Raw genomic sequence first — 55,444 nt, 5'->3', positions numbered from 1 at the left:
GCTGCACGTGGGCGGCCACCCGCCCAAGTTCGACGCCGAGGTGCTGGACCAGGTCCGCGCCCTGGACGGCGAGTTCCGCTTCGAGACCTATTTCTCGCAGAGCTGCCAGAACTGCCCGGACGTGGTCCAGGCGCTCAACACCATGGCCGCCCTGAACCCGAAGATCTCCCACGTGGCCATCGACGGCGCCCTGTTCCAGGCCGAGGTCGAGGAGCGCCAGGTCATGGCCGTGCCGACCATCCTCTTGAACGGCCAGCCGTTCGGCCAGGGGCGCATGACCCTGGAACAGATCCTGGCCAAGCTGGACACCGGCGCGGCGGCCCGTGACGCCGAGAAGATCAAGACCAAGGACGCCTTCGAGGTTCTGGTCATCGGCGGCGGTCCGGCCGGCGCGGCCTCGGCGATCTACGCCGCCCGCAAGGGCATCCGCACCGGCGTGGCGGCCGAGCGCTTCGGCGGCCAGGTGCTGGACACCATGGCCATCGAGAACTTCATCTCGGTCTCGCACACCGAGGGCCCGCGCCTGGCCGCCAATCTGGAACAGCACGTCAAGGACTACGACGTCGACATCATGAACCTGCAGAAGGCCGTGGGCCTGGTTCCGGCCAAGACCCCGGGCGGCCTGATCGAGGTCAAGCTCGAGAACGGCGCCAGCCTGAAGTCGCGCAGCGTGATCCTGTCGACCGGCGCCCGCTGGCGGAACATCAACGTGCCCGGCGAGGCCGAATACAAGAACAAGGGCGTGGCCTATTGCCCGCACTGCGACGGCCCGCTGTTCAAGGGCAAGCGCGTGGCGGTGATCGGCGGCGGCAACAGCGGCGTCGAGGCGGCCATCGACCTGGCCGGCATCGTGGCCCACGTGACCCTGATCGAGTTCGACAGCCAGCTGCGCGCCGACGCGGTGCTCCAGCGCAAGCTGGCCAGCCTGCCCAACGTCAAGATCGTCACCTCGGCCATGACCACCGAGGTGCTGGGCGACGGCGCCAAGGTGACCGGCCTGACCTACAAGGACCGCAACCACGACACCGCCCACCAGGTCGACCTGGAAGGCGTCTTCGTGCAGATCGGCCTGGTGCCCAACACCGAATGGCTGAAGGACACGGGCGTGGCGCTCAGCAATCGCGGCGAGATCGAGGTCGATCATCGCGGCGCGACCTCGCTGCCCGGGGTGTTCGCCGCCGGCGACGCCACGACCACGCCCTACAAGCAGATCGTCATCGCCATGGGCGAGGGCTCCAAGGCGGCCCTGTCGGCCTTCGACTATCTGATCCGCCAGGAACCGGCGGTCCCGGCCGAGCAGGAAGCGGCCTGATCCGCTTTCGCCGACCGCCTGGAAGCCGTCGCGCTCGCCCTTCGGGGCCGGCGCGGCGGCTTTCGTGCGTCTGGAGATGCGGCAATGCGCCTTCGCCGATCACGCGATCTGGACCTCGACAGCAATCTTGACCGCGGGCTATCCTGTTAACGAATGGGCAAATGATTCTGCGGGGCCAGGGGTCGAATCAGCGCGATGGGCGTTGAGTCCGCGGATCGTTACGAGGTGGGCAAGATGAGGCTGCTGTCGAAGGGCGATCGCAACACCAAGGGCGGAGTGAAGCCCGTGATGCTCGCCGCGGAAAATGACCGTCCCGAAACCGAGAGCGCCGACCGTCTGGTCGAGGCGACCCAGGCCATCGGCGTCCGCTACGAGACCATCCACGGCGGGCTGGACAGCATCAGCCGCGTGGTCGAGCACCTGCGGGCCATCGAGCCGCTGCTGTCGGAGATCCGCGCCCCGGTCGCCGAGGAGTTCGAGGCCCGCCGCGCCGAGCACGCCGAACTGATCGCCCTGCGCGCGGCCTTCGAACAGTCCTCGCGCCAGCTGGCCCAGGCCCAGGCCGAGGAACGCGATCTGTCGGCCAAGCTGGCCGCTTCCGAGGCCGCCCTGGTCGAGTCCGACGCCCGCCGCCAGGCCCTGGACGTCGCCCTCGAGGACGGCGCCCTGGAAATCGACCGCCTGCGCAACGGCCTGCAGCAGTCCGACCTGAAGGTCGGCGGCCTGGAAGCCTCCCTGCGCGACGCCACCGCCCGCGCCGATCACCTGTCGCAGGACGTCGAGACCCTGCGCGGCCAGACCCAGGACATCGACGCCCGTCGCGGCGAGTCCGAGGCGGCTCTCGCCGCCGCCAAGCAGCAGTCGGCCCTGCAGGTCGAAGAGCTGGGCACCCTGAAGAAGCGCCTGGACCAGGCCGGTTCGGACGTGGCCCGCCTGTCGCGCATCGAGACCGAGCTGGAAGCCCAGATCGCCGCCGAGCGCGCCCGCCTGCTGGCTTCGGAGAACGCCCTGGCCACCGTCCAGGCCGACACCGCCCGCACGATCCGGGGCCTGGAGGCCCAGGTCGAGTCGGGTCGCACCGAGGTTTCGGGCCTGCAGACCCGTCTGGAGACCGCCACCGGCCGCGCCGACAAGCTGGAAGAGATGAACGGCCAGATCTCGGCCCGCCTCAACGACTCCAGCGCCCAGCAGCAGGCCGTCGAGCGCCGCGCCGGCGATCTCAACGTCGCCCTGGAGCGCGCCCTGGAGCGGGTTCGCAATCTGGAGGATGAGGTCGAGGACCTGCGCGCCCGTCACGCCGGGGTCGACACCGCCCGCGCCGCCGCCATCGAGCGCGCCGACCAGCTGGCCAAGGCCGTCGGCGGTCACGAAAAGGCGCTCAAGCGCGCCGAGGAACGCGCCGCCCAGCTGCGCACCCGCTTCGAGGCCCTGCAGGCCTCGGAAGACGAGACCCGCCGCGCCCACGACGACAAGATCGCCGAGATGCAGGCCGAGATCGAACGGATCCGCTCCGAGGCCGCCCTGGCCGAAGGCGCCCTGGAGACCGCCCGCCGCGACCGTGCCCGCCTCCAGATGGCCCTGCTCGGCGCCACCAGCGACGACATCCAGGCCGCCGGCTAGTCGCCGATCGCCTCACCGAATGCATGGACCCCGGGCCTCGCGCCCGGGGTTTTTGCTTTCTGGAGCTAGGGCGCCTTGCCCGTCTCGACATAGACCTTGAACCGGTCGAACTGCTCGCCCAGCACCCGGTCGACGATGGGCGCGATCTTGTCGAGTCCGCCGGCCATATAGCCGCCGACGTCATAGGTCTGGACCAGCGTGGTCTGGCCGTCCTTCTCGCTCAGGGTCCAGCCCAGATGCCCGGTCGCGCCGCTCATCTGCAGCGGCCCCAGGGCGCCGGCCAGCCGCAAGCCCTGGCCCGGCTGGGCGAAGACCACGGTCATGTGCATCACCGACCCGCCATTGGGCAACTTCTCGCAGAAGCACCCGCCGGCCATGGGCGCCAGCGACAGATTGGCCGCCGAGCCGGACCAGGTATGGTCCTTGCTCCACCACTGCGAAGGCTGGGCCAGGGCGGCGTAGACCTTGTCGGCCGGCGCGTTCAACACCGCCGTGCGCTTGACCTGGAAGCCGTTCGGCTGGGCGTCGACCACCTCGGCCCGCGAAACGGCCGGCAAAGCGGCGGCGAGCGCCAGGGTCGTCGCCAGGATCAAGGTCCGCATGGGCGCTCTCCGTCGGAAAAGCAGAGGTTGATCACGGCTTCGTCCAGCGTCAACCTCGACCCGGCCGATGTCGGCGCAAGGGGCGGGGGACGCGATGAAGGTGAAATTCTGGCGCGGCGTGATGGCGGCGGCCTGCCTGCTCGGAGCGGCGGGTCCAGCCCTGGCGCGGGACGGAAAGGTCGACGCCTCCCTGGCCGCCTATGCCGACGACAGCGCCTCGGCGACCCTGGCCGACGGCCGCAAGATCCACATGGTCTGCATGGGGCAGGGCTCGCCCACCGTGATCCTGACCGCGGGTCTGGGCGACTGGGGCGCGGTCTGGGGCAAGGTGCAGCCGGCCATCGCCAAGACCACCCGGGTCTGCGCCTGGGATCGGCCGGGCGCGGGCTTCAGTTCGCCCAGTCCTAAGCCCCAGACCGTGGACAACACCACGGCCGACCTGGATGAGGCCCTGCGGGCCGGAGGGGTCAAGGGGCCCTACGTCATGGTCGGTCATTCGCTGGGCGGCTACGAGAGCCTGCTTTTCACCGACCGGCATCGTTCGGACGTGGCCGGCATGGTGCTGGTCGACCCCAGCATCCCCGACCAGATGGCGGTCTTCGCCAAGGCCGCGCCGGCGTTCAGCAAGTGGGTCGGGGCCTATTTCGCCGAGGGACTGTCCCAGGTCCGAGGCTGCGCACGGGACCTGCGGAGCGGGACCCTGGCGCCTGGAAAGCCCGATCCCGTCGGGTGTCTCAGCCAGTCGCCCACCTATCCGCCGTCGCTGAGCCAGAGTCTGACGCGCTTCCAGACCGACCCGGCCGTGTTCGACACCATGGCCTCGCTGATGGAGAACTTCGATCGTGACGGCCAGATCGTGGCTCGGCCCGGCCGAGCCTATGGCGACCTGCCGCTCGTCGTGCTGACCGCCACCGTGCCCCAGCCGTTCCCGCCAGGCACGTCGGACGAGGTCCGCAAGGACGGGCCGCTGTTCATGGCGGCGTTCTCGCGGGGCCATGACGACATCGCCGCGCTGTCGAGCCGAGGCGTCAATCGCCCCGTGCCCGGCGCCAGCCACTACATCCAGGTCCAGAAGCCCGAGGTGGTCATCGAGGCGATCCAGACGGTGATCGCCCAGGCGCGAGGGAATTAGGCGCGAGGCGGCTAGGCCGCCTCGAATTCCAGCGGCCCGCCCCAGAAGGTCTGGACCAGGGCGTTCTGCGGGCCGGGCGCGCCGGTGGTCAGGAACTTGCGCGAACCGCCGGTTCCAGGGTCCAGCTCCGGATGGCGTTGCAGATAGAGCTCCAAGGCGTCGGCGGTGGACGTCGGCTGCTGGATCATCGGCGTGCCGGCCGGCAGGGCCGCCCGAAAGATGTCGGCGATGATCTCGTAATGGGTGCAGCCCAGCACCGCGCGGTCGGGATAGCGGCCGATGCGGGTCTTCAGGGCCAGGACATAGCCCTCCACCGCCTTGGCCAGATCCACCGCCCCGGCGTCGGCCTCGATCATCGGCACCAGGTCCGGGCAGGGCTGGGAGAAGACCGCGATGTCCTGCTTGCGCTTGTCGATCTCGATCTCGTAGACGCGCGAGTTGGTCGTGCCCTGGGTCGAGAACACGCCCAGCACGTCCAGCTGCTCGACCTTGTCGCCGCGCCGCTCGGCTTCGTGCTCCCAGGGCAGGCCGGTGGCGGCCTCGATGGTCGGCACGATGATGCCCAGCACGTTGACCGGCCGGCCCAGGGCCTTGCGGTAGCCCGGCAGCCAGGTCTGCTGCAGCCGGCGCAGGGCGATGGCCGAGGCGGTGTTGCAGGCCAGGACCACCAGGCTGGCGCCGGCGTCGAACAGCCGCTCGCAGCCGGCCCGGGTCAGGTCGACGACCTCTTCGCCGGGCCGTCCGCCATAGGGGGCGTTGGCCTGGTCGGCGAGATAGATGAAGTCCGCCTGGGGCAGACGCTGCACGAGGGCGCGGTGGACCGTGAGGCCGCCCACGCCGGAGTCGAAGACGCCGATGGACATGCCCCTGGCTTAGCGCGCCGCCGCTTCACCGTCCACGCGGCGCGAGCCGGATTCCGATGGAGAAACGGTGCAGCCAAATTCCGATGGTCTAAGATATATCGAAAATCCCCTTGACCCGATCTAATTTCGATATATCTATAATTCCGATATAACGGAAAGGATCTAAACCACATGTTTGGACGTCATCATCACCACGGTCGCCACATGGGCCATCACGGCGGGCATCACAGCCGCCATCCCTTCGGCTTCCACGGCCACGAAGGCCCGCACCGCCGCGGCGGCCGCATGGGCCGGTTCTTCGATCACGGCGACCTGCGCCTGGTCGTGCTCAAGCTGATCGCCGACAAGCCCAGCCATGGCTACGAGCTGATCAAGGCCGTCGAGACCGCCGCCGGCGGCGCCTATACGCCCAGCCCCGGCGTCATCTACCCGACCCTGACCCTGCTGGAAGAGCTGGCCTATGTCACCGCGGCCGACGCCGGCGGCGGCAAGAAGCTCTATACGATCACCGACGAAGGCCGGGCCTTCCTCGAAACCAACAGCCAGCCGGTCGATGGCCTGTTCGCCCGAATGGCCGAGGCGGCCTCCCAGAGCGCGGCCTTCTCGCCGCAGATCATGCGGGCCCGCGAGAACCTCAAGACCGCCCTGCGCCTGAAGCTGACCGGCGGGGCCCTGACCCCCGAACAGGTCTCAGCCATCGCTAAGGTCATGGACGACGCGGCCGCGGCCATCGAGGGGGTCTAGGCGTCATGCAGAGCCACGCCCGCCTGAACACCGACAAGGCCGCGCGCTACATGACCCAGCTGGCCAGGCACTGGAGCCACAGGTTCGAGGTGTCGTACGACGACATCTCGGCCTTGATCCCTCTGCCGCTGGGGACCTGCAGCATGCTGGTCGATCCCGAGGGCCTGGCGATCACCGTCGAGGCCGTCGACCTGGAGGCCCTGGCCCGGCTGGAGGACGTGGTGGCCCAGCATCTGCTGCGTTTCGCCTTCCGCGAACCGGTCGACCGCCTGGCCTGGACCCGAGCCTGGGAGGCGGGGCGGATCGATCCGCCCGCCCTGCGGATCAACCGCGCGTCCTAGCCGTGCCTCCCAGGGTTGTCACTTTTTTGAGATGATCTGGGGACAGTCGATCAAACTTGCTTGCGCGTGTCCTCGAAGGGGCGTTTCATCCGACTCAAGCTCCGGTAGAGAGCTTTGGAGGAAGCCCATGGGTCACGTGGCTCGCGGTGTCGCCTATCGCGCGAGGGAAGACGGGCGCCCGAACCGTCTCGGCTGGCTGCTCTTGATGGCCGCCTTCAATCTGGTGTTGTGGAGCGGGCTCTTCGCCCTGATCGCCAAGGCCACCTAGCGGCTTGCGCCGAGGCGGCGTCGTCAGCGCAGGCCGCGCAGGACGTCCAGACGCCGCATCGCCTTGCCCGGCAGGGCCGAGACCGGCCCCAGCGGCAGGGATTCGGCGATGTCGCGCACGCGGTAGACGGCCCGGCGCGCCAGGGTCGAGACCGAGGGCGCGCCCAGCAGGCCGAAGGTCACCATCTGCTGGCGGTTCGACAGCTCGCGCTTGAACCGGTAGTCGCCCGCGCCCAGGTCCAGCCGACGATAGGGCGCGCCGTCCAGGCTCTTGAGGATGTCCTGGAACAGCAGCAGGCCGGGCGAATAGCGCTCGAACTTCGGGTCGTGGGCGATCAGCCAGCCGTGGATCGTGCCGCCGCCGCGCAGGTGGAAGTGGGCCGCCACCAGCTCCTCGCCCAGGTGCAGGGTATAGAGGCCGCCGCCGAACGTCGGATCGCGGGTCTCCAGCAGATCGTCCATCAGTTTCATGACCCAGGCGGTCTTGAAGAGGTCGGTCTGGCCGGTGGCCGCCAGCTGGGCGCGCTTCCAGGCGATCAGCTTCCAGAAGTCGGCGTGGTCGTCCGACATGGCGGTGAAGCGGGACGGGCCGATCTCGCGCTCGGCCTTGCGGCGCTTCTTGTCGATATCCTTGAGCACGCCCACGCCGGCCGCCTTGCGCTCGGCTTCGTAAGCGGCATAGCCGTCGGCGACCTCGACGATCCACGAGGTGTTCTGGCCGCGGGCATGGCCGAAGAAGGCCGGATCGTCGGCCTGCATGTGGCAGAAGTCGAAGCGCGAGACGCCCAGAGCCCGCAGCATGGCGCGCGGATCGGCCGGAAAGCCGGGGCGGGCGACCAGGGCCTGGTAGTCGCACATCGGCGCGCCCACCGGCATGGCCGAGGAGCCGCGCGTGCGCACGCCCAGGAAGGCGGCGGGCTGGCCGGCCATGTCGTACTGGACCGCCACCTTGACCGCGCTGGTCGGACCTTGAGCGCGGGCCACCGCCTCGGCCCACAGGGGCGACAGGAACGGACTGTCGAAGCGCGCCTCGCCGGCCTGGGCGGCCGACCAGGCCGCGCGGACCTCCGCGGGCAGCTCCAGTGCGGGGAAGACGTCGATCTTCAAGGCCAACCTCGATCCAGCCCAGGCGGAACGCCGGCCGGAATTCGGGGCCATAGTGCCGTGGATAGATTGAATGAGGGTTTACGGCCCGGAAACGGCGTTTTCCGGGCCGCCTTGTCACGTCAGTCCATCAGCTTCTTGGACAGGTAGACATATTCCAGCGCCTGGCGCCGCGCGGTCTCGGCCAGGTTGGCGGCCGCGGCGTGGCCGCCGTCGAGGTTCTCGTAATAGAGCACCGGATAGCCCAGCTCCATCAGCCGCGCGGCGGCCTTGCGGGCGTGGGACGGATGGACCCGGTCGTCCTTGGTCGAGGTCTCGATGAACACCTCGGGATAGGGCTTGCCGGCCTTGAGGTTCGAATAGGGATCGTACTTGGCGATCACCGCCCGCTCGGACGGGATGGTCGGGTCGCCGTATTCGCCCTTCCAGGAGTCGCCCGCGCCGATCTGGGTGTAGCGGATCATGTCGAACAGCGGCACCTGCACGACCACGGCGTTGTAGAGCTCGGGCCGCTGGGTCAGGGCCACGCCCATCAGCAGGCCCCCGTTCGACCCGCCCATGATCCCCAGCCGGCGGGGCGAGGTGATCTTGCGGGCGATCAGGTCCTGGGAGACGGCGAAGAAGTCGTCATAGGCCTTCTGGCGATTGGCCTTCAGGGCCGCGTCGTGCCAGGCCGGGCCGAACTCGCCGCCGCCCCGGATGTTGGCCACGACGTAAGTGCCGCCGCGCTCCAGCCAGAGCTTGCCCATCACCCCCGAATAGGCCGGGGTCATCGACACCTGGAAGCCGCCATAGGCGTAGAGCAGGGTCGGGGCCGAGCCGTCGTACTTCACGTCCTTGGGCCGCACGACGAAATAGGGGATCTTGACCCCGTCGCTGCTGACCGCCTCGAACTGCTCGACCACGTGGGTGGAGGCGTCGAAGCGGGCGGGCGAGGCCTTCACCTGCTCCAGCTTCAGCGAGTCGGCGTGGGCCAGCCAGTAGGTCGAGGGCGTCAGATAGCCGGTGACGCTGACGAACAGGCGGTCGTCCTTCTGCGAGGCCGAGCCCAGGCCGATCGTCGAATTGGCCGGCAGGGCCAGGTCCTGGCGCGCCCAGCCCTTGGGGCCGTGGGTGAAGACCAGGGCCTTGCCGGTGACGTTGTCCAGGAGGCCCACCACAAGCTTGTCGCGGGTCGAGGTCACCTGCTCCACCGACTGCTTGGCGGTGGGACGCAGCACCAGGGTGGCCGGCGCCGTCTCGGGCTTGGCCTTCAGGGTCGCCAGGTCGTAGCTGACCAGGTCGCCGGTCTTGAAGCCCTTCTCCGGCCAGTCCTGGTCCAGCGACACCAGCACCTGGCCGGCCACATAGGCCTGGATCGAGTGCTTCAGCGGCAGGGGCAGCTTCACCGCGCCCGCCTCGGTCAACAGGTAGGTCTCGCTCTCGAAGAAGCTGACCCCGCGATGGACGGTGACGGCCGCGACCTCGCCGTCGGCCTCGGTCAGGACGCTGGGCGAGACGGCGACGTCGTCGGTCACGCCGCGGAACACCTCCTTGGCCGAGGCCAGCGGCGCGCCGCGCTTCCATGCCTTCACGACGTAGGCATAGCCCGACTTGGTCACCTGGCCCGGCTCCCATTCGCGGGCCACCAGCAGGGTGTCCTTGTCGATCCACGAAACGCTCTGCTTGCCCTCGGGCAGTTCGAAACCGCCGGGCACGAAGGCCTTCGTCTTGATGTCGAATTCGCGGATCGTCACCGCATCCTTGCCGCCGTTCGACAGGGTCAGCAGGCAGCGGCTCTCGTCGGACGGCAGGCAGCTGGCGCCCTTGAACACCCAGTTGGCGTTCTCGGCCTTGGACAGGGCGTCGATGTCCAGGATCGTCTCCCACTGCGGCGCGGCGGTGCGATAGCTGTCCAGCGTCGTCTTGCGCCAGAGGCCGCGCACATGCTCGGCGTCCTGCCAGAAGTTGCGCAGGGTCCCGTCGTCGGCGAACGACACGCCCGGCACGCGGTCCTTGGCGTTGAGGATGGCCAGGGCCTGGCTCTCAAGGCCCGCATAGCGGGCGTCGCCCTGCAGCACGGCCAGGCTCCGGGCGTTCTCGGCCTTGGCCCAGGCCAGCGGCCGCTCGCCCTCGATCTCTTCCATCCACTTGTAGGGATCGTCCTTGCCCAGTTCGGCCAGCGGCGTGCGGACTTCGGTGGCGGGGACGGGATCGGCGGCTTGGGCGGCGATTGGGGCGGCTGTGGTCATGAGGCTCGTGGAGGCGAGGAGGGCGAGAAGCAGGCTACGCATCTAGGGATCCGACTGGAGACATGACAGGTGGAAACATCACAGGGGCGCCACCGTGGCCCTAGTCGCCGCTGTTGGGAAGCTTGAGGATTTCGCCGCAGGCCTTGCAGTGCACGGCGTCGGGGTCGTGGCGGTTCAGGGCGCAGCAGGGGCACTCGAACGTCACCTTGTGCGGCTTGAGGATCGACTGGATCAGGCCGATGAACAGCGACACCCCGCCCAGCATCACCGCCATCGACAGCAGCTTGCCCCACACGCCGGGCAGGGTGACGTCGCCATAGCCCGTGGTCGTCAGGCTGGTGACGGTGAAATAGAGGGCGTCCACATAGCCGGCGATGCCCTCGTGGCGTCCGGCGAAGCTGGAATAGACGAAGCCGGTAATCACGAAGACGAAGGTCAGCAGCGTGGCGGCCGCGCGGGTGATGTCCTCCACCCGGGTGTCGTCATAGCGCCGGCCGATGGTGCGCCAGAAGAACTCGCTGTGGATCAGGGTCCACAGCCGCATCACCCGCAGGAAGCCGAAATTGAACAGCCAGGCCGGGAACAGCAGGGTGGCCAGCACGAACAGGTCGACCCAGACGATCGGCTTCTTCAGCCAGGCCTTCAGGTCGCCATAGGCGATGGCCCGGGCCAGCAGGTCCAGGCTCAGGAAGCCGGCGACCCCGTAGTCGATCAGGTAGAAAGTCAGGCCGTGGCGGCGCATCAGCGGGGCGGCGATGAAGAAGGCGATGATCGCCAGGTCCACGACCAGGATCCCGTACCGGAACCGCACGGCCGTCGGCGAAGCGCCGTGATAGAGCGCGCGAAGCCGGGCGCGCAGGCGCAGACCTTCGGTGTTTTCGGCTGTCAAACGGACCATCCTGTCGGCCAACTGTCCTGTTCGCCCAGTAGAACGCCGTGGATCCTGTTTTGCGATCCCTGTTGAGGGCGGTTCCTGTGTGCGCTTCAGCGAGGGGTTTTCTTCGGCGCGACGCACTTGCCCCCTACGGACCGCTTCGCGGTCGTCTTCCCCCATAGGGGGAAGAGCTGCGTGCGTGCGGCGTCCTCCGCCCCCTACGGGGGCGGACAGACCGCGAAGCGGTCAGGTGGGGGCAAGTGGGTGCGCTCCCACGCCAAACTGGCCATGAGCTGGTGGGAAGGGTGCGAAGCGCCCGGGCCTCGCCCGGATGATTTGCAGTTTTGAGTACCGTTTCGACGAAGTTCGAGCGCTTCGCGCGGCCGTTATCCGGAAGCCCGCGACGCTGAGCCCTGTTAGGGCCTCGCCGCCTTGAAGCCTCCGACGGGCGGAACCAGGCCAACGCGCCCGATCCCGGACCGCGAGCGCATCACCGCCCGCCTGCTGCTGTGTCGGCCCCTATCCAACGCCGTTTATTTTCGAGGCCCGGCCGGCACCAGATGGATGGGGTTGGTCCTCCGAAGAGAACCACCGACAGAGCTTCCCGCTCGATCGCCCCCGAAAGCCGCAACGGTCGCCGTACGTGCGCCCTTCCCGTGCTTTCAGGTGACATCAGGATACGGGAGGTCCGCACGAGGGGGATAAGTTAGGTCGAGAAAGTTCAAGCGCTTGAAATCGCTTAACTCCGGTCGCTATCCGCTGAGGATAGAGCCTGCTGATGGGGACACGCGCATGCGTGTGTCCCCAGTCGTGATCGCCGAAACGCCGGGGACATGCACTCACGGCAAGGCCTCGGCGGGTTGATCGACGACTTCAAGGTGAGTGCGTGTCCCCACCTTCGGGCACGGCGCCTCCAGGCTCGGCGGACGACTTGGGGGACACGCACTCACATCAAACGCTCTGCAAACCGGCCGGCTCACGGCCGTGAGAGCATGTCCCCTGGGCGGTCGCGGCTTGGTTCCGCGCCACGAAAACCCGCGCTCAAAACGCCGCAGTGCGGCGCCGCCTCTGACTCGGCGCAGGTTTTCCACTATATAGCGCGGACCATGAGCCGCTCGTTTCTCAAGATGAACGGTCTCGGCAACGACTTCGTCGTGATCGAGACCCTGACCCAGCCCTTCAATCCGACCCCGGACGAGATCCGCGCGATCGCGAAACGTGAGGGCGGGATCGGCTGCGACCAGGTGATCGCCATCGACCCGCCGCGCGCGGAAGGCGCGTCGGCCTATGTGCGGTTCTGGAATTCCGACGGCGAGGAGACCGGCGCCTGCGGCAACGGCACCCGCTGCGTGGCGTGGCTGCTGATGCAATCGGCCAAGAAGGACAGCGTGGCCTTCGACACCGTGGCCGGGCGCCTGTCGGGCGTGATGGCCGGCGACAAGCTGGTCACCGTCGACATGGGCCGGCCGGGCCTGGCGTGGAACCAGATTCCCCTGGCCGAGGAGATGGACACGGTCGGGATCGAGCTGCAGGTCGGCCCGATCGACGCGCCGCTGGTCCACACGCCCGGTTGCGTCTCGATGGGCAATCCGCATGTGGTGTTCTTCGTGGAAGCCCCGGTCAGCGACGACTTCGCGCGCGGCACGGGGAGTCTCGTCGAGCATCACCCGCTGTTCCCGGAAGGCGTCAATGTCGGCTTCGCCCATATCGCCGCACGCGACCATATCCAGCTGAAGGTCTGGGAACGCGGGGCGGGCCTGACGGCCGCCTGCGGCACCGGCGCCTGCGCGGCCCAGGTGGCCGCCGTGCGTCGCGGCCTGACGGACCGGGTGGCCAAGGTCGAGTTCGAGAGCGGCGCCCTGACCATCGAATGGCGCGAGTCCGACGGCCACGTGATCATGACCGGTCCCGTGACCATGGAGTTCACCGGCAAGCTGCCGGAGAAGGTTGCCGCATGACCATCCATCCCGCCATCGGACCGGGCAAGACGGCGGTCGTGACCGGCGCGGCCGACGGCATCGGCCTGGCCGCCGCCCAGGCCTTCGCCGCGCGCGGCATGAACGTGGTCATGGCCGACATCATGGGCCGGGCGCTCAAGAAAGCCGCCGACGCCATCGGCGAAAACGCCCTGGCCGTGGAGACCGACGTCGCCGACCGCGCCGCCGTCCAGGCCCTGCGCGACGCCGCCGTCGACAGGTTCGGCGCCATCGACGTGCTGATGAACAACGCCGGGGTCGGCGGCGGGGGCGACGCCTTCTCGGGCGAAGACCCGTGGACGCGCGTGCTCGACGTCAATCTGTGGGGCGTGATCAACGGCGTCCAGGTGATCGGCGAGGAGATGGCCGCCAGCGGCCGCCCGGGCCTGATCATCAACACCGGTTCCAAGCAGGGCATAACCCAGCCGCCGGGCAACACGGCCTACAATGTCTCCAAGTCGGCGGTGAAGGCCCTGACGGAAGGCCTGGCCCACACCCTGCGCGAGATCGTCGATTGCCAGGTGGACGCCCGCCTGCTGATCCCCGGCTATGTCTTCACCGGCATGACCCGGCGCGGCGCGCCCAAGCCGCCGGGCGCCTGGACGGCCGAAGAGACCGTCGCCTTCATGCTGGAGAGCATCCAGCGCGGCGACTTCTACATCCTCTGCCCCGACAACGACGTGCCGCGCGCGCTCGACGAAAAGCGCATGGCCTGGGCCATGGGCGACGTCATCGAGAACCGCCCGGCCCTGTCGCGCTGGCATCCCGACTGGAAGGACGCCTTCGCGGCGTTTGTCGAGTCGTGACGACCTATACGCTTATCTCGCGGCCGCCGAAGCCCAAGCCTGAAGTCGGCGAGGAGGGTGGCCCGGCCACGACGATGTCGGGGCCGGACGGCGTCGACGTCGTCACCTTCGGCTGCCGGCTGAACGCCTACGAGTCCGAGGCCATCCGGGCGCGGGCCTCGGCCGACGGCCTCGCCGACGCGGTGGTGTTCAACACTTGCGCGGTGACCAACGAGGCCGTGCGCCAGGCGCGGCAGGCGATCCGCAAGGCCCGCCGCGAACGGCCGGACGCCCGGCTGATCGTCACCGGCTGCGCCGCCCAGATCGACCCCGCCGCCTTCGCCGCCATGCCGGAAGTGGACCTGGTGCTGGGCAACGCCGAGAAGGCCGCGCCGGGCGCGCTGCTCGACACCTCCACCCGCGTGCGGGTCAACGACATCATGTCGATCAAGGAGACCGCCGGTCACCTGATCGCCGGCCTGAAGGATCGCGCCCGGGCCTATGTGGAGGTCCAGAACGGCTGCGATCACCGCTGCACCTTCTGCATCATCCCCTATGGCCGCGGAAACTCGCGCTCGGCCCCGGCCGGCGAGGTGGTCGAGCAGGTCCGCCGCCTGGCGGCCGAGGGCTATAACGAGGTGGTGCTGACCGGCGTCGACGTCACCTCGTGGGGCGCCGACCTGCCCGGCCAGCCGACCCTGGGCCAGCTGGTGGGGCGGATCCTGAGGCTGGTCCCGGACCTGCCGCGCCTGCGCCTGTCGTCCATCGACGCGGCCGAGATCGATCCGGATCTCTTCAAGCTGCTGGAGACCGAGCCGCGCCTGATGCCCTACCTGCATCTGAGCCTGCAGGCCGGCGACAACATGATCCTCAAGCGCATGAAGCGCCGCCACAGCCGCGAGGACGCCCTGAAGCTGGTCGCCGAAGTGCGCCGCGTGCGCCCCGACACCGCCTTCGGCGCCGACCTGATCGCCGGCTTCCCGACCGAGACGGAAGAGGCCTTCGCCAACACCCTGAAGCTGGTCGAGGAGGCGGGCCTGGCCTTCCTGCACGTCTTCCCTTACAGCGCCCGCCCCGGCACGCCGGCCGCGCGGATGCCGCCGGTGAAGGGTCCGGTGATCAAGGACCGCGCCCGTCGCCTGCGCGAGGCGGGCCAGGCCGGGCTCGAGCGCCACCTCCAGCGCCAGGTGGGCCGCGTGCTGTCGGGCCTGGTCGAGCGCGAGGGCGTGGCCCGGGCCGAGGACTTCACCGAGATCGCCTTCGCGGGTGAGGCGCCTCAGGGCCAGATCGCCGCCTTCCGCGTGGTCGGCCACGACGGGACCCGGGTCCTGGCGGAGCTCGCCGCCTAGGACATGAGGGGACGCGACCTGACCGCCGCCCTGGTCGCGGCCCTGCTGATCTCGTCGCCGGTCCTGGCCCAGGACGTGCCTTTCGTGCCCGCCATCCCGGTCCCGAAGACCGAGGACACCCCGCCCGCGCCGTTCAAGCCTATCGGCCCGATCCAGCCGGTCGAGCTGAGCGTGATGACCTACAATGTCGAGGGCCTGCCCTGGCCGATCCGGTCTGGGCGCGGGTCCAAGCTCAAGGAGATCGGCCGCCAGCTGGCCGCCCTGCGCGAGAAGGGCCTGGAGCCCGACGTCGTCCTGCTGCAGGAGGGCTTCCGCGACGAGGTCGACGACCTGATCGAGCTCTCCGGCTACCCCTACGTCGCCAAGGGGCCGCGCAAGAAGCAGCGCGACGGCAGCCAGCTGCAGAAGGAAGACCGGCCGCGCTACAAGCGGGTCAAGTACCGCCGCAAGGGCGAGGGCTGGGGCAAGTGGGGCTCCAGCGGCCTGTGGGTGCTGAGCAACCATCCGATCAACTGGGTGAAGTCTCATGCCTATCACTACTGCGCGGGGCTGGACTGCCTGGCCAACAAGGGGGTCATGCTTGTCAGCCTGGACGTGCCGGGTCTGCCCACGCCCGTCGAGATCGCCGACACCCACCTGAACTCCAAGGGCGCCTCGGGCGTGCCGCGGGGCCGCAACCGCACCGCCCACCACCTGCAGGCCGCGGAGCTCGGCCAGTTCATGGCGACCGACCGCACGCCCGGCGCGCCGCTGATCGTCGGCGGCGACTTCAACGTCATGCATGCGCCCGACCGCTACGACTACGTCATGCAGCGCTATCCGTTCGAGGTGGTCAGCGAGGTCTGCTTCAAGACCCCCACGAGCTGCGACGCCAAGATCAGCGCCGACGGCGACGCCCCGTGGCTGGACACTCAGGACCTGATCGGCTTCAAGCCCGGCGACCGGGTGGCGATCCGGCCGATCCAGGTGGAGGCCCGCTTCGACGGCTCGGCCACCGGCGGGCCGGTGCTGTCCGATCACGACGCCTACGAGGTCACCTTCCGCCTGACGCCGATCCCCCTGCTGCCGGTCCCGCCGCACAAGCCCTGAGGTTTCCGATGTCCGATCAAGTTCTGACCGGTGGCTGCCAATGCGGCGCGGTGCGCTTCCGCGTCGAGGGCGAGCCGGGACGCGCCTCGATCTGCCACTGCCGCATGTGCCAGAAGGCCTTCGCCGGGCCGTTCGGGGCGCTGGTGACGGTGAATGTCGCCGACCTGGCCTGGACCCGCGGGACGCCGGCGGGCTTCCAGAGCTCCGACGCCATCCGCCGCGGCTTCTGCGCCGCCTGCGGCACGCCCCTGACCTTCGAATGGAGCGCCGACAAGATCGACCTGGCCGTCTTCGCCTTCGACGATCCCTCGCGGGTCGAGCCCGGCGTGCAGCTGGCCGTCGAAGGCCGTCCGGCCTGGATGGATCACCTGGCCGACATACCCGTGCGCCCGCCGATGGGTCCGTCAGGCGCGGTGGTCAGTCGCCAGCACCCGGATCACGAGACCTGAAAGGTTGTTCCCGCCTTGGGAATTTTATTGTTCCAAATCTGGGAACATGCTAACCTTCCCTCGTGAACGTCGTGACGAAGAGAATTCTGCAGGCGTTCTGGACGAAGCATCCAAACGCCAAGGGGCCGCTGATCGCCTGGTACGATCATGCGAGGGCGGCTCAATGGCGGACGCCGCAGGACATCAAGGATGATTTCCGCAGCGCCGATTTCGTCGGCGACAACCGGGTCATCTTCGACATCGGCGGCAACAATTATCGTGTGGTGGTGCGGGTTTCGTACACCTTCAAACAGATCCTGGTGAAGTTCGTCGGCACGCACGCGGACTACGACAAGATCGATCCGGAGACGGTGTGATGACCAAGATCGGCATTATTCGCGACGAAGCCGGTTACGCTGAGGCCCTGGCGGAATTCGAGACCTATTTCGACAATGAGCCCGAAGCCGGCAGCGACGCCGGAGATCGGTTCGAGCTGCTGGGCCTGCTGCTGGCCAAGTATGAGGAAGACCGTTTTCCTCTTCCGAGGACCGGCCCGGTCGAGGCGATCCGCTTCGCCATGGACCGCCAGGGTCTGGGCCAATCGGATCTTGCCGAACTGCTGGGTTCGCGGTCGCGGGCTTCGGAGATTCTCAACGGTCGCCGGGATCTGACCCTGCCGCAGATCCGGCTACTGTCGAAGTCGTGGAACATACCGGCTCAGGCTCTGATCGCCGAGGTCGAGGCCGCTTAAGGCGCGGGCGCGTCCTCGCCCCCGGCAAACCCCGGCAGGCTCCAGCCCAGCTTGAGGGCGCAGGCCCGCAGGCCGAAGGCGGCGACGAAGCCGGCGATCCCGGCCGGCCAGAAGTCGACATGGAACAGGGTCGTCAGCCCCGCGAACACCGAGGCGCCCAGCAGGGCGGCGGTGATGTAGATCTCGCGGCGCAGCAGGAGGTTCGGCTCCTCGGCCAGCACGTCGCGGATCACCCCGCCGAAGGCGGTGGTCAGGACGCCCATGACGACCGCCGTGAACGGATGGACGTGCAGGCTCAGCGCCTTGGCCGTGCCGACCACGGCGTAGGCGGCCATACCCAGGGCGTCCAGCCACAACAGGGCCCGGAACCGCCAGCCGCGTTTGCCCAGCAGCCAGACGGCCAGGGCGGCGGCCAGGCACACCATGATGTAGCCGGGCCGCTGGATCCAGAACACCGGGGCGTCGATCAGCAGGTCGCGCAGGGTGCCGCCCCCCACGCCGGTGATCGCCGCGAAGAAGCCGAAGGTGATGATGTCGTGCTTGCGATGCGCCGCCGCCAGCGCGCCGGTCGCGCCGAACACCGCGACGGCGGCGTAATCCAGCCAGAAAAGGGTCGTCGAAAGCGCGTCCATTGGCGTTTGATGCCACACCCCGCTAAAGGAACGCCATGAGCGAAAAGCCCGAGCAGAAAAAAGGCTGGTTCCAGCGGCTGACGGCCGGCCTGGCCCGGTCGTCCCAGCAGATGACCGAACAGGTCACCGGCGCCTTCACCAAGAAGCCGCTGGACCAGGAACAGCTGGACCAGCTGGAGGAGATGCTGATCGAGGCGGACCTGGGCCCCCAGATCGCCGCCCGCATCGCCGACGCCTTCGGCAAGGCGCGCTTCGGCAAGTCGTCGACCGATATCGAGGTCAAGGAGGCCCTGGCCGAACTGGTCGCCGCCGAGCTGACCGACCGTGAAGGTACCTTCGATCCGCTGTCCGGCCCCAAGCCCTATGTGGTGCTGTTCATCGGCGTCAACGGCTCGGGCAAGACCACCACCCTGGGCAAGATCGCCTCGGACCTGACGGGCAAGAAGGCCAAGGTGCTGATCGCCGCCGGCGACACCTTCCGCGCCGCCGCCGTCGAGCAGCTGAAGGTCTGGGCCGACCGGGCCGGCGCCGACTTCATGTCCAAGCCCCCCGGCTCGGACTCCGCGGCCCTGGCCTTCGAGGCCGTCGAGCGCGCCCGCGCCGAGGGCCACGACGTGGTGCTGATCGACACCGCCGGCCGGCTGCAGAACAAGCAGGGGCTGATGGACGAACTGCTGAAGGTGATCCGGGTGATCAAGAAGGTCGATCCGGACGCCCCGCACGAGACCCTGCTGGTGCTGGACGCCACGGTGGGCCGCAACGCCCTGGCCCAGGAGAAGATCTTCGGCAACCAGGTCGGCGTGTCCGGGATTGTGATGACCAAGCTGGACGGCACCGCGCGCGGCGGGGTGCTGGTCCCGGTGGCCCGCGCCTCGGACAGCCCGATCAAGCTGATCGGCGTAGGTGAAGGCGTGGACGACCTGCAACCCTTCGACGCGCGGGCCTTCTCGCGCTCGCTGGTCGGCCTGGAGGACTGAGCCATGACCGACACTCCGCCTGCCGCCAGGAAAAAGAACGCCGCCTGGGTGCGCACCGCCATCGACTACGGCGCGCCGGTCGCGTTCGGCGTCGCCTTCTTCGCCACCGGCCGCAACTTCCAGACCGCCACCTGGGTGCTGGTCGCCGCCTCGGCCCTGGCCCTGATCCTGGGCTATGTGGTCGAGCGCCGCGTGGCCCTGCTGCCGCTGTTCTCCGGCGTCATGGCCCTGATCTTCGGGACCCTGGGCCTGGTGTTCCACAGCGACGTGTTCGTGAAGATCAAGGTCACCGTGGTCAACGCGGCCCTGGCCCTGTTCATGATCGGCGGCGTCCTGACCCATCGCGCGCCGCTGAAGGCCCTGATGGGCGAGGCCGTCCATCTGCCCGACGAAGCCTGGCGCACCCTGACCCTGCGCTATGGCGGCTATTTCGCCTTCGCGGCCGTCGCCAACGAGATCGTCCGCCTCACCCAGACCACCGACACCTGGGTGAAGTTCCGTATCGGCCTGTTGCCCCTGGCCATCCTGTTCTCGCTCAGCCAGGTGCCCTTCATGATGAAGCACATCGCCAAGGGCGACGAGGCCAAGACCCCCGAACCGCCGGACGCGGGTTTCTAGGCCAAGCATTTTCAAGCGAAGTGGCTTTCGGTTCGCGTGAAGAAAATGCGTTGAAGCAAAGAATCGAGATCGACAGCCCACGGACCGTCTGTCGTCAAATCGACGTGTAACCGTGGTACTGAAAGGTCCGTCGGCGGAAACGAAGGGCGACGGACCATGGCCAAGACCAAGGGCGACAAGGGCGAGAGCAGAAACGACCAGGGTGGAGCGCTTTCGCGTTCGCCCAGCCATCTGCTTCACCGGGTCCTGCAGCTGGCCCTCGACATCTATGCCGAGGAGAGCGGCCCGGGCGGCGTCACCCAGCGTCAGTACGCGGTGCTGGCGGCCGTGGCCGAGAACGAGGGCGTCACCCAGACGGGCCTGGTCCGCGCCACCGGCATCGACCGCTCCACCCTGGCCGACATGGTCGCCCGGATGATCACCAAGGGTCACCTGGAACGCCAGCGCTCGGATCTGGACGCCCGCGCCAACACCGTCAGCCTCACCCCCGCCGGCGCCGCCGTGCTGGAGGAGAGCCGCCCCAAGGTGGCCATGGCCGACGCCCGCATTCTTGCATTGCTCAAGCCCTCCAAGCGCGAGGGCTTCCTCGAGCTGCTCAGCGACATGGCCGTCTCCGACGTCCACGCCGAGCCCGAGGTGAAGGCCAAGAAGCCGAAGGCCCCCAAGGCCGAGAAGCCGGCCAAGAAGGACAAGAAGCCCAAGAAGGACAAGGCGGCCAAGAAGGCGGCCTGATCGTTCGCGCTCACCCTTCAGCCGTCATCCCGGGCCTTGTGCCCGGGACCCCTGGTTCAGCTGACGGTGAAGTGCAATGGCGCGCTCGGCGCGCCACCCTCTTGCACCTGCGGCGGATAGAGGGGGCCCGGGCACGAGGCCCGGGATGACGGACGCTGGGGGCGGTTGTGAAACCCTTAGGTCCCCGCCCGGCGAGCCTCTAGACTTCGTCCACGCCGAAAGGGCGGCTCGGCCCGCCGGATCCCCCTGGCGCGCGAGCGTCCAGGCAGGAGCCGCCATGGCCAAGGGTCAGAAGAAGTCCAACAAGGAAATCCGCAAACCGAAGGCCGACAAGAAGACGCCCGCGGCCTCGGCCTCGCCGTTCATCGTCACGGCGGCGAAGAAGTAGGGCGGACCCCTATTTGCGCCTTCGTCCCACGAAGGGAGCCATCCTTACATCTCACGGCGAGACGATCGCCGTGAGATGTAAGGTTCGCACCGACCCGTTGCGGACTTTCGGCTGCGGGGCTTAACCTAGGATGGATTGGAGGCCGTCCCATGATGCAAGCGATGGTAGCTGCGGTAATCGTCCTGAGCGCCGTGGCGCTGCTTACAGTGATGTCTCTCCGCGCGGACCACCGCTTCGCGGACCAACCCCGGCTGCCGATGCAGTGGGGAGGGGATGGCTCGGTAAACTGGACCGCGCCCCGGAAGGTCGCGCTCGCATTCACCCCGATGCTGGCTGCGATCTGCTTGGCCCTCATCGCTGCCGCAGCAGCGTTCGTAAAACCGAGGCCTGGTCAGGAAGGCCTTGTCATACCGGTAGTCGCCTTCTGTGCGGTCGTCTTCCTCTCAGTGCACGCCTTCCATCTCTGGCTGATCCGGCGGGCGCTCAATAAGCAGCAGTAAGCCGCACCGCAATGCGCAGGTACGCGACCGCTTTCCACCCCTAGCCGCCACTACGAATCTCACGCCCCAAACGCGAACCGCCCGCCTCGCGGCAGCGAGACGGGCGGTCGACGATCCGAAACTCGGAAAGGCCTTAGGCGGGCTGTTGCACGCCGGCTTCGTTCAGCCATTCCAGGATCTTGGCCTTGGGCATGGCGCCCACCTTCATCGAGGCCATCTGGCCGTCGCGGAACAGCATCATGGTCGGGATGCCGCGCACGCCGTAGCGCGAGGGGGTGGTGGGGCTGTCCTCGATATTGACCTTGGCGACGGTCACCACGTCGGCCAGTTCCTCGGAGATCTGCTCCAGGGCCGGGGCGATCTGCTTACAGGGACCGCACCATTCGGCCCAGAAATCGACCAGCACGGGCTTGCCGGCCTTGAGGACGTCCTGTTCGAAGGACTCGTCGGTCACCACGACGGTGCTCATCTGTTGCTCCATCTGCGCCGGGGGATCGGGCGCGCTAGAAAACTGTCAAACCGGGGATTCGCTCCCCGTCTTGCGTCAAGATTTAGGGACCCGCGCCCCTTCCGGCAATGATCTAGAAGAGGCGGGCCAGCGCCGAGGCCATCACCTTTTCTGGAACCGCCATGAGTTTGGGACCGTCCGTCCACACGATAGCGGCCTCGATGGGCCGGTCGGGGAACACCTCGGCCAGCACGGCGGCATAGACCGCCATCTGGGCCAGATAGGCCGGATCGGCGTCCTCGATGCGGTCGGGCGAGGGGCGGTTGGTCTTGTAGTCGACCACCAGGACGCGGTCTTGCGTGACCACCAGCCGGTCGACGCGGCCGGCGATCCGCAGGGTTTCGGGCAGGGCGCGCCCGCCGCCGGCCACCGAGACCTCGGCCCGCGAGCCGGGGCCGAAGACGGCGGCGAAGCGGGGATCTTCCAGCACGCCGAAGGCGGCGCTCGCCATTTCCGCGCGCTGCTCGTCGGTCAGGTCGCGCTCGGCGGCCAGCAGGCGCTCGGCGGCGGCGCGGCGGGCGGCGGGCTCGATGTCGGGCAGCAGCTGCAGCAGCCGGTGGACGATCTCGCCGCGCCGGTAGCGGCCCAGGCCCGACACGACGGCCAGGGGCGAGGGCGCGCTGCCCCGGACCTCGTCCTCCAGGGTGGAGGGGGCGGCGTAGCGGGCGGCGGGCGTCTCGGGCGCGGCCGGGGCCAGGGTCCAGGCGGGCGTCGGGACCAGGGTCTCCGGCGGCGGAGCGTCGACGGCGTCGATCCGCATCGGGTCGGGGCCGAAACGCTTGCGGCCGTCTTCGCTGATCTCGCGCACGCCGGGTTCGATGTCGGCGTGGGCGAAGGCGGCCTGGGCGGCGGCGTACCAGCCGCCGACGTTCTCGTCCTTGGTGCGCGCGTCGATCCGTCCGCAGAGCACCAGCCGGTCGCGCGCCCGGGTCAGGGCCACGTAATAGAGGCGCAGGGCTTCCTCGGCGTCCTTCTTCTCGCGCAGCTCGCGGGCCTGCGCCGAGGCGGCGCAGTCGTTGGCCTTGCTGGCGCACCACAGGAAGCCGCCGTCGGCCGTGCGCATCAGGGGCGAGCCGCGCGCCCCGCCCTTCATGGTGGTCTCGGGCAGGAAGACGATGGGCGCCTCCAGCCCCTTGGAGCCGTGGGCGGTCATCACCCTCACCTCGCGGCGGGCGCCTTCCATCTCGCGCTTGACCACGATGTCCAGCCCCGCGAATTCGGCGACCAGGGCCTCCAGGTCGCGGACCCCGCGCTGCTCGGCGGCCAGGATCTGGGCCAGGAACTCGTCCAGGGCCTCGGCGGCCTCTTCGCCGAGACGCGTCAGCACCTTGGCGCGGTTGGAGCGCACGGTCTCGTCCACCCGGCCCAGCAGCAGGGCGTAGAACTCGAACGGCTGCTTGCGGCGGCTCTGGTCCAGGGCCCAGCGCAGCAGGTCGCGGGCGGCGACCCACTTCGGATGCTCGGCGGCCCGGGCGTTCAGCGCCGCCCACACGGTTCCGGGGCGGCCCTTGGCCAGGGCGTAGAGGTCGTCGTCCGACAGGTCGCAGAACGGGCTCTTGAGCAGGGCCGCCAGGGTCAGGTCGTCGTCGGGGAACAGGCAGAAGCGGCCCAGCGCCAGGAGGTCGTCGAACACGATGTGGGCCGACAGGGAGAGGCGGTCGGCCCCGGCCACGGGCACGCCGCGCCGCTTGAGCGCCCGCAGCACTTCCTCGAACAGCGCCTTGCGCCGGCGCACCAGCACCAGCACGTCGCCGGCGTGGGCGGGGCGCCATGCCCGCGTCTCCTTGTCGAACACCGCGTCGCCGCGCGCGATGAGGTCGGCGATCTCGATGGCGATCTTTTCGGCGAGGCGGCGGTTGGCGCTCTGCTCGCCGGGGGCGTCCAGCGGCGCGTCCCAGGCCTCGCGCTCCTCGCCGGGCGCCTCGCGCTCCAGCGGCCACAGGTCCACGCAGCCCTGGTGGTCGACCCGGAAGGGGATGTGGCGCACCAGGTCCTCGCCCCGGGGCGGCCGCACGCCCGACCGCGTCTCGGGCGCCGAGAACAGGGCGTCGACGAAGCTCAGCACCTCGCGCGTGGAGCGGTACGAGACGGTCAGGTCCACGCCCCGGGCGTCGCGCTCGACCGCCGTGATCAGCTCGATATAGCGCTGGGTCTCCGACAGCAGGCGGTCGGGATCGGCGCCCTGGAACGAATAGATCGACTGCTTGTCGTCGCCGACGATGAACAGGGTGCGGGCGTCGGCGGCCACGCCGCGCCGGTCGCGCACCGCCCCGGCTCCGGCGAAGAAGTCGGCGGTTAGGGCGTCCAGGATCGCCCACTGCTCCGGCGCGGTGTCCTGGGCCTCGTCCAGCAGGATGTGGTCGACGCCGCCGTCCAGCTTGTAGAGCACCCAGGCCGCGTCGACCTTTTCGGTCAGCAGGGTCTTGGTCTTCTCGATCAGGTCGGCGAAGTCCAGCGCGCCCCGGGCGGCCTTCTCCTCGATGAACCGCGAGACATAGAGCCCGGCCAGCAGCAGGGCGTCGGCGCTGTCCTCGGCCACCTTGGCGGCCCGCTGCCACTCGCGGGCCTCCTCAAGCCGCTCCTGCTCGGCCACCAGGCGCGCGCGCAGGTCTTCGCGCGCCTTCAGGCCCGAGGTCTTGCCCGGCCAGGTGGCGGGCGAGCCGGCGCCCTTCTCGGTGAACAGCACCGCCAGGGCCGCATCGAGCCCGGCGTCCGGATCGGCGGCGACCTCCAGCATCAGGGCCGCGAACTTGGCGTCGGTCTTGCCGCCGCCGGCCAGGACCTCGGCGACCGCACGCCACAGGCCCCGGTCCAGCCCCGCCATGGCCCGCGCCTCGACCGCCGCGACGCTTTGCGCGCCGTCGTGGAAGCCGCAGACCTTCCAGACGTCGTCCAGCGCCCCGGCCAGTCCCCCCTGGACGCCCAGATAGTCGCCGATGGCCCCCCGCTGGGTCTCGAAAGTCGCGAACATCGCCTCGAAGCTGGCGAAGTCCAGGGCCGTGGCGAAGCGGGCATAGGCGCGGGCGAAGGCGTCGTCGTTCTCGGTGACGTGGGCGGCTACCTGGCGCAGGGCCTCCTGGGCGATGGCGGCCGAGGCGCTGTCGTCCATCACCGTGAAGCCGGGCGAGACCCCGGCCTCCAGCGGGAAGCGCCGCAACAGCTTCTCGCAGAAGGCGTGGATGGTCTGGATCTTCAGCCCGCCCGGCGTCTCCAGCGCCTTGGCGAACAGGCCGCGCGCTTCGGACAGCCGCCGGGGGCTGAAGTCGGCCGGGTCGCGGCCCTCCAGCGCGCCCAGCTGTCGGCGCAGCTCGGCGTCGGGGGTGACACACCACTCGCCCAGGCGCTCGAACAGGCGCCGCTGCATCTCGGCGGCGGCGGCCTTGGTGTAGGTCACGCACAGGATCGCCTCGGGCTCGGACCGCGCCAGCAGCAGGCGCGCGACCCGATCGATCAGGGTCTTGGTCTTGCCCGAGCCGGCATTGGCCGTGACGAAGGCCGACAGGGCCGGATCGGCGGCGATGCGTTGGGGGTCTGGGGCGAGGCTCACTCCGAACCCTCCCCGTCATCGCCGCTGGTCGACCATTCGAACACCCGAGCCAGGTGGCCGTAGTCGCCGGCGTGGTCGTGCACGAACTGCGGGGCCACGCGCGACAGGTAGGGTTGGTTCGGATTGTCGTAGTGCTCGACCAGCTTGCGCAGGCCCTCCAGCGCCTGGATCGCCGCCTCCGTCGCCTCGACCCCGGCGCTGGCCCGCACCTCTTCGACCCCCGCCGGCTTGCGGCCGGTGACGCGCAGATAGGTCAGGTCGCCCGGCTCGCGGGGGCCGATCTCGGGGAAGCCGCCCTCGCGCAGTATGGCGGCGGTCAAGGTCAGCTGGGGCGAGAAGCCGGTCTCGACCTGCTTCTTGGTGGGCGCCGCGCCGGTCTTGTAGTCGAGGATGTGGGCCAGGCCCTCGGCCGTGGGCTCGATGCGGTCGGCCTTGGCGGTGACGGTGAACGGCCGCCCGCCGATGTCGAAGGTCAGCTCGCCGACGGCCTCCACCACGATCCGCTCGGCCCCCGCGCGGCGGCGGGTCTCGAGATCCGCGACCCAAAGGGCGGCCTCGCGCGCCAGGGCGCGTTCGCGGGCCAGGGCGGCGGGCGGCATGCCGGCCTTTTCCAACTGGGCGAGATAGAGGGCCGCGAAGATCTCGGCGGCGTTCTCCGGCACGGGGCCGGGGTGTTGCTCGGCGAACAGCTCGAAGGCGGCGTGGATCGCCGTGCCGCGCGCCCGGGCCTCGACCGGCTCGTCGGGACGGTCCAGCGGATAGAGCTTGAGGATGTCGCGGGCCCAGACGGCGTAGGGATCGCGGGTCAGGGCCTCCACCCGGGTGACGGCCATGCGGCGCGGCCGGTCGGCGACCGGCGGCCGGGGCTCGGGGCGCTTGATCGGGGCGTAGGGGCCCGGCTCGTCCAGACGGCGGGCCCAGGCCAGGACGTCGGGCCGCTCGGTCAGGGCCAGGCCCGCCCCCCGCGCCAGGGTCTTCAGCCGCCACAGCCAGCGGCTCTCCACCGCCGGCGCCCCGCCGCGCCGCTCGCTGTGGACCAGGATGACGTCGGGCGCGCAGGCGGCCTGGGCGAAGTCGTGGGCGGTGAGACCGATGCGGCGTTCGGGCGGCGGCAGGCTGAGCTTGGCGCGCATGGGCCGCGACAGGAACGGGTCGATGGGCGCGCCGCGCGGCCAGATCCCCTCCTCCAGACCCGCCAGGATCAGCCGGTCGGCCCGCACCATCCGCGCCTCGATGGCCCCGAAGATGCGCAGGCGCGGATGGGTGGCGCCGCCGACGCGCAGGGTCTCCTCGTTGACCAGCCGGTCAAAGAGATCGGCGAAGCCCTGGGCCGAGGCGGGCGGCAGCACCGCCCCGTCGGTGATCAGCGACGACAGCAGGCTGGCCAGGCTCTCGCCGGACGAGCCGGCCCACAGGTCCGAAGGATCGGCCAGGGCCTCCAGCGCCTCGACCAGGGCTCGGGCGGCGGCGGCCGGTTGTCCGGCTTTCGGGGGGGCGGCGTAGGGCAGGGCGACGCGATGGGCGGCCGCCAGCACGCGCTCGACCAGGGCCTTGGCCTGCGGATACTTGGCCAGCCGCTCCAGCAGGTGGGCCGCGTCGCGCGGGGCCGGGCCGCGCAGGCCGTATCGCTCCAGGTCGCGGACCACCTCGCCGTCGCCGCGCAGCAGCGGGTGCTTGGCCACGGCCAGCAGGCGGACCGGATCCAGCGGATCCACGGCCAGGCCCGCCACATGCTGGGCCAGGATCGCCCCGGCGCTGGCGGCCAGGGGGGCGCCGGCCGAGCTGTCGGGGATCACGCCCCAGCGCACCAGGCGGGCGTTGACCCGCCGGGCCAGCTCCTGGTCGGGCGTGACCATGGCGGCGGTCTGGCCGGGAGTCTCCAGGGCCTCGCGCAGGAGCAGCGCGCAGGCCACGGCCGCCTCTTCCTCGGTGCGGGCGTTGACCAGCGACAGGCCCTTCAGCCCCTCGGCGATGGGGTCCAGGGCCGGGGCCTCGGCGCGCAGGCGGTCGATCTGGGCCAGCCAGTCGGCGGTGGCCTGGGCCGGGCGCAGGGCCTCGTTGATCAGGCGGCGGCGCCAGCGGCCCCGGCTGTCGGCCTCGGGCCACCAGGGGCGGACGTCGGCGCGGGAGATCCCGGCCCCGTCCAGCAGGCGCTTCATGGCGCCCTGCGGATGTTGCTCGCCCTGGACGCCCTCGATCTGGTCCCAGGCGTCTTCGGCCAGGCCGTCGTCGAGGCCCGGCAGAACGACCGCGCCCTTGGGCAGGCCGGCGATGGTCCGCAGCAGGCGGGCGGTGGCGGGGGCGGTGCCGGTCGAGCCGGCGGCCACCATCACGCCCTGGGGCGGATTGTCTTCCCACTGCTTGGAGAGGGCGTTGAGCAGCTTGACCCGCCGCTCGCTGACGTCGATCAGGCCCATCTCGTCGAGACGCTTGGGCCAGGCGGTCAGCACGGCCTTCAGGAACCGCGCCGAGACCTGCCAGTGCTGGGCCAGGTCCCCCTCGGCCAGGCCGTCCAGCCGTCCATCGTCGGCGATGACCTCCTCGATCTGGCAGCTGTCGAGGAACTCGGCCAGGGCCTTGGCCATCTCCAATGCCTGGCCCGCTTGCGGCTGGAACGACAGCAGGTGGGCGTGGTCGGCGACCAGGCGGGCCAGCTCGAACCGGCGACGGCGCGACGAGACGGCGGGATGCACATCCAGCGAGATGTCGCCCGGCTCGAACGGCGGCTCGCCTTCGTCCAGGTCGCCCAGCGGCCGGATCTGGGGCAGCAGCAGGGCGCGGCCGCCCCCGCCGCGTTCCTCGGCGGCCAGCACGAAGGCGTCGGCCAGGGCGCGGGCGCCTCGCCGGGTGGGGGTCAGGACGGTGGCGGCGGGCAGGGCTTCGGGACCCAGCGGCGCCAGGGCCGCCAGCAGGCCGCGCGCCAGGTCCTCGACGAAGGGCCGATGGGCGGGGATCGAGAACCAGCGCGGCCCCGGAGTGTCGAAGGGGCCGGCCACCGCTAGTCGTGTCCGGCCAGCCGGGCCTCGGCGATGTCCCGTGCGCCGGGATCGCCCACGTGCATCCAGACCCCGGTCGGGGAGACGCCATGGACGCGGTGGTCCTTGGCCAGGGCCTTCCAGATCGGCAGCAGCGAGAACGGCCCCTCCGGACCGTCGGCCACGACGTGGGGCTTGCAGATGTGGACGCCCACATAGACCAGCGGCGCGATCTCGCCCGGGTCCTTGAAGCGCACGACGCCGTCCTCGCCCAGGAACACGTCGCCGGTGTCGTGGAAGCCCAGAGATTCCGTCGTCGAGGCCAGCATCAGGCAGACGTCCATGCGGTCCGGGTCCCAGGCGCGGGCCACGGCCTCGATGGCCGAGGCGTCCTCGATCCAGACGGAGTCGATATTGGCCACCCAGATCGGCGCTTCGCCCAGCAGGGGCAGGGCGTGCTTGACGCCGCCGCCGGTCTCCAGGGCCTGGGCGCGCTCGTCGGAGATGACGATGTGGGGCAGGGGATGGGTCTCGGCGCGCGCGCGCAGATGCGCCTCCAGCCGGTCGGCGAAATAGTGGACATTGACCACGGCCGTCTCGACCCCGGCGGCGGCCAGGCGGTCCAGCATGTGGTCGATCAGCGCCTTGCCGCCCACCTCGACCAGGGCTTTCGGCCGATCGTCGGTCAGGGGACGCATGCGCGTGCCCAGGCCGGCGGCGAGAACCATGGCGATCTTGGGCGCTTCTTTGGGGGGCGCGCTCATCGACGGAACTCCGCGGGCACGTACTTGTCGAACCAGGCCTTGAGGCCCGCCATGGCCGGGTCCTGCAGGTTGCGCTCCAGGTAGCGCCAGGTGCGCGGCATGTAGGCCTCGTACTGCGGGCGGCCCAGCAGGGCCTGGCGGGCGAACACCCGGCCCAGGATCCGCGCGGCGTTGGAGGCGGCCAGGGCCCGGTAGTCGGCGATGAAGCCTTCGCGCTCTACCGAGGGACGGGCGGCCAGATAGCGGTCCAGCATGGCCTGTTCCAACTCGGGCGAGACGTCGCGGCGGGCGTCTTGCAGCAGGTGCGTCAGGTCCCAGGCGGGGTGGGCGCGCAGGGCGTCCTGGAAGTCCAGCAGGCCCACACGCGCCACGCCCTCGCGGCCCGGCAGCCAGAGCAGGTTCTGGGCGTGATAGTCGCGATGGGTGAAGACGGATGCGCCGGCCTCGCCGCGCACCCAGACCGGGGCCCACAGGGTGTCCCATTCGGCCACGGCCTCGGGGCCGAAGGCGGGCAGGCCGGAGAACTTGGGCCAGAACTCCAGGAAGGTGTCGGTGGCGATCTTCAGGGCCAGGGTGTCGTAGGTCAGGAGAGGCCAGCTGACGCCGCCTTCCGCCACGAGCACGTCCGGCGGGGCCTCGCCGTGCAGGGCCACCTGCACATCGACGGCGGCCTCGTAGAGCGGGGTCTCGTCCTGGCCATCGGCGATCAGGGTGGCGTAGAGGCCGTCGCCCAGGTCCTCCAGCACCGCCAGACCGGCCTCGACGTCGTGGGCCAGGATGGCCGGCGCCGACAGGCCGCGCTCGCGCAGGTAAGCGGCCGTGGCCACGAAGGCGGCGACCGAGCCGGCGGCCAGGCGCGCGGCGGCGTTGTAGCCGAGTGCGATGCGCTGGGCCTCGTCGGCGCCGGGCGGACAGACCACGCTTTCCAGGGCCGGCGGCTGGTCCATGAAGATGAAGCTCTCGCCTTCCCGGTGCAGGCGCTCGTAGGCTCGGGTCGAGGCGTCGCCGCCGAGCGGCTCGCGGCGGGCGTCGCCGAAGCCGTTGGCCGTCAGGAAGGCCGCCTTGAGGGTTTCGCGTTCAGAGCTCAAGCTTGCGTCCTTCGAAGGTTCCGTGCGGCGTGAGGGTGGCGCGCCGCGCCTCTCCATCCTCGCCCGTGGGGGCGATGTCTATAGCGAGTCGGTTGGGCGGCAGGCGCCCCTCCAGGCACTGGGGCCATTCGATCAGGGCCGCCCCGTCCTCCAGCGCCTCCTCCAGCCCGATCTCGTAGGCCTCGTCCGGGTCGGTCAGGCGGTAGAGGTCGAAATGGGCCACGGGGAAGTCGGGGCCGTCGTAGAACTGCACCAGGGTGAAGGTCGGGCTGGGCACCTCCTGGTCGGGCGAGGTCAGGGCGCGGACGAGAGCCCGGGCCAGGGTCGACTTGCCCGCGCCCAGGGGGCCGGTCAGGCACAGGGCGTCGCCGGGGCGCAGGACGGAGGCCAGCCTTTCGCCCAGGGCTTGGGTCGCGGCTTCGTCGGACAGGTCGATCTCGATCATGTGAGCACCGCGTCGGGATTGGTGGGCAGCACCCGTTCGATGAAGTGCTTGAGGGCGCCGACGGCCATGGCCGCGTCGGGGTCCAGGGCCTTGGCTGGAATCGGCTTGCCGACGATCAGCGAGAACTTCCGGCCGCGCTTGTTCAGCATCTCGTGGAACAGGGTGATGTCGCGCAGCTCCTGGATCCAGCCGTCGAACAGGTGGAACAGGGTCGACCAGGGGCCTGATAGGTGCATCGGCACGATGGGGGCGTCGGCCCAGCGGGCCACCGACACGGCCGAGGCCTGCCACGGCTTGTCGGTCAGCCGGCCGTCCACCTGGGTGGCCAGGCGGCCGGCCGGGAAGATCATCAGGGCCTGCTCGGCCTTCAGCACCGTCCGGGTGCGCTCGACCACCCGGCGGGTGTCGGCCAGGGTGCGCTTGGCCTCGACCCATTCGACGGGGATCAGCACTTCGTCCAGCCCGGGACAGACCCGCAGGGCGTCGGCATTGGCGTAGAACCGCATGTCCGGCCGCCGGGCCTTGAGGGCGTCGTATACCGCCATGCCGTCGGCGATGCCCGTGGGATGGTTGCAAATCACGACCGCCCGGCCCTTGGCGGGGAGGTTCTCCAGGCCCTGGACCGCGACCTCCAGGCCCAGCAGGTCGGACACGTGCTCCAGGGCCGCGCGGCCGCCCAGGGGCGCGATGGCGTCGACCATGGCCCGGGCCTTGCCGTAGCTCAGCAGGGCGTGCACCGGCCCGCGCGCCAGCGGCCAGGCCGGCGAGCCGCACAGCTTGGGCGCGCGCTCGGCGATGAGCGTGTCGATGATGTGGGGGCGGGCCGACATGGCGGCCTGCGGGCTGGTCATGGCTGGAGTCTAGACAAGCCCCCGCGTCGTTCCAAGCGCGGGGATTTGACGGCCGGGTCGCGACGTCGGAGGTTGAGCGCGGGAAGAGGAGCACAGCATGAAGCGTTTCGGCCTCTGGCTCGTCGCCGCTGTCGTGATCGCCGCCGTCGGCGCCGGCGCGTGGGCCTACTGGAACCTCGAGCTGCGCTGGCGGCCCAAGACGATCACCAGGAACCAGGTCGAGATCGCCCGCATCCTGGAGGGCTCAGGCTGGGTGTCGCCGGGGCTGAAGGGGCCACGGCTCTACATGGTCAGCTTCCGCACCTGCCCCGACTGCGTGCGGTTCAAGAAGGAGGAGTATCCGGCGCTGCACAAGGTCGGCGTCGATACCCGGCTGATCGAGATCGCCCGCGCCGACCGCAACGGCCTCCCCAAATCCACCCCAGCCGAGCGGGCCACGGTGGCCGAGCTGTGGCTGAACCGCAGCTGGGCGTTGTCGGAAAAGTGGGACGCCACGCCCGTCGAGGCCTGGACGGCCGCCGACCTCAAGCCCGCCGACGGCGACGTGGCCCGCACCGCCGTGATCGAGGCCGGCCGCAAGACCGTCGAGGATCTGCGGCCGCTGCTCAAGCGGAACGGGGTGAACTTCGCCTATCCGCTGCTGGTCTGGTGGACCCGCGACGGCCAGATGAAAGCCTGCGCCTGCGAACGGCGCGAGACCTATCGGTTCGTGCGGAAGGATCTGGGGGCCTAGACCGGCCGGTTGCTGATCTCGTCCTTGCGGGCCTGGCGGGTCTTGCGGCCGTGACGGCTGTCGAGCTGGTCGTTGTGCGGCTCGGCGCCGGCGTCCAGGTCCAGATTGTCGTCGGCGGCGTAGCGGGCCTCGGTGGCGCCGGAGCGGTCGAGGTCCGAGGGAAGGTCGTTGAAGCTGCGGTCGGGTGGGGCCATGGGTCTGGTCTCCTCTGACTTGGCAGGGAGGTAACGACCTCGCCTCCAGCCACGTTTCATGGCCGGAGGCGAAGGCCCCGCGGACTAGAAGTCCTGGGCGGTCGGGCGGACGGCGATCTCGCTGACGTCGACGTCGGCCGGTTGCTCCACCGCGAAGGCGATGGCGCGGGCGATGGCGTCGGCGCCGATGGCGATCTCGTAGAAGGCGTCCAGGCCCTTGATCGACTCGGGGTCCGAGCTGCCGTGCTTGAGCTCGGTGTTGACGCCGCCGGGCGAGATCACGGTCACGCGGATCTTGGAGCCCACTTCGTGGCGCAGGCCTTCCGAGATGGCGTGCACCGCGAACTTGGTGCCGCTATAGACCGTGCCGCCCGGGCTGAAGACCTTGCGGCCGGCGATCGAGCTGATGTTGACGAACTGGCCCGAGCCCTGGGCTTCGAACACCGGCAGGGCGGCGGCGACGCCGTAGAGCAGGCCCTTGATGTTGATGTCGATCATCCTGTCCCACTCGTCGGTCAGGGTGGCCGACATCGGGGCGATGGCCATGTAGCCGGCGTTGTTGACCAGCACGTCGATCCGGCCGAAGGCCTTCACGCCGGCGGCGATCATGGCGTCGACCTGGGCCTTGATCGTGACGTCGGTCTCGACGGCGATCGCCTGGCCGCCGGCGGCGACGATCTCGGCCACCACGGCTTCGAGACGGTCCACGCGGCGGGCGGCCAGCACCAGCTTGGCGCCCTTGGCGGCGAGGTGGCGGGCGGTGGCTTCACCCAGGCCGCTGCTGGCCCCGGTGACGACGACGACCTTGCCAGAAACGTTGGTTTCAATGTTGGTGCTCATGACGGTTCTCCTTGATCTGGGCGGGCGGCCTCGCCCGGTGATCGAGAAGATGAGGGATCGACCTCTCCGCGATAATCCTTGATAGTTTGAACGTTGTTTCAAACAGGATTTGATAATGCAGCGGGACCTGCTGGACGGCGTCGTGGCCTTCGACACGGTCGCGCGGCGGCGCAGCTTCACGGCGGCGGCCGTCGACCTGGGCGTGACCCCGGCGGCGGTCAGCCATGCGGTCAAGCAGCTGGAGGCGCGTCTGGGCGTGGCGCTGTTTGCCCGCACCACCCGCGAGGTGGGGCTGACCGAGGCCGGGCGGCGGTTCCTGGACGGGGCGCGGCCGGCGGTCGAGGCCATGGCGGCGGCCACCGCCGCGGCGCGGTCGCTGGGCGAGGGTCCGGCCGGCCGCGTACGCTTGACCGTCTCGACCCTGGCCTTCGGTATGGTCATGGCCCCGGCCCTGGCCGACTTCGCCCGCGCCTATCCCGACGTGCGGCTGGAGATCGCGGTGGACGACACCTCGATCAGCATCATCGACAAGGGTTTCGACGTCGGCGTCCGGCTGGGCGAGACCATCGCGCCGGACATGGTGGCCGTGCGGGTCTCGCCGGTGTTCCCCTTCGTGGTGGTCGGCGCCCCGGCCCTGCTGGAGCGCCTGGGCCGGCCCCGCGATCCGCGCGACCTGAAGGGCTTTCCGTGCCTGAACGTCTTCCAGCTGACCCGGGGCACCGACTATCGCTGGGAGTTCGCGGAAAGTGACGGCCGCGAGTTCGAGGTGGCGGTCGACGGGCCGTTCAGCGTCAACGACTTCGATTTCCTGACCCGCATGGCCGTGGACGGCCTGGGCCTGGCCTACACACCCGAGCCCCTGGTGACGGAACATGTTGCGGCGGGGCGACTGGAGCGGGTGCTGGACGCGCACCTGGCCAGTCCCACGGCCTGGCATCTCTACTATCCCAGCCGACTGGGCGCCTCGGCCCCGCTGCGGGCGTTCGTCGAGTTCATGCGGGGGCGATTGCGCGAGGCCGAGCGTGCTTCAGGTCTTTCCCCATCGGCCTTGCCGCGCTAACCGGATCGGCGATGCCCACATCCGTCCGCACCGCCTATCGAGAGCGCCTGGCCCAGGGCGAGATCAAGCCCGACGCCGCCCAGGCCGCCGCCGTCGACGCCCTGTCGCGCCTGGAGGCCGATCTCGACAACGCCGGCGAGCCCGGCTTCTCGCTGTTCGGCCGCAAGCCCAAGGGCCAGAAGGGCGTCTATCTGTGGGGGCCGGTGGGGCGCGGCAAGTCCATGCTGATGGACCTGTTCTTCGACAGCGCCCCGGTCAGCAAGAAGCGCCGCGTGCACTTCCATGTGTTCATGGCGGAGGTGCACGAGCACATCAACGCCTGGCGCAAGGGCGACGCGGCCGAGCGCAAAGCCCGCTTCGGCCAGCACAAGGGCGACGATCCCATCGCCCCCACCGCCGACCTGATCGCCGCCGACGCGCGCCTTTTGTGCTTCGACGAGCTGCAGGTCACCGACATCGCCGACGCCATGATCCTGGGCCGGCTGTTCGAAGCCCTGTTCGCCCAGGGCGTGACCCTTGTGGCCACCTCCAACCGCCCGCCCGACGACCTCTACAAGGACGGTCTCAACCGCCAGCTCTTCACCCCCTTCATCGCCATGCTGAAGGACAGGCTGGACGTGGTGGCCGTGCGCGGGCCGGTCGACTTCCGCCTGGACCGCCTGCGCGCGGCCCGCACCTGGCTGGCGCCCAACGACAAGCAGACCATCGCCGAATTCGACCGCCTGTGGGCCGACATGCTGGACGGCGCCGAGGAAACCGGCGCCAAGATCGAGGTGCTGGGCCGCAAGATGCATTTCCCGCGCGCCGCCGGCGGCCTGCTGCGCGCCTCGTTCGCCAGTCTCTGCCAGCAGGCCTTGGGGCCGCAGGACTATCTGGCCATTGCCGAGCGCTTCCACACCCTGTTCCTGGAGGACGTGCCGCTGCTGACGCCCGAGCGGCGCGACGCGGCCAAGCGGTTCAACACCCTGATCGACGCCCTCTACGAAGCCGACGCCAAGCTGGTGGCCCTGGCGGCCGGCGAGCCCGAGGCCCTCTATCCGGCCGGCGACGGCTCGTTCGAGTTCGAGCGCACGGTCTCGCGCCTGCAGGAAATGCGGTCGGCCGACTACGTGGCCCGAATTCGAGACTGAGATCAGGGATTAGGGGGCGGCTTCCAGGCGCGGCCTTTCCCTTTGTCGTCATTCCCGCCCTTGTGGCGGGAACCCCTGGCTCAGCTGGCACGTGAAGCGAAATGGCGCGCCGGCGCGCCACACCTCCGCACCTGCGGCGGACAGAGGGGTTCCCGCCACAAGGGCGGGAATGACGGCTGAAGAAGTTGGGTGGACGAGGCGACGGGCCTCGATCCTGGATGTGATGCGAAGGACTAGGAACACACGATGAGCGTCAAAGACCGCGTCCGCGTCCAGGAGACCCGCCTGCTCTCCGACAACTGGTACGTCCTGAAGACCGCGACCTTCGACTGGAAGCGCCGCGACGGAACCTGGCAGACCCAGAGCCGCGAGATCTACGACCGGGGCAACGGGGCGGCGCTGCTGCCCTACAACCTGGCCCAGCGCACCGTGCTGCTGGTCAAGCAGTTCCGCTATCCGGCCTTCGTCAACGGCTACGACGACCTCCTGATCGAGGCCGCCGCCGGTCTGCTGGACGACGCCGAGCCGGAGATCCGCATCCGGGCCGAGGTCGAGGAGGAGCTGGGCTATCGCCTGGGCGAGGTGACCAAGGTGTTCGAGGCCTTCATGAGCCCCGGCTCGGTGACCGAGATTCTGCACTTCTTCGTGGCCCCCTACGACGCCTCGATGCGCATCGGCGACGGCGGCGGCCATCCCGACGAGGGCGAGGACATCGAGGTGCTGGAGCTCTCCGTCGACGAGGCCCTGGCCATGGTCGCCGACGGGCGCATTCGCGACGCCAAGACCATCATGCTGCTGCAGCACGTGGCGCTGACGGTGTTCCGGGGATAGGGCGGCTAACGGCCCATAGCGGACGTCAACACAAGCAGCATCGAGCGTGGTGACGATCAGCGAGCGCGCGCTCCTGTGAGCAGGACAATCAGCACATGGTCGACCAATCGGGCGAGACGCTCAGGCGGAACCGAGACACCAGCTGGTCCGCTATCGTGTGCAAGCAGGGCGACCACGACCTCGCTCATACAGTCTAGGTCGAGGTCAGATAGAGGCGCGTGTCCCTCATCGACCGCCCGTTGGGCGAGCGCAACCAACTCACTTCGGATGAAGTTCAAGAAGCGGGCCGACAGAGTCTGATAGAGGTCGGGATCCAGCCGAGCCATTTCCATGGTGGCGGTGACAACCTCTGATCGGCCATCGCAGTTTCCGGCCTGCTCCAGGAGCGCTAGGAGGTCATCGCGCAGCGACGTACCGGGATACCGAGGCGAGACAGCTGGGCTCAACGTATCAACCGCGTCGGCGACGAGATCGGCCTTTGTGGTCCATCGCCGATAAAGGGTCGCCTTTGACGCACCTGCGCGCGTCGCCACGTCCGTCATCGTAAGCCCATGGTAGCCGCGCTCGGCGAGCAACTCGAGGGTAGCGTTGATCAGTCGGTCGTCGCGGCTTCTGTCCTGAGTTCGCCCGCGAGTCGCTGGGGGAAGTCGGCGCTGATGTTGATCCACGGATTGATCCATAGGGACCATGTAGGACATTACGAAACTTAATCAAACCGGAACTCTTGCGTTTCGTAATGGTGAGCCCCAGATGTGGCTCCCCCAAGGCGCCAAGAGCGCCCCAGCAGAGAGAGTTTCCCATGACGAACGCGCAGGCTGACCAGCGCCCAATCCTTGTTACTGGCGCCACGGGCAAGCAGGGCGGCGCAGTCGTCCGTGCGCTCTTGCGGGATGGACGCTCCGTTCGCGCAATGACACGGGACACTACCTCGGCGGCAGCTAAGTCGTTGGCGGCGCAGGGTGTGGAGGTGGTCAGGGGCGACTTCAATGATCCCGTCAGTCTCGACGCCGCCCTGGCGGGCGTGGGCGGTCTGTTCTCGATGCAGATGGGATCGCATCCAGGCGACCCGGAGACCGAGGTCGTTACCGGCAGAGCGTTGATCGAGGCCGCCGGCCGGGCAGGTGTCGATACGGTCGTTCACACCTCCGTCGCCCGCGCGGGCGATCAGACCAACTTCATCGGTTGGGACGAGGGGCGGTGGGAGCCCCTGTACTGGAACAACAAGGCCGCTGTGATCGACATGGTCAAGACGCAGGGCTTCCGCCATTGGACGATCCTAAAGCCCGCCATGATCATGGAAAATCTCGTGCCGCCCATGGTGGAGAACATGTGGCCCAGCATCCGTGAACACGGCCGGTTCGAGACAGCCGTCGCCGCCGACACCGGCATCGACTGGATCGCGGCAACAGACATCGGCGCCTTCGCGGCGGCGGCCTTCGCCGATCCGGCGCGGTTCCACGGACACGAGATCGACCTCGCCGCAGGAAACGCCACCTTGCCTGAGGTCGCAGCCAAGGTGTCGGCCGTCACCGGCAAGACGGTTACGGCGGTTACCCTGTCTAAAGACGAGGCGCTCGCGAAACCCCACGGTGAACTCGGCTACAGACACGAGATCTGGAACAACGTCGAAGGCTACAAGGTCGACCTAGATGCCGTCCGCAGTTGGGGTGTGCCACTGACCTCGCTCGATCAGTTCATAGAGGCGCACCGCGACAGGTTCGTCGTCGGTTGAGCAACTCTCGGGTGGGAAGCATGTCCGCTTTCCACCCCTCGCGGACGTCCAAAACGTCTGCTCGACGCGACGGTCCCTAAGCCCGTTCCTGCCCCACTGCCGTTCCCCCCGAAACCCGCACGCCCGTCCAGCGTTCGACCGCGCCCAGCAGGTCCAGGGGCGAGATCGGCTTGCCGATGTGGTCGTTCATGCCGGCGCGGGCGGCGGCCTCGACGTGTTCGGGCAGGACGTCGGCGCTGAGGGCGACGATGGGGGTGTCGCGGTTGGCGCTGTCCTGGGCGCGGACGGCGCGGGCGGCGGCGAAGCCGTCTACCTCGGGCATCTGCAGGTCCATCAGGATCAGGTCGAAGCGCTCGCAGGCGGTCAGGTTCAGCGCCTCGGCGGCGCTGGCGGCCTCGGACACCTCGTGACCGACGGCCTGCAGCATGGCGCGCACCAGCTCGCGGTTCACCGCCACGTCGTCCACCACCAGGACCTGGGCGCAGGCGGCCGGGGCGGCGCGCTCGGCCTTGGCGTCCGTTGGCGCTCGCGCGGCCTCGTCGGCGGGGATCTCGAAGGCGAAGATCGAGCCGCCGTCCGGCGCGGGCGTCATGGCGATCGACCCGCCCATCAGCTCGACCAGGCCCTTGCAGATCGACAGGCCCAGGCCCGTGCCGCCGTAGCGGCGGCTGATCGAGCCGTCGGCCTGGAAGAAGCGCTGGAACAGGCCCTCGCGCTTGTCCTCGGGCACGCCGCAGCCGGTGTCGCGCACCGACACGCTCAGCACGCCGTCCGCATGGCGCACGGCCACGCGGACCTCGCCGGCCTCGGTGAACTTGATGGCGTTGCTGACCAGGTTGACGATCACCTGGCGCAGCCGGTTGGCGTCGGCCTCCAGCGCCGCCGGGACGTCCGGGGCCAGATTCAGCGACAGGGTCAGGCCCTTGGCGGCGGCCTGGTCGGCGAACAGGGCCATCACGTCGTCCAGGAACGGCGACAGGGCGAAGGGCTGGGGCGACAGGGCCACGTGGCCCGATTCCAGCTTGGAGAATTCCAGAATGTCGTTGACCACGGTCAGCAGGGTCATGCCCGCGGTCTTGACCCGCCGCACATAGAGGCCGGCGTCGGGCGGCAGGTCCTGCAGGTCGGCCAGCAGGCCGGAAAAGCCGTTGATCGCCGTCAGCGGCGTGCGGATCTCGTGGCTCATATTGGCCAGGAACTCGGCCTTGGCGTCGGCGGCGGCCTCGGCGCGCAGCTTGGCGTCCAGCAGGGCGGCCTCGCGGGCGCGGGCCTCGGTCACGTCCATCAGGGCGCCGAACAGGATGGCGGGCCGGCCGTCGGCGTCGGGCTCGACCGAGGCGTGGCAGACCACGTCGCGCACCGAGCCGTCGGGCCGGGTCAGGCGGCTCTCGAACTCGAACGGCTTGCCCGTCGCCGCGGCCGTCTTCAGCCCGGCCGCCCAGCGCGGGCGGTCGGAGACGTCGAAGTGGTTGAGCTGGGTTTCCAGGTCCGGCACGCCGGCGGCGGGATCGCGGCCGTGTATGCGGAACACCTCCTCGGACCAGATGGTCGCGCCGCTGGCCACGTCGACGCGCCAGTGGCCGACCCCGGCCAGGCCCTCGGCCATCAGGGCGATGCGGTGGGCCTCGCGGATGGTGCGGGCGTCGGCCTCGGCGCGATCCTGGGCGTCGGCCACCTCGCGGCGGGCGCGGGTCAGGTCGATCTGCAGCGAGCGGAAGACGCGGAACACAAGATAGGTGGTGGCCAGCACGGTGGCGATCCGCCAGGGCTGGTCGAGGCGGATCAGGCGGGCGCTGGCCCCCAGCTGGACCACGACCATCGAGATCAGCATCGGCGTCAGATTGGTCAGCAGCCGTCGGGGCCGGGCGTAGTCGCGCACCAGGATCTCGAACATGACCACGCCGTAGAGGGTCACCCCGAAGGTCTGGGCCGCGCCGATCTGGAAGAAGGTCAGGTAGAAGCCGGCCAGGGCGTAGCCGGCGCTCTGCATCCAGGCGAAGAGGTCGGTTGCGCGGCCAGTAGTCTTCGCCTCGCCGACGGCCAGGGCGGCCATGGTCGCCATCCAGAAGAACGGCGCGGGATCGCTGGAATAGGGCAGGGTGGCGCAGAAGACGACAGCCGAGAACACCAGCCGCGCGCCCATGCCGCCGACGCCCTGGCCCGAGACCCGCAGCACGTCGCCGACGGCGGCGAGTCTGCGCCGCCAGTCTGCCGGCGCGCCTTCCTCCGTCGAAATCGCTGCGGCCATTGAACGCACCCCGAACTCGGTCAACCGCTCATTTACTCTTCCAGGGCTGAACGAAAGGTTGAGCTTGGATCGGCGAACGACGGTCGCCGCGATTTCCCCGCTTCGGGGCAGGCCTTCGGGCGCGACCGCCGCGAAAATGTTCACTCCGGCGATATCGTCCCGGCGGGGTTCCGGGGCCCGCGCGCCTCGTATCCGGTCAGAGCCCCGAAAATCGCCCGCCTCCGCCCGAGGGCCTCCGATCCAAGGCCAAGCTTTGGGGTTTGCCGGCCGAAACCCGGGGCCTGAGAACGTTTCTCAACAAGGGCGGCTGCGTTGACACCCCCATCGCCGCGCTTAAAAGCATCCCGCAACGCACAAATCCAAAGGGTTGGACACAACCATGACCGAGACCAGCGGGGGCCTCCCCCAGCGCCCTCTGTCGCCGCACCTGCAAGTCTGGCGCTGGCACATCACCATGGCCTGCTCGATCCTGCACCGCGCGACCGTCATCTCGCTCTATGTCGGCGTCCTGATCCTGGCCGGCTGGGCCCTGTCCCTGGCGGCCGGTCCCGACGCCTACGCCTGTTACACGGGCCTCTTGGGCTCGCTGCTGGGCAAGCTGGTCCTGTTCGGCCTGACCGTCGCGGTCCTGTACAACATCGCCTACACCGTCCGTCAGACCTTCTGGGACGCGGGCAAGGGCTTCACCCCCAAGATCGCCGACATGACGGGCGTGGGCGCGATCGCCTTCGCCGTGGTCGGCGCGATCGTGGTCTGGGTGATCGCCGCTCAAACCGGAGCGCTCTGATCATGGCTGGTCCTTCTTCCGCCAACCGCTTCCGCACGCCGATGTCCCGGGCCCGGGGCCTGGGCGCCTCGCACCACGGCGTCGGCCACTTCGTCACCGAGCGCGTGTCGGGCATCGCCCTGGCCCCGCTGAGCCTGTGGGGCGTGTTCGCCGGCCTGCGCCTGGCCAGCCTCGGCTTCGAGGGCGCGTCGGAGTGGGTGTCGATCCCGCACAACACCGTCCTGCTGTGCCTGCTGATCGTGGTGGCCCTGATCCACCTGAAGGGCGCCGTGCAGGTGGTGATCGAGGACTACATCCCCGACTTCACGCTCAAGACCGTGCTGGTCCTCGCCAATCTTTTCGTCTGCGTCCTCGGCGGCGCTCTTGGGGTCGTGGCGATCCTCAAGGTCGCTTTCTCCGGAGCCTTCTGATGTCGGCCTACAAGTTCATTGATCACCGCTTCGACGTCGTCGTCGTCGGCGCCGGCGGCTCGGGTCTGCGCGCCGCTCTGGGCTGCGCCCAGGCCGGGCTGAAGACCGCCTGCGTGACCAAGGTGTTCCCCACCCGCAGCCACACGGTCGCCGCCCAGGGCGGGATCTCGGCCTCGCTGGGCAACATGGGCCAGGACGACTGGCGCTGGCACATGTTCGACACCGTCAAGGGTTCGGACTGGCTGGGCGACCAGGACGCCATCGAATATCTGACCCGCAACGCCCCGGCGGCGGTCTACGAGCTGGAACACTGGGGCGTGCCGTTCTCGCGCACCGTGGACGGCAAGATCTACCAGCGCGCCTTCGGCGGCATGACCAAGAACTTCGGCGAAGGCCCGATCCAGCGCACCTGCGCGGCGGCCGACCGCACCGGTCACGCCATGCTGCACACGATGTACGGCCAGTCCCTGGCCCACGACACCGAGTTCTTCATCGAGTACTTCGCGCTCGACCTGATCATGGAAGACGGCGTCTGCCGGGGCGTCACCGCCTGGAAGCTGGACGACGGCACCCTGCACCGGTTCCAGGCCCAGATGGTCATCCTGGCCACCGGCGGCTACGGCCGCGCCTACTTCTCGGCCACCTCGGCCCACACCTGCACGGGCGACGGCAACGCCATGGCCCTGCGCGCCGGCCTGCCGCTGCAGGACATGGAATTCGTGCAGTTCCACCCCACCGGCATCTACGGCGCCGGCTGCCTGATCACCGAGGGCGCGCGCGGCGAAGGCGGCTACCTGACCAATTCGGAAGGCGAGCGCTTCATGGAGCGCTACGCGCCGTCGGTGAAGGACCTTGCCCCGCGCGACATGGTCAGCCGGGCCATGACCATCGAGATCCGCGAAGGCCGCGGCGTGGGTCCCAACAAGGACCACATCTTCCTGCACCTGGACCACCTGGACCCGAAGATCCTGCACGAGCGCCTGCCCGGCATCTCCGAGACCGCCAAGGTCTTCGCCGGCGTCGACGTGACCAAGGCCCCGATCCCCGTCCTGCCGACCGTCCACTACAACATGGGCGGCATCCCGACGAACTATCACGGCGAGGTCGTCACCAAGTCGGGCGACAATCCCGACCAGGTGATCCCCGGCCTGATGGCCGTGGGCGAGGCCGCCTGCGTCTCGGTTCACGGCGCCAATCGCCTGGGCTCCAACAGCCTGATCGACCTGGTGGTGTTCGGCCGCGCGGCGGCCCTGCGCTGCGCCGAGATCCTCAAGCCCGGCGCCACCCAGCCCGAGCTGAAGGACAGCATGACCGACGGCCACGTGGCCCGCTTCGACCGCTTCCGCAACGCCAACGGCAACCAGCCGACCGCAGCCCTGCGCCTCGAAATGCAGAAGGCCATGCAGGAGGACGCCGCCGTCTTCCGCACCGGCGAGAGCCTGGAAAGCGGCGTCGCGCGCCTGCAGACGGTCTGGGACAAGGCCAAGGACATCAAGGTCAGCGACCGGGGTCTGGTGTGGAACACCGACCTGATGGAGACCCTGGAGTTCGACAACCTGATCGGCCAGGCGGTCGTGACGGTGGCCGGCGCGGTCAACCGCACCGAAAGCCGCGGCGCCCACGCCCGCGAGGACTTCTCCTCGCGCGACGACACCAACTGGATGAAGCACACCCTGGCCTGGCTCGACCAGTCGACCGGCAAGGTGAACATCGATTTCCGGCCGGTGCACAGCTACACGATGTCCAAGGACATCGACTACATCCCGCCGAAGCAACGCGTGTACTGAGGGTACGATCGATGGTTCAGTTCACCCTCCCCAAGAATTCCACCGTCCAGAACGGCAAGCACTGGCCCGCCCCGGCCGGCGCCAAGAACACGCGGTCGTTCAAGGTCTATCGCTACGATCCGGAAGACGGCCGCAATCCGCGCTGGGACACCTACGAGGTGGATCTGGACGCCTGCGGCCCGATGGTCCTGGACGCCCTGCTCTATATCAAGAACGTCATCGACCCGACCCTGGCCTTCCGCCGCTCGTGCCGTGAAGGCGTCTGCGGGTCGTGCGCCATGAACATCGGCGGCCGCAACACCCTGGCCTGCACCCACGGCCATGCCGACACGCCCGGCAAGGCCGTGCAGATCAGCCCGCTGCCCAGCCAGCCGGTGGTCAAGGACCTGATCCCGGACCTGACGCTGTTCTACGCCCAGTACGCCTCGATCGAGCCCTGGCTGCACACCGACACGCCCGAGCCGCGCACCGAGTGGAAGCAGTCGCCGGAAGACCGCTCGAAGCTCGACGGCCTCTACGAGTGCATCCTCTGCGCCTGCTGCTCGACCTCGTGCCCCAGCTACTGGTGGAACGGCGACAAGTATCTGGGCCCGGCGACCCTGCTGCACGCCTATCGTTGGCTGATCGACAGCCGCGACGAAGCCACGGGCGATCGCCTCGACAACCTCGAGGACCCGTTCAAGCTCTATCGCTGCCACACGATCATGAACTGCGCCCAGGTCTGCCCAAAGGGTCTGAACCCGGCCAAGGCGATCGCCGAGATCAAGAAGATGCTGGTCGAGCGCGTGGTCTAACCACGCGCCGTTCCAGGCTTTTGGCCGGGCGCTGGTTCGCCTGTCGTGCGCCTGAGAGCAAATGGACTTGGGACGTGGCGGATGTCGCCGCGTCTTGACCGCCAGCGATCGTCGTCGATCTTCCAGAAGCGCGCCCGGCGCGTTTCGTTTGACCCGGCGCGCTGGAATCCCGATGGAGAAACCGGGCGGGCGCTTTCGGCGCTTGCAAAAAGGTGACGCCGCCGTCATTTTTTTGACCAAAGGGAGAGCGCGACTTGAACGCACCGGTATCGGCCGATCTGAACGCGCGCGTCGTCATCGTCGGCGCGGGCCATGCCGGCGGCTCGGCGGCGGCTTTTCTTCGTCAGTATGGCCATGTCGGCAAGATCGTCCTGATCGGCGACGAGCCCCTGCTGCCCTATCAACGCCCGCCGCTCTCCAAGGCCTGGCTCAAGGGCGAGGCCGACGCCGAGAGCCTGCAGCTGAAACCCAGCGACTGGTACGAGGAGGCCGGGGTGTTCCTACGCCTGGGCGGCACGGTCGTGTCGATCAATCGCGGCGCTCGGTTCGTGACCTTGGCCTCGGGCGAGGAGATCCCCTACGACCACCTGATCCTGGCCACCGGCGCTCGCGCCCGGGCCCTGCCGATCCCCGGGGCGGACCTCTCCGGGGTCCTGGCCCTGCGCACGGCGGCCGACGCCGAGGCCCTGAAGGCCGCGCTCGGTCCCGGCAAGAAGCTCGCGGTGGTCGGCGGCGGCTATGTGGGTCTGGAGGCGGCGGCCTCGACCATCGCCCTGGGCGGCCACGCCACCATCATCGAGCGCGAGAGCCGCGTCCTGGCCCGGGTGGCCTGCGAGACCCTGTCGACCTTCTTCCAGGACTATCACGGCGCGCGCGGCGTGACCTTCGTGCTCAACGCCGGGGTCGAGGGCTTCGAGGGCGAGAACGGTCATGTCACCGGCGTGAAGCTGGTCGACGGCTCGGTGATCGCCTGCGACGCGGCCCTGGTCGGGGTCGGCGCCCATCCCAATGTCGAGCTGGCCCAGGACGCCGGACTGGAGTGCGCCGGCGGCATCGTCGTGGACCTGGAGGCCCGCACCAGCGACCCGCACGTCTTCGCCATCGGCGACGTCACCCACCGGCCGCTGCCGCTCTATGACCGCCAGTTCCGCCTGGAGAGCGTGCCCAACGCCCTGGAACAAGCCAAGCAGGCCGCCGCCGCCATCGCCGGCAAGGCCATGCCGCCGCACGAGATCCCGTGGTTCTGGTCCGACCAGTACGACCTGAAGCTGCAGATCGCCGGCCTGCCGTTCGACGCCGACCGCCAGGTGGTGCGCGGCGATGTGGCGGCCGCCAGGTTCGCCGTCTTCCACCTGAAGGGCGACCTGGTCCAGGCGGTCGAGGCGGTCAACGCCCCGCCCGAGTTCATGGCCGGCAAGCAGCTGATCGCCAAGCGCACGCCCGTCAGCGTCGAAAAGCTGGCGGATCCGACGATTTCCATGAAAGAAGTAGCGGCGTAAAACGCCTGTTCAAAAGCGACGCTAAAAACGCCTCAGGGGACCCATGGCCAAGATCACCTACATCGAGCACGACGGCGCCAGTCACGTCATCGACGTCAAGCCGGGCCTGACGGTCATGGAAGGCGCGGTGAAGAACAACGTGCCGGGCATCGACGCCGACTGCGGCGGCGCCTGCGCCTGCGCCACCTGCCACGTCTATGTGGACGACGCCTGGCTCGACAAGACCGGCGACAAGTCGGCCATGGAAGAGTCGATGCTGGACTTCGCCGAGAACGTCGAGCCGAACTCGCGCCTATCGTGCCAGATCAAGGTCAGCGACGCCCTGGACGGGCTGGTGGTGCGTTTGCCGGAGAGCCAGCACTAGGGTTTGATTTCTGGGGCGGTGGCGCACCCACTTGCCCCCACCTGACCGCTTCGCGGTCTGTCCGCCTCCGTAGGGGGCGGAGGACGCGCGCTCTTTAAGTCCTCTTCCCCCTACGGGGGAAGGAGGGCCGAAGGCCCGAAGGGGGCAAGTGTTAGCCGCGCTAGGCTAACCCTAAAACCCGAACTCCGGCTGCGCCGCGCCAGGCTGCTGCGTCTCCGGCAGATGGCAGGTGAACGTCGAGCCGGAACCCGGCTCGCTCTCCAGCGCCACCCAGCCGCCGTGCAGCTCGACCAGCGCCTTGACCAGGGCCAGGCCCAGGCCTGGACCGCCGCGATCCCGCCCGACGAACCGGTCGAAGATGTGGGCCTGGACGTGGAAGGGCACGCCTCGGCCGGTGTCCGACACGTCCAGCCGCACCTCGCCCAGGGCCCGGCGCGCCGACAGGGTGACCACCCCGTCCGGCGGGGTCTGGCGCAGTGCGTTCTCGATCAGGTGGTCCAGGATCTGCGACAGGCGCTTGTGGTCGCCCCGGATCAGGCCGACGTCCTTGTCGCATTCGACCGACAGGGTGACGCCCCCCAATTGCGCCGCCTTCAGCGAGCGCTCCTGGGCGTCGGCCAGCAGGCCCGCCACGCGGATGTCCTCGATCTCCAGCGCCATCTCGCCGGCGTCGATCTGGGCCATGTCCAGCACGTCGTCGATCGAGCGGGCCAGCTGGGTGGCGGCCGAGCGGACCGAGGCCACGTGGCCCCGGCTGCGTTCGGAGAGGCCGTCGGCGCGCTCCAAGAGCTCCGAATACCCGATGATCGTCGTCAGCGGGGTGCGCAGCTCGTAGGAGACGTTGCCCACGAAGTCGCGCTTGAGCCGCTCGGCCTCGGCCAGGGCGGCGGAGCGGTCGTCCAGGGCGTTCTGCAGGGCGCGGGTGTCGGTGACGTCGGCGAAGGCGATCAGGGTCGCGCCGTCCGGCAGGGGGCGGCTCTGATAGACGATGATCCGGTTGTCCGAGGTGCGGGTCTCGCCCGAGGTCGGGGCGCGCATCTGCGGATCGGGATCGGCCACCCGGCCCTTCAGCTCGCGCCAGAACGAAAGGTCGTGCAGGCGCGGCACGCAAAGCTCGACCACGCCCTCGAAGTCGACCGCCGCCTCCAGGGCCTGGGCCGAGACGTTCCAGAAGGTCTCGAAGGCTTCGTTGTGCAGCCGCAGGCGACCGTCCGAGCCGAACACGGCCACGGCGTCGTTCAGCTTGTCCAGCGTGGCCTGCTGCACCTGGATCAGGGCGTTGTACTGGGCCTTGAGTTTCAGTTCGCCGGTGATGTCGGAATAGAGCAGCAGCATGCCGCCCAGCGGGTGAGGCTGGCGCACGACGCGCAGGGTGCGGCCGTCGGGCAGGTCCCACAACTCGTCGGGCTGGGGTCCCAGGTCCTCGTAGCGGGCCAGTTCGGCGGCCTTCCACTTGGCGTAGTCGACCGTCTCGGGCAGGCGGCGGCGCTGGCGCAGGCGGTCCAGCACCTCGCCGTGGGTGGGGCGGTCGGCCAGCCAGGCCGGCTCCAGGCCCCACAGGTCGGCGAAGGCGGTGTTGTGGAAGGCCAGGCGGCGGCTCTGGCTGAAGATGGCCACGGCGTCGGCGATGTGGTTCAGCGTCTCGTCGTGGGCCTCGACGTGCTTCTTCAGCGCGTCGCGCATGTCCTCGACCTCGGTGACGTCGCTGCTGAACACCCCCACCCCGCCGCCGTCCAGCGGCTGGGCCGAGAAGCGCAGGGCGCGGCGGCGACCGTCGATGGGCACCAGGCGGACGGCTTCGCGCAGGGATCCGGCCTTGGCGGCCTCGATGGCCAGGGCGTCGGCGGCGCGGTCGATGGACTTGTTCTCGCGCGCGGCGTCCTGGGCGGACTCGACCCCGACGGCCCGCAGATAGGCCGCGTTGCCCCAGACCGGCGCGCCGTCGGCGCCGGCGATCCAGGCGGGCTCGATCAGGCCGTCCATGAAGGCGGCGAAGCGGCCGGCGTCGGGCAGGCCGGTCTCGTCGGCGGCCGCCGCGGCCAGGCGCAGCCAGGCGCGGGTCCCGGCCGCCCGGCCCTCGACCATCACCCCGCCGAGGGGGCCGCGCGCCTCGAAGGCGCAGACCGTCCCGCGCTCGAACAGGGCGCCCAGCTTGTGGGCGTAGTCCGGATCGGCCTTGACCAGGGCCGCGACCACGGCCTGGGCGTCGGCCGGGACGTCGAGGATGCGGGCGCATTCGACCAGGGCGTCCTCGCCCGAGACCAGGTGCACGCCCGCGTCGTGGATGGCGACCACCGCGCTGTCGAAGGCCTCGGCCGCGCCCTGGCTGTCCATCAGCCGATATTCCAGCGCCTCGGCGCGGGCCTTCAGGTGGGCGGCATGGCTCTCGAACCGCCGTCGCTGAGCCATCGCCCACAGGGTGGCGCAGAGGGCGAGGCAGACCGCGCCGGCCGTCGCGGCCAGGATCAAGTCGGACGAGGTCATCAGGCTGGGGGTTCGCCTCTAGGGGGAATTTCGAATCAGATTCCCAGATTAGGCCGCGCATGGCCAGAGGGCGATGAGCGCTGCCGTCGCGGGGCTGCCGGACTGGCTTATCACGGCGATCGGCCTATGTACGAAGCATGACCTGGACCGACCGCCTCGCCCCGTCGCTCGACGACTTCGCCGCCCTGGCGCGCCAGGCGCTGGAGGGTCTGCCGGGTCCCCGGGCCGCCGGGATCGCCCTGCGGGTCGAGGACTTCGCGCCCGACGCCTTGCTGGACGCCCTGGGCGTGGCCGACGCCTTCGGCCTGACGGCCCATTTCGACCGTGGAACCCTGACCGTCTATCGCCGGGCCCTTCTCGACGAATGGTGCGAGCGCGGCGACGTCGCCCTGGACGCCCTGGTCGCCGGGGTGCTGGCCGAGGAACTGGGCGGGACCGCGCCGACCGTCCCGTTCGCGGCCGCCGGCAGCGCCTGGGCCGGCGTCCGTTCGCCGTCCCTGGAGGATTTCGTCGAAGTCGGCGGCCGGGCTTTCGCCAACCTGCCGCCGGCGATCAAGGCCGCCGTGGGCGACGTCCGCATCCGGGTGGACGAGTTCGCCGACGACGAGGTGCTGGACGCCCTGGGTATCGAGGACGCCTTCGAGCTGACCGGGGTCTACGAGGGCGTCGACCTGACCCGCCGCAGCGTGTTCGACGTGACCCCGGGGCCGTCCAGCATCCGGCTGTTCCGCCGCCCGATCCTGGACGAGTGGTCCGAGGGCGACGTCGGCTTCGAGACCCTGGTCGAGCACGTGTTCGTGCACGAGGTGGCCCACCACTTCGGCTTCAGCGACGAAGGCATAGACGCGGTCGAGCGCTCCTAAGGCGCGGCGAGGGATTTTCCCAGGATTTCTAGGGTGTTCGCCGGATGGCCCGGGACCGGGCCTCGTCGATGATGCGGCCATGGACTGGCAAGCTTTCGATACCTGGCTGACGCGTACGAACCTCTTCTGGGTCGCGCTGATGCTGTTCGGCGCGATGCTCCTGGCGGCCATCGTCGGCATGGCCCTGCACCGGGCCGTCGGCGACAGCGGACCCAAGGGCGAGGACGACGGCGGCCAGGGCTACATCGTCTCGGCGGTGCTGGGCCTGCTGGCCCTGCTGATGGGTTTCACCTTCTCCCTGGCCATCGACCGCTTCGACGCCCGCCGCGTGCTGGTGCTGGAAGAGGCCAACGCCATCGGCACGGCCTATCTGCGCGCCCAGCTGCTGACCGAGCCGCATCGGGCGCGGATGAGCGGCCTGCTGGTCCGCTATGCCGACAATCGTGTCGTCCTGGCCAAGGCCCTTCCGGGCAGTCCGGAGCAGAACGGCTACCTTGCGACCAACGACGCCCTGATCACCGACATCTGGGCCGCCACCAGCGCCTCGTTCGACAGTATCAAGGGCCTGGATTTTTCCAGCACCTATCTCGACTCGATCAACGCCCTGATCGACCTGGACGCCTCGCGCAAGACCGCCCGCGCCGCCCGGGTGCCGACCGAGGTGTTCGGGGTGCTGTTCGTCTATCTGATCACCACGGCCGGGGTGCTGGGCTATGTGCTGAAGGGCGCGCGGGGGCGCATGGCCGCCCTGCATCTCTTGGCCCTCCTGACCCTGTCGCTGATCCTGATCGTCGACATCAATCGGCCCGTCCTGGGCGGCGTCACCGAGAGCCAGCGGCCGATGGAGGAGCTGGTGCGATCGCTGAAGAGCCAGTCGCCGGGCGTCTACGACAAGTTCAAAAGCCCAGCGACATAACCACGGCGACCTGGTCTTCCTTGCGGCGCGCGCCCGGGGCCTTGCGCAGCTGAGAGCCCCATTCCAGCTGCAGGGCGAACAGGCGGCCGATGGTGTAGTGGGCGTTCATGCCCACGCTGGCCAGCTCGGCCTCGTCGATCAGGTCCGGATAGGCCTTGGGCTGGTTCAGCTTGGCGTAGTCGACGAAGAGGCCCAACTGCAGCCGGTCGTCCATGTCGCTCCTGGAGCCGAACGCGCGCGAGGGGCTGAACGGTGGGGCGCGCAGTTCCTGGCTGAGGATCACCCCGTTCGAGCCCAGGGCGATGTTGGTGTCGTAGCCGCGCACGCTGCCCAGGCCGCCCGCGCCCAGCTGCTCGCTGTAGGGCAGGTTGCCGCTGGCGATCTGGGCCACGCCCCGCGCGATCCACCGCGCGCCCTTGGGCAGGAGGGTGGTGCGGGTGACGCTGAGGCGGTCATAGGCGTAGGACGAGCGGCCGCCCGGGACCAGCGAGCCGATCTCGACGTCGCCGTTGTGGGGCGCGAGATCCCCGGGCGACAGGATCGCGGCGTTCTCGATGTCGGTCTGGCCGGCGCGGTCGGGGGCGGTCAGGGAATAGACGACCGGGAACTGGACCAGAGACACCTCGCTGTCCAGCAGGCGAAAGCCCAGGAATTCCAGGGTGTTGTCCACGGTCTTGTAGTCGACGCCCAGCTGCAGCACCTGCTTTACCGAACCCGCCCCCACCACCGGATGGGCCCAGCGGGCGCTGAGCTGGCCCGAATGACCCTTGCTGGCGAAGATCGGGGCGATCTCGGGCTTCTGGGTGGCGTAGGCCCCGAAGAGCAGCAGCCGGTCGCCGCCCTTCAGGGGCGCCACCTCGCTGAACGAGTGGGAGGTGTAGCGGCCCGAAAAACTGCGGGTGTACTGGTACGAGAAGGTGCCGCCCCGCCCCAGCACGTTGCCCCAGTTGAATCCGACGTTCCATTCGTCGCGCCCCAGGGTGCGGACACCCTGGTTGTCGTAGCCGGCATAGACCCGGAAGGGGCGGCGGTCGCGGGCGGTCAGCACCAGGTCGCTCTGGCCGGGACGGCTCCCGGGCCGCATCACCGCGTCGACGCTGAGGAAGGCGTTCTGGTTGTAGCCGTCCAGGGCCGAGCGCATCAGCGGCAGGGTCAGGATCTCGCCGCCCTCGATCCCGCCCAGCCGCCGGATGGTCTCGGACGAGAAGTAGCGGTTGCCCTGGATGGCGACCTCGCCCACCCGGAACTCGGCGACCACGATCTGGACGACGCCGTTCTGGATGTTCTGGGGTGGGGCGACCACGTCCATGAACGGCCGCCCGGCGGCGCGGTAGGCGGCGCGGACGGATGCGGCCAGGCGGTCGAGGTCGGCGCGGGTCAGGGGATGTCCCAGATAGGCGCGGGCCACGCCGGCGAATTCCGGGGTCGACAGCAGGGGCAGGCCCGGCGCGGCCAGACCACCGGGCGGAGGCGCGACGCCGCCGGGTTGCAGGGCCTCCGGGCTGGCGACGAAGACCAGTCCCTCCAGGCGCGGGACCAGCACGGTCTGGTCCTGGCTCAGCGGCGGCGGCGCGGGGGGCGGGGCGACCGCGGGAGGCGGGGCCGGCTGGGGCGGGGCGGGGATCACCCGGTCGAAGTTCTGGGCGCGGGCGGCCAGGGGCGCCAGGGCGACGGCCAGGACCAGGCCGATGGCCGTGGGGGGGATAGCGTTCAAGGTTGCACCGCACCGATGTCGGCGGCGGCGGAGCGGACCACGAACCTCAGGCTCCAATGCGTCTGGCGGTCGCCCATCAGCAGTACGTCCTCGGTGGAATTGGCGATGGGCGCGCCGCCGACGAACAGCAGCTCGTCTGGCGCGGCCGTGGGCATGGCGATCCGGAAGCGCGCGGGCAGGTCGCCCAGGCCGTTGGTGCGGCCGAGATACAGGCCGCCGGACACCGGATAGGGCACGTAGAAGCGGGGATTGCCGAGGGCGCGCGCCAGGTCGAACAGCTGGCGGCAGGCTTCGGACGGCGCGGTCAGGCACGTCTCCGGATCGGGCGGCGTCGGGGCGGGCGCCGGCTCGCCGATCCGCCCGGGACCTGAGGCGGATGTCGGCAACTCGTAGTTCGTCAGCAGGGTCCCGTCGGAAGCGACGTAGTCGCCCGCGCCCAGGATCGCCGTGACCGTGCGGAAGCCCGGCTCGGGGGAGTCGTAGGTCCCGACGGTCTGGGTGACGGTCGCGCCCTGTCCGCCGACAAAGCCCGTCAGCCGGTAGTTGCCGGAGGTCAGGGTCGCCTCGGCGTTGCCGTCGTATGCCTTGCTAGGACCGCCGATGATCGTCGCCGTCAGCGGCGCACGGTCGATCACGCCCGCGCCCTGGGCTTGGATCGGCAGGACGTAGTTGGAGAGCAGGGTCGCGCCCGTGGCGGCGAAGTCGCCCGCCGACAGGGTGGTGGAAACCGTGCGCGCCCCGGCGTTGGCCGAGTCGTAGGTCCCGGCCGTCTGGCCCACGACGGCCCCTTCGCCGGCCACGAAGCCGGTCAGGACATAGCTGCCCGAGGTCAGGGTCGCGGCGGTGGTGGCGTCGTAGGTCTTGGAGACGCCGGTCAGCGACGCCGTCAGGGCCCTGGGGTCGATCCGGCCCTGGCCCGTGGCGGTGGTCGGCAGGACGTAGTTGGTCAGCAGGGTGCCGGCGTCGGCGGTGAAGTCGCTGGTCCCCAGGCTGGCCGTCACGGTGCGGACGCCCGCATCCTTGGCGTCGTAGAGGCCGGCGGTCTGGGTGACGGCGGCGCCTTCCCCGGCGACGAAGCCGGTCAGGGCGTAGTCGCCCGACCCCAGGGTCGCGGCCGTCGTGCCGTCATAGGTCTTGGTCGGACCGCCCACCAACGAAGCGGTCAGGGTGGCCCGGTCGATGGTCCCGGCCCCGCTGGCGGTGACCGGCAACACATAGTTGGAGAGGTTCGTGCCGCCGTTCGCCGTGAAGTCGCCGGCGCCGAGCGTGGCGGTCACCGTGCGGCTCCCGGCGTTGGCGGAATCGTAGAGTCCGGCGGTCTGGCCCACGTCGGCGCCCTGTCCAGCGACGAAGCCGGTCAGCAGGAAATTGGCGCCGGTCAGGGTGGCGGCGGTGGTGGCGTCATAGATCCTGGTCGGATCGCCCACGATGCCGGCGGTCAGCACCGCCCGGTCGATATGGCCCAGACCCGTGGCGGTGGTCGGCAGGACGTAGTTGGAAAGGGTCGTGCCGCTGTCGGCGGCGAAGTCGCCGGTGTCCAGCGACGCGGTCACCGTGCGCGCGCCCGCGTCGGCCGAGCCATAGACGCCGACCGTCCGGGTGACGGTCGCGCCCTGGCCGCCGACGAAGCCGGTCAGGCCGTAATTGGCCGAGGTCAGGGTCGCGACGGTGGTGGCGTCATAGGTCTTGGTCGGGTCGCCGAGGATCAGGACCGTCAGGGTCTTGGGATCGATATGGCCGGTTCCCGTGGCGGTGACGGGCAGGACGTAGTTGGACAGCAGGGTCCCGCCGTCGGCCGTGAAGTCGCCGGCGCCGAGCGTCGCGGTCACGGTCCGCAGGCCCGCGTCGGCCGAGCCATAGACCCCGGCGGCCTGGGACACCGACGCGCCCTCGCCCGCCACGAAGCCGGCCAGGCTGTAGTTGGCGCCGGTCAGGGCGGCCGCCGTGGTGGCGTCGTAGGTCTTGGTGGGATCGCCGACGATCAGGGCCGTCAGCGCCCTGGGATCGATGCGCCCGGCCCCGCTGGCGGTGACCGGTAGGACGTAGTTCGAAAGGTTCGTGCCGCCGTCGGCGATGAAATCGCCGCCGCCCAGGCTGGCCGTGACCGTGCGCGTTCCGGCGTTGGCGGAGTCGTAGAGGCCGGCGGCCTGGCCGACGCTGGCGCCCTGTCCGGCGACGAAGCCGGTCAGCTGATAGTTGGCCGAGGTCAGGGTCGCGGTGGTGGTCGCGTCATAGGTCTTGGTCGGCGTGCCCACGATGAGGGCGGTCAGCAGGGCGCGGTCGATATGGCCCGTGCCCACGGCCGTGGTCGGCAGGACGTAGTTCGACAGCAGGGTGCCGCTGTCGGCGGTGAAATCGCCGGCTCCCAGGGTGGCGGTGACGGTGCGCAGGCCCGCGTCGGCCGAGCCGTAGACGCCGTCCGTCCGCGTGACGGTCGCGCCCTGTCCGGCGACGAAGCCGGTCAGCTGGTAGTTGGCCGAGACCAGGGCGGCGGCCGTGGTGGCGTCGTAGACCTTGGTGGGGTCGCCGACCAGGAGCACCAGCAGGGCCTTGGGGTCGATCGTCCCCGTGCCGGTCGCCAGGGTGGGCAGGACGTAGTTGGACAGCTGGGTCGAACCGGTGGCCGTGAAGTCGCCGGCGCCCAGGGCGGCGGTCACGCCGCGCGTGCCGGCATTGGCCGAGTCGTAGGTCCCGATCGTCTCGGTGACGACCGCGCCGTCGCCGCCCACCCAGCCGGTGATCTGGTAGTTGGCCGTGGTCAGGACCGCGCCGGTGGTGGCGTCGTAGGTCTTGGTCACGCCGATCAGGTTGGCGATCAGGGCGGCGGCGTCGATGCGGCCCAGGCCCGCGGCCGTGGTCGGCAGGACGTAGTTGGCAAGGTTGGTGCCGGCGTCGGCGGCGAAGTCTCCGGCTGAGAGGGTGCTTGTCACCGCGCGCAGTCCGACATCGGCCTGGGCGTAGGCGCCGGTGGCCTGGGTCACGCCGGCGCCCTGTCCGGCGACGAAGCCGGTCAGGATGTAGTTGCCGCCGCCCAGGGATGCGACGGTGGTCCCGTCATAGGTCTTGGCCACGCCCGTCAGCACGGCGGTCAGGGTCTTGGGATCGATGTGGCCCAGGCCCATGGCGGTGGTCGGCAGCACGTAGTTGGACAGCAGGGTCGCGCCGGTGGCGGTGAAGTCGCCGGCCGCCAGGTTCGCCGTCACCAGCCGCGCGCCGGCGTCCGCCGAGGCGTAGGTCCCGCCGGTCTGGCCGACGCTCGCGCCCTCGCCGGAGACGAAGCCGGTGAGCTGATAGTTGGCGCCGGTCAGGACGGCGGCGGTGGTGGCGTCATAGGTCTTGGTGGGGTCGCCCACGATCAGGGCCGTCAGGGTCGCGCGCTGGATCAGGCCCGTGCCGGTCGCCGTGGTCGGCAGCACGTAGTTGGCAAGGTTGGTGGATCCCGTGGCGACGAAATCGCCGCCGTCCAGGGTGGCGGTGACCGTGCGCGGCCCGGCGTTGGGCGAGCCGTAGATCCCGGCCGTCTCGGTGACGCTCGCCCCCTCGCCCAGCACGAAGCCGGTCAGGG

At 69.7% G+C, this 55,444-nt stretch carries 51 protein-coding genes (2 of these 51 cut by a window edge); 31 read left to right on the top strand and 20 right to left on the bottom strand.

Annotated features, from left to right (window positions below; translation table 11 throughout):
• Positions 1-1,312 carry the 3' portion of an alkyl hydroperoxide reductase subunit F gene (gene ahpF / locus AC07OA_RS04980; RefSeq protein ID WP_494662650.1) on the top strand. 278 nt of this gene lie to the left of the window's left edge, so the window shows 1,312 of its 1,590 coding nt (coding positions 279-1,590); its start codon lies off the left edge, out of view; the stop codon is at positions 1,310-1,312.
• Positions 1,313-1,546: 234 nt separating this feature from the next.
• On the top strand, positions 1,547-2,932 hold the full coding sequence (locus AC07OA_RS04975) for an intermediate filament-like cell shape determinant CreS (protein ID WP_494662649.1): 1,386 nt from the start codon (positions 1,547-1,549) through the stop codon (positions 2,930-2,932).
• Positions 2,933-2,997: 65 nt separating this feature from the next.
• On the opposite strand, the gene AC07OA_RS04970 is transcribed toward AC07OA_RS04975, so the two are convergent.
• A complete protein-coding gene (locus AC07OA_RS04970; RefSeq protein ID WP_494662648.1) occupies positions 2,998-3,534 on the bottom strand; it encodes an SRPBCC family protein in 537 nt (178 codons plus the stop codon).
• 94 nt (positions 3,535-3,628) lie between these two features.
• Here AC07OA_RS04970 and AC07OA_RS04965 point away from each other — a divergent pair, with 94 nt between their 5' ends.
• Positions 3,629-4,666, top strand: coding sequence for an alpha/beta hydrolase (locus AC07OA_RS04965; RefSeq protein ID WP_494662647.1), 1,038 nt, complete (start codon positions 3,629-3,631; stop codon positions 4,664-4,666).
• Positions 4,667-4,677: 11 nt separating this feature from the next.
• Here AC07OA_RS04965 and AC07OA_RS04960 read toward each other — a convergent pair whose 3' ends face one another.
• Positions 4,678-5,529 carry a glutamate racemase gene (locus tag AC07OA_RS04960; RefSeq protein ID WP_494662646.1) on the bottom strand — a complete coding sequence of 284 codons (852 nt, stop codon included), beginning with the start codon at positions 5,527-5,529 and terminating at the stop codon, positions 4,678-4,680.
• Between the two features lie 171 nt (positions 5,530-5,700).
• Between AC07OA_RS04960 and AC07OA_RS04955 the strand changes: the two genes are divergently transcribed.
• From AC07OA_RS04955 to AC07OA_RS04945, 3 genes are all read left to right on the top strand, one after another.
• On the top strand, positions 5,701-6,273 hold the full coding sequence (locus tag AC07OA_RS04955; RefSeq protein WP_494662645.1) for a PadR family transcriptional regulator: 573 nt from the start codon (positions 5,701-5,703) through the stop codon (positions 6,271-6,273).
• 5 nt (positions 6,274-6,278) lie between these two features.
• Positions 6,279-6,614, top strand: a complete 336-nt coding sequence (locus AC07OA_RS04950) for a DUF2218 domain-containing protein (protein WP_494662644.1) — start codon at positions 6,279-6,281, stop codon at positions 6,612-6,614.
• 127 nt (positions 6,615-6,741) lie between these two features.
• The gene (locus AC07OA_RS04945; protein ID WP_494662643.1) at positions 6,742-6,882 is read left to right on the top strand and encodes a hypothetical protein; all 141 of its coding nucleotides are present in this window, start codon (positions 6,742-6,744) and stop codon (positions 6,880-6,882) included.
• A gap of 23 nt (positions 6,883-6,905) precedes the next feature.
• Here AC07OA_RS04945 and AC07OA_RS04940 read toward each other — a convergent pair whose 3' ends face one another.
• The 3 genes from AC07OA_RS04940 to AC07OA_RS04930 form a co-directional block, all read right to left on the bottom strand.
• Positions 6,906-7,988: a GNAT family N-acetyltransferase gene (locus AC07OA_RS04940; RefSeq protein ID WP_494662642.1), complete on the bottom strand. Its 1,083-nt coding sequence runs from the start codon at positions 7,986-7,988 to the stop codon at positions 6,906-6,908.
• Between the two features lie 119 nt (positions 7,989-8,107).
• Positions 8,108-10,258, bottom strand: coding sequence for a prolyl oligopeptidase family serine peptidase (locus AC07OA_RS04935; protein ID WP_494662641.1), 2,151 nt, complete (start codon positions 10,256-10,258; stop codon positions 8,108-8,110).
• Between the two features lie 58 nt (positions 10,259-10,316).
• Positions 10,317-11,114 (bottom strand): potassium channel family protein, encoded by a 798-nt coding sequence (locus tag AC07OA_RS04930; protein ID WP_494662640.1) that lies wholly within the window; start codon positions 11,112-11,114, stop codon positions 10,317-10,319.
• A 1,082-nt stretch (positions 11,115-12,196) separates the two neighbouring features.
• Between AC07OA_RS04930 and dapF the strand changes: the two genes are divergently transcribed.
• The 7 genes from dapF (at position 12,197) to AC07OA_RS04895 (ending at position 17,468) form a co-directional block, all read left to right on the top strand.
• Positions 12,197-13,048, top strand: coding sequence for a diaminopimelate epimerase (dapF, locus tag AC07OA_RS04925; protein WP_494662639.1), 852 nt, complete (start codon positions 12,197-12,199; stop codon positions 13,046-13,048).
• Complete coding sequence (locus AC07OA_RS04920) at positions 12,961-13,872, top strand: SDR family NAD(P)-dependent oxidoreductase (RefSeq protein WP_494662638.1); 912 nt, start codon at positions 12,961-12,963, stop codon at positions 13,870-13,872. Before dapF ends, AC07OA_RS04920 begins: the two co-directional genes overlap by 88 nt.
• The gene (mtaB, locus tag AC07OA_RS04915) at positions 13,869-15,200 is read left to right on the top strand and encodes a tRNA (N(6)-L-threonylcarbamoyladenosine(37)-C(2))-methylthiotransferase MtaB (protein WP_494662637.1); all 1,332 of its coding nucleotides are present in this window, start codon (positions 13,869-13,871) and stop codon (positions 15,198-15,200) included. Before AC07OA_RS04920 ends, mtaB begins: the two co-directional genes overlap by 4 nt.
• Positions 15,201-15,203: 3 nt before the next feature.
• Positions 15,204-16,289 (top strand): endonuclease/exonuclease/phosphatase family protein, encoded by a 1,086-nt coding sequence (locus AC07OA_RS04910; RefSeq protein WP_494662636.1) that lies wholly within the window; start codon positions 15,204-15,206, stop codon positions 16,287-16,289.
• Between the two features lie 8 nt (positions 16,290-16,297).
• Positions 16,298-16,738: a GFA family protein gene (locus AC07OA_RS04905; protein ID WP_494662635.1), complete on the top strand. Its 441-nt coding sequence runs from the start codon at positions 16,298-16,300 to the stop codon at positions 16,736-16,738.
• A gap of 62 nt (positions 16,739-16,800) precedes the next feature.
• Positions 16,801-17,094, top strand: coding sequence for a type II toxin-antitoxin system HigB family toxin (locus AC07OA_RS04900; protein ID WP_494662634.1), 294 nt, complete (start codon positions 16,801-16,803; stop codon positions 17,092-17,094).
• Positions 17,094-17,468 carry a helix-turn-helix domain-containing protein gene (locus AC07OA_RS04895; RefSeq protein WP_494662633.1) on the top strand — a complete coding sequence of 125 codons (375 nt, stop codon included), beginning with the start codon at positions 17,094-17,096 and terminating at the stop codon, positions 17,466-17,468. The genes AC07OA_RS04900 and AC07OA_RS04895 overlap by 1 nt, the downstream gene beginning before the upstream one ends.
• On the opposite strand, the gene AC07OA_RS04890 is transcribed toward AC07OA_RS04895, so the two are convergent.
• Positions 17,465-18,100, bottom strand: a complete 636-nt coding sequence (locus AC07OA_RS04890; protein ID WP_494662632.1) for a trimeric intracellular cation channel family protein — start codon at positions 18,098-18,100, stop codon at positions 17,465-17,467. The two genes, AC07OA_RS04895 and AC07OA_RS04890, sit on opposite strands and share 4 nt — an antisense overlap.
• Positions 18,101-18,135: 35 nt before the next feature.
• Here AC07OA_RS04890 and ftsY point away from each other — a divergent pair, with 35 nt between their 5' ends.
• The 5 genes from ftsY (at position 18,136) to AC07OA_RS04865 (ending at position 21,315) form a co-directional block, all read left to right on the top strand.
• Entirely contained in the window at positions 18,136-19,077 is a 942-nt protein-coding gene (gene ftsY / locus AC07OA_RS04885) for a signal recognition particle-docking protein FtsY (protein ID WP_494662631.1), read from the top strand.
• A 3-nt stretch (positions 19,078-19,080) separates the two neighbouring features.
• A complete protein-coding gene (locus AC07OA_RS04880) occupies positions 19,081-19,695 on the top strand; it encodes an inner membrane-spanning protein YciB (RefSeq protein WP_494662630.1) in 615 nt (204 codons plus the stop codon).
• A 156-nt stretch (positions 19,696-19,851) separates the two neighbouring features.
• The gene (locus AC07OA_RS04875) at positions 19,852-20,427 is read left to right on the top strand and encodes a MarR family winged helix-turn-helix transcriptional regulator (protein ID WP_494662629.1); all 576 of its coding nucleotides are present in this window, start codon (positions 19,852-19,854) and stop codon (positions 20,425-20,427) included.
• 277 nt (positions 20,428-20,704) lie between these two features.
• Entirely contained in the window at positions 20,705-20,815 is a 111-nt protein-coding gene (locus tag AC07OA_RS04870) for a hypothetical protein (protein WP_494662628.1), read from the top strand.
• Between the two features lie 149 nt (positions 20,816-20,964).
• Complete coding sequence (locus AC07OA_RS04865) at positions 20,965-21,315, top strand: hypothetical protein (RefSeq protein WP_494662627.1); 351 nt, start codon at positions 20,965-20,967, stop codon at positions 21,313-21,315.
• Positions 21,316-21,448: 133 nt separating this feature from the next.
• Here the strand turns inward: AC07OA_RS04865 and trxA are convergent, their stop codons facing one another.
• From trxA to AC07OA_RS04830, 7 genes are all read right to left on the bottom strand, one after another.
• Positions 21,449-21,784: a thioredoxin gene (trxA, locus tag AC07OA_RS04860; RefSeq protein ID WP_494662626.1), complete on the bottom strand. Its 336-nt coding sequence runs from the start codon at positions 21,782-21,784 to the stop codon at positions 21,449-21,451.
• Between the two features lie 112 nt (positions 21,785-21,896).
• Positions 21,897-25,370, bottom strand: a complete 3,474-nt coding sequence (gene addA, locus AC07OA_RS04855) for a double-strand break repair helicase AddA (RefSeq protein ID WP_494662625.1) — start codon at positions 25,368-25,370, stop codon at positions 21,897-21,899.
• Positions 25,367-28,366, bottom strand: a complete 3,000-nt coding sequence (addB, locus tag AC07OA_RS04850; protein ID WP_494662624.1) for a double-strand break repair protein AddB — start codon at positions 28,364-28,366, stop codon at positions 25,367-25,369. Before addB ends, addA begins: the two co-directional genes overlap by 4 nt.
• A 2-nt stretch (positions 28,367-28,368) precedes the next feature.
• On the bottom strand, positions 28,369-29,109 hold the full coding sequence (gene murU, locus AC07OA_RS04845) for an N-acetylmuramate alpha-1-phosphate uridylyltransferase MurU (protein ID WP_494662623.1): 741 nt from the start codon (positions 29,107-29,109) through the stop codon (positions 28,369-28,371).
• On the bottom strand, positions 29,106-30,197 hold the full coding sequence (amgK, locus tag AC07OA_RS04840; RefSeq protein WP_494662622.1) for an N-acetylmuramate/N-acetylglucosamine kinase AmgK: 1,092 nt from the start codon (positions 30,195-30,197) through the stop codon (positions 29,106-29,108). Before amgK ends, murU begins: the two co-directional genes overlap by 4 nt.
• A complete protein-coding gene (tsaE, locus tag AC07OA_RS04835) occupies positions 30,187-30,642 on the bottom strand; it encodes a tRNA (adenosine(37)-N6)-threonylcarbamoyltransferase complex ATPase subunit type 1 TsaE (RefSeq protein ID WP_494662621.1) in 456 nt (151 codons plus the stop codon). The genes amgK and tsaE overlap by 11 nt, the downstream gene beginning before the upstream one ends.
• Positions 30,639-31,493, bottom strand: a complete 855-nt coding sequence (locus tag AC07OA_RS04830; protein WP_494662620.1) for a 1-acyl-sn-glycerol-3-phosphate acyltransferase — start codon at positions 31,491-31,493, stop codon at positions 30,639-30,641. The genes tsaE and AC07OA_RS04830 overlap by 4 nt, the downstream gene beginning before the upstream one ends.
• A gap of 97 nt (positions 31,494-31,590) precedes the next feature.
• On the opposite strand from AC07OA_RS04830, the gene AC07OA_RS04825 reads away from it, so the two are divergent.
• Complete coding sequence (locus AC07OA_RS04825) at positions 31,591-32,226, top strand: hypothetical protein (RefSeq protein WP_494662619.1); 636 nt, start codon at positions 31,591-31,593, stop codon at positions 32,224-32,226.
• Here AC07OA_RS04825 and AC07OA_RS04820 read toward each other — a convergent pair.
• Both AC07OA_RS04820 and AC07OA_RS04815 read right to left on the bottom strand, forming a co-directional pair.
• Positions 32,223-32,420 (bottom strand): hypothetical protein, encoded by a 198-nt coding sequence (locus AC07OA_RS04820; RefSeq protein ID WP_494662618.1) that lies wholly within the window; start codon positions 32,418-32,420, stop codon positions 32,223-32,225. The genes AC07OA_RS04825 and AC07OA_RS04820 overlap by 4 nt on opposite strands.
• 84 nt (positions 32,421-32,504) lie before the next feature.
• Positions 32,505-33,260: an SDR family oxidoreductase gene (locus tag AC07OA_RS04815; RefSeq protein WP_494662617.1), complete on the bottom strand. Its 756-nt coding sequence runs from the start codon at positions 33,258-33,260 to the stop codon at positions 32,505-32,507.
• Positions 33,261-33,375: 115 nt separating this feature from the next.
• On the opposite strand from AC07OA_RS04815, the gene AC07OA_RS04810 reads away from it, so the two are divergent.
• The 3 genes from AC07OA_RS04810 (at position 33,376) to AC07OA_RS04800 (ending at position 36,281) form a co-directional block, all read left to right on the top strand.
• Entirely contained in the window at positions 33,376-34,320 is a 945-nt protein-coding gene (locus AC07OA_RS04810; RefSeq protein WP_494662616.1) for a LysR family transcriptional regulator, read from the top strand.
• Between the two features lie 11 nt (positions 34,321-34,331).
• A complete protein-coding gene (gene zapE, locus AC07OA_RS04805) occupies positions 34,332-35,450 on the top strand; it encodes a cell division protein ZapE (RefSeq protein ID WP_494662615.1) in 1,119 nt (372 codons plus the stop codon).
• Positions 35,451-35,696: 246 nt separating this feature from the next.
• Positions 35,697-36,281 carry a GDP-mannose pyrophosphatase gene (locus AC07OA_RS04800; protein ID WP_494662614.1) on the top strand — a complete coding sequence of 195 codons (585 nt, stop codon included), beginning with the start codon at positions 35,697-35,699 and terminating at the stop codon, positions 36,279-36,281.
• 56 nt (positions 36,282-36,337) lie between these two features.
• On the opposite strand, the gene AC07OA_RS04795 is transcribed toward AC07OA_RS04800, so the two are convergent.
• On the bottom strand, positions 36,338-36,961 hold the full coding sequence (locus AC07OA_RS04795; RefSeq protein ID WP_494662923.1) for a TetR/AcrR family transcriptional regulator: 624 nt from the start codon (positions 36,959-36,961) through the stop codon (positions 36,338-36,340).
• A 119-nt stretch (positions 36,962-37,080) separates the two neighbouring features.
• On the opposite strand from AC07OA_RS04795, the gene AC07OA_RS04790 reads away from it, so the two are divergent.
• Positions 37,081-38,013 (top strand): NmrA/HSCARG family protein, encoded by a 933-nt coding sequence (locus AC07OA_RS04790; protein WP_494662613.1) that lies wholly within the window; start codon positions 37,081-37,083, stop codon positions 38,011-38,013.
• Positions 38,014-38,089: 76 nt separating this feature from the next.
• Here AC07OA_RS04790 and AC07OA_RS04785 read toward each other — a convergent pair whose 3' ends face one another.
• The gene (locus AC07OA_RS04785) at positions 38,090-40,261 is read right to left on the bottom strand and encodes a hybrid sensor histidine kinase/response regulator (protein WP_494662612.1); all 2,172 of its coding nucleotides are present in this window, start codon (positions 40,259-40,261) and stop codon (positions 38,090-38,092) included.
• A 379-nt stretch (positions 40,262-40,640) separates the two neighbouring features.
• Here AC07OA_RS04785 and sdhC point away from each other — a divergent pair, with 379 nt between their 5' ends.
• The 6 genes from sdhC (at position 40,641) to AC07OA_RS04755 (ending at position 45,902) form a co-directional block, all read left to right on the top strand.
• On the top strand, positions 40,641-41,048 hold the full coding sequence (sdhC, locus tag AC07OA_RS04780) for a succinate dehydrogenase, cytochrome b556 subunit (protein ID WP_494662611.1): 408 nt from the start codon (positions 40,641-40,643) through the stop codon (positions 41,046-41,048).
• 2 nt (positions 41,049-41,050) lie between these two features.
• Positions 41,051-41,458, top strand: a complete 408-nt coding sequence (gene sdhD, locus AC07OA_RS04775) for a succinate dehydrogenase, hydrophobic membrane anchor protein (protein ID WP_494662610.1) — start codon at positions 41,051-41,053, stop codon at positions 41,456-41,458.
• On the top strand, positions 41,458-43,245 hold the full coding sequence (gene sdhA / locus AC07OA_RS04770; protein ID WP_494662609.1) for a succinate dehydrogenase flavoprotein subunit: 1,788 nt from the start codon (positions 41,458-41,460) through the stop codon (positions 43,243-43,245). Before sdhD ends, sdhA begins: the two co-directional genes overlap by 1 nt.
• A gap of 11 nt (positions 43,246-43,256) precedes the next feature.
• Entirely contained in the window at positions 43,257-44,039 is a 783-nt protein-coding gene (locus tag AC07OA_RS04765) for a succinate dehydrogenase iron-sulfur subunit (protein WP_494662608.1), read from the top strand.
• Positions 44,040-44,317: 278 nt separating this feature from the next.
• Entirely contained in the window at positions 44,318-45,538 is a 1,221-nt protein-coding gene (locus tag AC07OA_RS04760; protein ID WP_494662922.1) for an NAD(P)/FAD-dependent oxidoreductase, read from the top strand.
• Positions 45,539-45,581: 43 nt separating this feature from the next.
• Positions 45,582-45,902: a 2Fe-2S iron-sulfur cluster-binding protein gene (locus AC07OA_RS04755; RefSeq protein WP_494662607.1), complete on the top strand. Its 321-nt coding sequence runs from the start codon at positions 45,582-45,584 to the stop codon at positions 45,900-45,902.
• Between the two features lie 171 nt (positions 45,903-46,073).
• Here the strand turns inward: AC07OA_RS04755 and divL are convergent, their stop codons facing one another.
• Complete coding sequence (divL, locus tag AC07OA_RS04750; protein ID WP_494662606.1) at positions 46,074-48,386, bottom strand: cell cycle protein kinase DivL; 2,313 nt, start codon at positions 48,384-48,386, stop codon at positions 46,074-46,076.
• Positions 48,387-48,523: 137 nt separating this feature from the next.
• Here divL and AC07OA_RS04745 point away from each other — a divergent pair, with 137 nt between their 5' ends.
• Positions 48,524-49,249, top strand: a complete 726-nt coding sequence (locus AC07OA_RS04745; RefSeq protein ID WP_494662605.1) for a metallopeptidase family protein — start codon at positions 48,524-48,526, stop codon at positions 49,247-49,249.
• Between the two features lie 79 nt (positions 49,250-49,328).
• Complete coding sequence (locus AC07OA_RS04740; protein WP_494662604.1) at positions 49,329-50,165, top strand: bestrophin-like domain; 837 nt, start codon at positions 49,329-49,331, stop codon at positions 50,163-50,165.
• Here the strand turns inward: AC07OA_RS04740 and AC07OA_RS04735 are convergent.
• Together AC07OA_RS04735 and AC07OA_RS04730 are read right to left on the bottom strand one after the other, a co-directional pair.
• Positions 50,146-51,879: a ShlB/FhaC/HecB family hemolysin secretion/activation protein gene (locus AC07OA_RS04735; protein ID WP_494662603.1), complete on the bottom strand. Its 1,734-nt coding sequence runs from the start codon at positions 51,877-51,879 to the stop codon at positions 50,146-50,148. The genes AC07OA_RS04740 and AC07OA_RS04735 overlap by 20 nt on opposite strands.
• Positions 51,876-55,444, bottom strand: the 3' end of a protein-coding gene (locus tag AC07OA_RS04730; RefSeq protein WP_494662602.1) for a YDG domain-containing protein. The gene runs 9,232 nt beyond the window's last position; 3,569 of the gene's 12,801 nt are visible here — the last part of the coding sequence; its start codon lies off the right edge, out of view; its stop codon occupies positions 51,876-51,878. The genes AC07OA_RS04735 and AC07OA_RS04730 overlap by 4 nt, the downstream gene beginning before the upstream one ends.

Source organism: Caulobacter sp. GW821-FHT09B08 (genome assembly GCF_059418225.1).
The sequence above is the reverse complement of the archived record's forward strand: the minus strand, read 5'-3'. Positions and strand labels throughout refer to the sequence as shown.

Excerpts from the sequence above, each read along its gene's own strand:
- AC07OA_RS04785 (WP_494662612.1), bottom strand. The coding sequence starts at position 40,261 with ATGGCCGCAGCGATTTCGACGGAGGAAGGCGCGCCGGCAGACTGGCGG.
- AC07OA_RS04920 (WP_494662638.1), top strand. The coding sequence starts at position 12,961 with ATGGCGCGAGTCCGACGGCCACGTGATCATGACCGGTCCCGTGACCAT.
- AC07OA_RS04820 (WP_494662618.1), bottom strand. The coding sequence starts at position 32,420 with ATGGCCCCACCCGACCGCAGCTTCAACGACCTTCCCTCGGACCTCGAC.
- sdhD (WP_494662610.1), top strand. The coding sequence starts at position 41,051 with ATGGCTGGTCCTTCTTCCGCCAACCGCTTCCGCACGCCGATGTCCCGG.
- AC07OA_RS04795 (WP_494662923.1), bottom strand. The coding sequence starts at position 36,961 with ATGGATCAATCCGTGGATCAACATCAGCGCCGACTTCCCCCAGCGACT.
- AC07OA_RS04875 (WP_494662629.1), top strand. The coding sequence starts at position 19,852 with ATGGCCAAGACCAAGGGCGACAAGGGCGAGAGCAGAAACGACCAGGGT.
- divL (WP_494662606.1), bottom strand. The coding sequence starts at position 48,386 with ATGACCTCGTCCGACTTGATCCTGGCCGCGACGGCCGGCGCGGTCTGC.
- sdhA (WP_494662609.1), top strand. The coding sequence starts at position 41,458 with ATGTCGGCCTACAAGTTCATTGATCACCGCTTCGACGTCGTCGTCGTC.
- ftsY (WP_494662631.1), top strand. The coding sequence starts at position 18,136 with ATGAGCGAAAAGCCCGAGCAGAAAAAAGGCTGGTTCCAGCGGCTGACG.
- AC07OA_RS04825 (WP_494662619.1), top strand. The coding sequence starts at position 31,591 with ATGAAGCGTTTCGGCCTCTGGCTCGTCGCCGCTGTCGTGATCGCCGCC.
- zapE (WP_494662615.1), top strand. The coding sequence starts at position 34,332 with ATGCCCACATCCGTCCGCACCGCCTATCGAGAGCGCCTGGCCCAGGGC.
- AC07OA_RS04800 (WP_494662614.1), top strand. The coding sequence starts at position 35,697 with ATGAGCGTCAAAGACCGCGTCCGCGTCCAGGAGACCCGCCTGCTCTCC.
- AC07OA_RS04895 (WP_494662633.1), top strand. The coding sequence starts at position 17,094 with ATGACCAAGATCGGCATTATTCGCGACGAAGCCGGTTACGCTGAGGCC.
- sdhC (WP_494662611.1), top strand. The coding sequence starts at position 40,641 with ATGACCGAGACCAGCGGGGGCCTCCCCCAGCGCCCTCTGTCGCCGCAC.
- murU (WP_494662623.1), bottom strand. The coding sequence starts at position 29,109 with ATGAGCGCGCCCCCCAAAGAAGCGCCCAAGATCGCCATGGTTCTCGCC.
- AC07OA_RS04955 (WP_494662645.1), top strand. The coding sequence starts at position 5,701 with ATGTTTGGACGTCATCATCACCACGGTCGCCACATGGGCCATCACGGC.
- AC07OA_RS04930 (WP_494662640.1), bottom strand. The coding sequence starts at position 11,114 with ATGGTCCGTTTGACAGCCGAAAACACCGAAGGTCTGCGCCTGCGCGCC.
- dapF (WP_494662639.1), top strand. The coding sequence starts at position 12,197 with ATGAGCCGCTCGTTTCTCAAGATGAACGGTCTCGGCAACGACTTCGTC.
- AC07OA_RS04870 (WP_494662628.1), top strand. The coding sequence starts at position 20,705 with ATGGCCAAGGGTCAGAAGAAGTCCAACAAGGAAATCCGCAAACCGAAG.
- AC07OA_RS04935 (WP_494662641.1), bottom strand. The coding sequence starts at position 10,258 with ATGCGTAGCCTGCTTCTCGCCCTCCTCGCCTCCACGAGCCTCATGACC.
- AC07OA_RS04945 (WP_494662643.1), top strand. The coding sequence starts at position 6,742 with ATGGGTCACGTGGCTCGCGGTGTCGCCTATCGCGCGAGGGAAGACGGG.
- AC07OA_RS04950 (WP_494662644.1), top strand. The coding sequence starts at position 6,279 with ATGCAGAGCCACGCCCGCCTGAACACCGACAAGGCCGCGCGCTACATG.
- AC07OA_RS04830 (WP_494662620.1), bottom strand. The coding sequence starts at position 31,493 with ATGACCAGCCCGCAGGCCGCCATGTCGGCCCGCCCCCACATCATCGAC.
- AC07OA_RS04960 (WP_494662646.1), bottom strand. The coding sequence starts at position 5,529 with ATGTCCATCGGCGTCTTCGACTCCGGCGTGGGCGGCCTCACGGTCCAC.
- AC07OA_RS04790 (WP_494662613.1), top strand. The coding sequence starts at position 37,081 with ATGACGAACGCGCAGGCTGACCAGCGCCCAATCCTTGTTACTGGCGCC.
- AC07OA_RS04910 (WP_494662636.1), top strand. The coding sequence starts at position 15,204 with ATGAGGGGACGCGACCTGACCGCCGCCCTGGTCGCGGCCCTGCTGATC.
- AC07OA_RS04740 (WP_494662604.1), top strand. The coding sequence starts at position 49,329 with ATGGACTGGCAAGCTTTCGATACCTGGCTGACGCGTACGAACCTCTTC.
- AC07OA_RS04975 (WP_494662649.1), top strand. The coding sequence starts at position 1,547 with ATGAGGCTGCTGTCGAAGGGCGATCGCAACACCAAGGGCGGAGTGAAG.
- AC07OA_RS04815 (WP_494662617.1), bottom strand. The coding sequence starts at position 33,260 with ATGAGCACCAACATTGAAACCAACGTTTCTGGCAAGGTCGTCGTCGTC.
- AC07OA_RS04765 (WP_494662608.1), top strand. The coding sequence starts at position 43,257 with ATGGTTCAGTTCACCCTCCCCAAGAATTCCACCGTCCAGAACGGCAAG.
- trxA (WP_494662626.1), bottom strand. The coding sequence starts at position 21,784 with ATGAGCACCGTCGTGGTGACCGACGAGTCCTTCGAACAGGACGTCCTC.
- AC07OA_RS04755 (WP_494662607.1), top strand. The coding sequence starts at position 45,582 with ATGGCCAAGATCACCTACATCGAGCACGACGGCGCCAGTCACGTCATC.
- AC07OA_RS04865 (WP_494662627.1), top strand. The coding sequence starts at position 20,965 with ATGATGCAAGCGATGGTAGCTGCGGTAATCGTCCTGAGCGCCGTGGCG.
- AC07OA_RS04810 (WP_494662616.1), top strand. The coding sequence starts at position 33,376 with ATGCAGCGGGACCTGCTGGACGGCGTCGTGGCCTTCGACACGGTCGCG.
- AC07OA_RS04965 (WP_494662647.1), top strand. The coding sequence starts at position 3,629 with ATGAAGGTGAAATTCTGGCGCGGCGTGATGGCGGCGGCCTGCCTGCTC.
- AC07OA_RS04745 (WP_494662605.1), top strand. The coding sequence starts at position 48,524 with ATGACCTGGACCGACCGCCTCGCCCCGTCGCTCGACGACTTCGCCGCC.
- AC07OA_RS04890 (WP_494662632.1), bottom strand. The coding sequence starts at position 18,100 with ATGGACGCGCTTTCGACGACCCTTTTCTGGCTGGATTACGCCGCCGTC.
- AC07OA_RS04970 (WP_494662648.1), bottom strand. The coding sequence starts at position 3,534 with ATGCGGACCTTGATCCTGGCGACGACCCTGGCGCTCGCCGCCGCTTTG.
- AC07OA_RS04880 (WP_494662630.1), top strand. The coding sequence starts at position 19,081 with ATGACCGACACTCCGCCTGCCGCCAGGAAAAAGAACGCCGCCTGGGTG.
- AC07OA_RS04905 (WP_494662635.1), top strand. The coding sequence starts at position 16,298 with ATGTCCGATCAAGTTCTGACCGGTGGCTGCCAATGCGGCGCGGTGCGC.
- tsaE (WP_494662621.1), bottom strand. The coding sequence starts at position 30,642 with ATGATCGAGATCGACCTGTCCGACGAAGCCGCGACCCAAGCCCTGGGC.